Source organism: Sulfurisphaera tokodaii str. 7 (assembly GCF_000011205.1).
Classification (GTDB): Archaea; Thermoproteota; Thermoprotei_A; order Sulfolobales; family Sulfolobaceae; genus Sulfurisphaera; species Sulfurisphaera tokodaii.
On sequence record NC_003106.2, the window covers coordinates 1701186 to 1758856 of the forward strand.

General features: G+C 34.2%; 57 protein-coding genes, 1 tRNA gene and 6 pseudogenes (1 of these 64 only partly in view). 38 read left to right on the forward strand and 26 right to left on the reverse strand.

What is annotated here, in order from left to right; all coding sequences use genetic code 11:
- Positions 1-404 carry the 3' portion of a DUF929 domain-containing protein gene (locus tag STK_RS09495; protein WP_010979760.1) on the forward strand. 481 nt of this gene lie to the left of the window's left edge, so only the last 404 of its 885 coding nucleotides appear in the window; the start codon falls outside the window, past its left edge; its stop codon occupies positions 402-404.
- Here the strand turns inward: STK_RS09495 and STK_RS09500 are convergent.
- From STK_RS09500 to STK_RS09510, 3 genes are all read right to left on the reverse strand, one after another.
- Entirely contained in the window at positions 389-2329 is a 1941-nt protein-coding gene (locus tag STK_RS09500; protein WP_010979761.1) for a 4Fe-4S binding protein, read from the reverse strand. The two genes, STK_RS09495 and STK_RS09500, sit on opposite strands and share 16 nt — an antisense overlap.
- A gap of 79 nt (positions 2330-2408) precedes the next feature.
- Positions 2409-3623, reverse strand: coding sequence for a hypothetical protein (locus STK_RS09505; protein ID WP_010979762.1), 1215 nt, complete (start codon positions 3621-3623; stop codon positions 2409-2411).
- 34 nt (positions 3624-3657) lie between these two features.
- Positions 3658-4215: a DUF1404 domain-containing protein gene (locus tag STK_RS09510; RefSeq protein ID WP_010979763.1), complete on the reverse strand. Its 558-nt coding sequence runs from the start codon at positions 4213-4215 to the stop codon at positions 3658-3660.
- Positions 4216-4273: 58 nt separating this feature from the next.
- Between STK_RS09510 and STK_RS09515 the strand changes: the two genes are divergently transcribed.
- Complete coding sequence (locus STK_RS09515; protein ID WP_010979764.1) at positions 4274-5356, forward strand: glucose 1-dehydrogenase; 1083 nt, start codon at positions 4274-4276, stop codon at positions 5354-5356.
- Here the strand turns inward: STK_RS09515 and STK_RS09520 are convergent.
- Positions 5353-6198, reverse strand: coding sequence for a fumarylacetoacetate hydrolase family protein (locus STK_RS09520; RefSeq protein ID WP_010979765.1), 846 nt, complete (start codon positions 6196-6198; stop codon positions 5353-5355). The genes STK_RS09515 and STK_RS09520 overlap by 4 nt on opposite strands.
- Positions 6199-6216: 18 nt before the next feature.
- Here STK_RS09520 and STK_RS09525 point away from each other — a divergent pair, with 18 nt between their 5' ends.
- Positions 6217-7317 (forward strand): ATP-binding cassette domain-containing protein, encoded by a 1101-nt coding sequence (locus STK_RS09525; protein ID WP_010979766.1) that lies wholly within the window; start codon positions 6217-6219, stop codon positions 7315-7317.
- Here the strand turns inward: STK_RS09525 and STK_RS09530 are convergent.
- Positions 7310-7903, reverse strand: a complete 594-nt coding sequence (locus STK_RS09530; RefSeq protein ID WP_069168152.1) for a hypothetical protein — start codon at positions 7901-7903, stop codon at positions 7310-7312. The two genes, STK_RS09525 and STK_RS09530, sit on opposite strands and share 8 nt — an antisense overlap.
- 2 nt (positions 7904-7905) lie before the next feature.
- The gene (locus STK_RS09535; protein ID WP_010979768.1) at positions 7906-8442 is read right to left on the reverse strand and encodes a hypothetical protein; all 537 of its coding nucleotides are present in this window, start codon (positions 8440-8442) and stop codon (positions 7906-7908) included.
- Between the two features lie 139 nt (positions 8443-8581).
- Here STK_RS09535 and STK_RS09540 point away from each other — a divergent pair, with 139 nt between their 5' ends.
- The 6 genes from STK_RS09540 (at position 8582) to STK_RS09565 (ending at position 14921) form a co-directional block, all read left to right on the forward strand.
- Positions 8582-10234, forward strand: a complete 1653-nt coding sequence (locus STK_RS09540) for an MFS transporter (RefSeq protein WP_010979769.1) — start codon at positions 8582-8584, stop codon at positions 10232-10234.
- Positions 10221-10661 carry a MarR family winged helix-turn-helix transcriptional regulator gene (locus tag STK_RS09545; protein ID WP_010979770.1) on the forward strand — a complete coding sequence of 147 codons (441 nt, stop codon included), beginning with the start codon at positions 10221-10223 and terminating at the stop codon, positions 10659-10661. The genes STK_RS09540 and STK_RS09545 overlap by 14 nt, the downstream gene beginning before the upstream one ends.
- A gap of 71 nt (positions 10662-10732) precedes the next feature.
- Complete coding sequence (locus tag STK_RS09550; protein ID WP_010979771.1) at positions 10733-12496, forward strand: AAA family ATPase; 1764 nt, start codon at positions 10733-10735, stop codon at positions 12494-12496.
- 484 nt (positions 12497-12980) lie between these two features.
- A complete protein-coding gene (locus STK_RS09555; protein ID WP_010979772.1) occupies positions 12981-13820 on the forward strand; it encodes a hypothetical protein in 840 nt (279 codons plus the stop codon).
- A gap of 191 nt (positions 13821-14011) precedes the next feature.
- Entirely contained in the window at positions 14012-14503 is a 492-nt protein-coding gene (locus STK_RS09560) for a nucleotidyltransferase domain-containing protein (RefSeq protein ID WP_010979773.1), read from the forward strand.
- On the forward strand, positions 14493-14921 hold the full coding sequence (locus STK_RS09565; protein WP_052846630.1) for a HEPN domain-containing protein: 429 nt from the start codon (positions 14493-14495) through the stop codon (positions 14919-14921). Before STK_RS09560 ends, STK_RS09565 begins: the two co-directional genes overlap by 11 nt.
- A gap of 94 nt (positions 14922-15015) precedes the next feature.
- On the opposite strand, the gene STK_RS09570 is transcribed toward STK_RS09565, so the two are convergent.
- Entirely contained in the window at positions 15016-17238 is a 2223-nt protein-coding gene (locus STK_RS09570) for a heavy metal translocating P-type ATPase (protein WP_010979775.1), read from the reverse strand.
- Between the two features lie 18 nt (positions 17239-17256).
- Entirely contained in the window at positions 17257-17436 is a 180-nt protein-coding gene (locus tag STK_RS14595) for a YHS domain-containing protein (protein ID WP_198429811.1), read from the reverse strand.
- A gap of 106 nt (positions 17437-17542) precedes the next feature.
- Here STK_RS14595 and STK_RS09575 point away from each other — a divergent pair, with 106 nt between their 5' ends.
- Positions 17543-18055 (forward strand): TRASH domain-containing protein, encoded by a 513-nt coding sequence (locus STK_RS09575; RefSeq protein WP_010979777.1) that lies wholly within the window; start codon positions 17543-17545, stop codon positions 18053-18055.
- A 27-nt stretch (positions 18056-18082) separates the two neighbouring features.
- Positions 18083-18158: transfer RNA gene (locus STK_RS09580), tRNA-Gly, on the forward strand.
- On the opposite strand, the gene STK_RS14910 is transcribed toward STK_RS09580, so the two are convergent.
- Positions 18140-18379 (reverse strand): putative integrase, encoded by a 240-nt coding sequence (locus tag STK_RS14910; protein WP_010979778.1) that lies wholly within the window; start codon positions 18377-18379, stop codon positions 18140-18142. The genes STK_RS09580 and STK_RS14910 overlap by 19 nt on opposite strands.
- 369 nt (positions 18380-18748) lie before the next feature.
- On the opposite strand from STK_RS14910, the pseudogene STK_RS09585 reads away from it, so the two are divergent.
- Positions 18749-19902: pseudogene (locus STK_RS09585) on the forward strand (IS110-like element ISSto4 family transposase).
- Positions 19903-20673: 771 nt separating this feature from the next.
- Here STK_RS09585 and STK_RS09590 read toward each other — a convergent pair.
- Complete coding sequence (locus STK_RS09590) at positions 20674-21033, reverse strand: hypothetical protein (RefSeq protein ID WP_052846631.1); 360 nt, start codon at positions 21031-21033, stop codon at positions 20674-20676.
- Positions 21020-21256: an AbrB/MazE/SpoVT family DNA-binding domain-containing protein gene (locus STK_RS09595; protein WP_052846632.1), complete on the reverse strand. Its 237-nt coding sequence runs from the start codon at positions 21254-21256 to the stop codon at positions 21020-21022. The genes STK_RS09590 and STK_RS09595 overlap by 14 nt, the downstream gene beginning before the upstream one ends.
- Before the next feature lie 431 nt (positions 21257-21687).
- On the opposite strand from STK_RS09595, the pseudogene STK_RS09600 reads away from it, so the two are divergent.
- Positions 21688-22624: pseudogene (locus STK_RS09600) on the forward strand (ISH3 family transposase); the annotation flags it as partial.
- Between the two features lie 201 nt (positions 22625-22825).
- Here the strand turns inward: STK_RS09600 and STK_RS09605 are convergent.
- A pseudogene (locus tag STK_RS09605) lies at positions 22826-23765 on the reverse strand (transposase).
- A 235-nt stretch (positions 23766-24000) separates the two neighbouring features.
- On the opposite strand from STK_RS09605, the gene STK_RS09615 reads away from it, so the two are divergent.
- From STK_RS09615 to STK_RS09645, 10 genes and pseudogenes are all read left to right on the forward strand, one after another.
- Positions 24001-24627: a hypothetical protein gene (locus STK_RS09615; RefSeq protein WP_052846634.1), complete on the forward strand. Its 627-nt coding sequence runs from the start codon at positions 24001-24003 to the stop codon at positions 24625-24627.
- 363 nt (positions 24628-24990) lie between these two features.
- Positions 24991-25059 (forward strand): annotated as a pseudogene (locus tag STK_RS16010) (hypothetical protein); the annotation flags it as partial.
- Between the two features lie 10 nt (positions 25060-25069).
- A complete protein-coding gene (locus tag STK_RS14915) occupies positions 25070-25399 on the forward strand; it encodes a hypothetical protein (RefSeq protein WP_010979786.1) in 330 nt (109 codons plus the stop codon).
- Positions 25400-25424: 25 nt separating this feature from the next.
- Complete coding sequence (locus STK_RS14920) at positions 25425-25970, forward strand: hypothetical protein (protein WP_010979787.1); 546 nt, start codon at positions 25425-25427, stop codon at positions 25968-25970.
- A gap of 101 nt (positions 25971-26071) precedes the next feature.
- Positions 26072-26260 (forward strand): hypothetical protein, encoded by a 189-nt coding sequence (locus tag STK_RS15710; protein WP_232616460.1) that lies wholly within the window; start codon positions 26072-26074, stop codon positions 26258-26260.
- A 139-nt stretch (positions 26261-26399) separates the two neighbouring features.
- Positions 26400-26744, forward strand: a complete 345-nt coding sequence (locus STK_RS09630) for a hypothetical protein (protein WP_010979788.1) — start codon at positions 26400-26402, stop codon at positions 26742-26744.
- Between the two features lie 26 nt (positions 26745-26770).
- Positions 26771-26839: pseudogene (locus STK_RS16015) on the forward strand (hypothetical protein); the annotation flags it as partial.
- A gap of 202 nt (positions 26840-27041) precedes the next feature.
- Complete coding sequence (locus STK_RS09635; RefSeq protein WP_010979789.1) at positions 27042-27686, forward strand: hypothetical protein; 645 nt, start codon at positions 27042-27044, stop codon at positions 27684-27686.
- A gap of 36 nt (positions 27687-27722) precedes the next feature.
- Entirely contained in the window at positions 27723-28091 is a 369-nt protein-coding gene (locus tag STK_RS15715; protein WP_010979790.1) for a hypothetical protein, read from the forward strand.
- A 452-nt stretch (positions 28092-28543) separates the two neighbouring features.
- Complete coding sequence (locus tag STK_RS09645; RefSeq protein WP_052846636.1) at positions 28544-28732, forward strand: hypothetical protein; 189 nt, start codon at positions 28544-28546, stop codon at positions 28730-28732.
- Between the two features lie 98 nt (positions 28733-28830).
- Here STK_RS09645 and STK_RS09650 read toward each other — a convergent pair whose 3' ends face one another.
- A complete protein-coding gene (locus STK_RS09650; RefSeq protein ID WP_010979792.1) occupies positions 28831-29058 on the reverse strand; it encodes an antitoxin VapB family protein in 228 nt (75 codons plus the stop codon).
- Positions 29059-29215: 157 nt separating this feature from the next.
- Here STK_RS09650 and STK_RS09655 point away from each other — a divergent pair, with 157 nt between their 5' ends.
- The 5 genes from STK_RS09655 (at position 29216) to STK_RS15325 (ending at position 33019) form a co-directional block, all read left to right on the forward strand.
- The gene (locus tag STK_RS09655; RefSeq protein WP_010979793.1) at positions 29216-29527 is read left to right on the forward strand and encodes a DUF5658 family protein; all 312 of its coding nucleotides are present in this window, start codon (positions 29216-29218) and stop codon (positions 29525-29527) included.
- Between the two features lie 755 nt (positions 29528-30282).
- On the forward strand, positions 30283-30615 hold the full coding sequence (locus tag STK_RS09660; RefSeq protein ID WP_010979794.1) for a hypothetical protein: 333 nt from the start codon (positions 30283-30285) through the stop codon (positions 30613-30615).
- A gap of 7 nt (positions 30616-30622) precedes the next feature.
- Positions 30623-31462 (forward strand): hypothetical protein, encoded by an 840-nt coding sequence (locus tag STK_RS09665; RefSeq protein WP_010979795.1) that lies wholly within the window; start codon positions 30623-30625, stop codon positions 31460-31462.
- A 2-nt stretch (positions 31463-31464) separates the two neighbouring features.
- Entirely contained in the window at positions 31465-32271 is an 807-nt protein-coding gene (locus tag STK_RS09670; RefSeq protein ID WP_010979796.1) for an ATP-binding cassette domain-containing protein, read from the forward strand.
- A 61-nt stretch (positions 32272-32332) separates the two neighbouring features.
- Positions 32333-33019, forward strand: coding sequence for a hypothetical protein (locus STK_RS15325; RefSeq protein WP_198429677.1), 687 nt, complete (start codon positions 32333-32335; stop codon positions 33017-33019).
- 255 nt (positions 33020-33274) lie between these two features.
- On the opposite strand, the gene STK_RS09675 is transcribed toward STK_RS15325, so the two are convergent.
- A complete protein-coding gene (locus tag STK_RS09675; RefSeq protein ID WP_010979798.1) occupies positions 33275-34135 on the reverse strand; it encodes an endo alpha-1,4 polygalactosaminidase in 861 nt (286 codons plus the stop codon).
- Between the two features lie 267 nt (positions 34136-34402).
- Positions 34403-35212, reverse strand: a complete 810-nt coding sequence (locus STK_RS09680; protein ID WP_010979799.1) for a DUF929 domain-containing protein — start codon at positions 35210-35212, stop codon at positions 34403-34405.
- 587 nt (positions 35213-35799) lie between these two features.
- On the opposite strand from STK_RS09680, the gene STK_RS09685 reads away from it, so the two are divergent.
- From STK_RS09685 to STK_RS09700, 5 genes are all read left to right on the forward strand, one after another.
- Complete coding sequence (locus STK_RS09685; protein ID WP_010979800.1) at positions 35800-37158, forward strand: ABC transporter permease subunit; 1359 nt, start codon at positions 35800-35802, stop codon at positions 37156-37158.
- 34 nt (positions 37159-37192) lie between these two features.
- Complete coding sequence (locus tag STK_RS09690; RefSeq protein WP_010979801.1) at positions 37193-38089, forward strand: ABC transporter ATP-binding protein; 897 nt, start codon at positions 37193-37195, stop codon at positions 38087-38089.
- Position 38090: 1 nt separating this feature from the next.
- On the forward strand, positions 38091-39449 hold the full coding sequence (locus STK_RS09695) for an ABC transporter permease (protein WP_052846639.1): 1359 nt from the start codon (positions 38091-38093) through the stop codon (positions 39447-39449).
- Between the two features lie 394 nt (positions 39450-39843).
- Complete coding sequence (locus tag STK_RS15330) at positions 39844-39957, forward strand: hypothetical protein (RefSeq protein ID WP_232616556.1); 114 nt, start codon at positions 39844-39846, stop codon at positions 39955-39957.
- A gap of 221 nt (positions 39958-40178) precedes the next feature.
- Positions 40179-40424 (forward strand): hypothetical protein, encoded by a 246-nt coding sequence (locus STK_RS09700; RefSeq protein ID WP_052846640.1) that lies wholly within the window; start codon positions 40179-40181, stop codon positions 40422-40424.
- Here STK_RS09700 and STK_RS09705 read toward each other — a convergent pair.
- Positions 40408-42018, reverse strand: coding sequence for a S9 family peptidase (locus tag STK_RS09705; RefSeq protein WP_010979803.1), 1611 nt, complete (start codon positions 42016-42018; stop codon positions 40408-40410). The genes STK_RS09700 and STK_RS09705 overlap by 17 nt on opposite strands.
- Positions 42019-42396: 378 nt before the next feature.
- Between STK_RS09705 and STK_RS09710 the strand changes: the two genes are divergently transcribed.
- Entirely contained in the window at positions 42397-43536 is a 1140-nt protein-coding gene (locus STK_RS09710; protein WP_010979804.1) for an AAA family ATPase, read from the forward strand.
- Positions 43537-43938: 402 nt separating this feature from the next.
- Here the strand turns inward: STK_RS09710 and STK_RS15335 are convergent, their stop codons facing one another.
- The 3 genes and pseudogenes from STK_RS15335 to STK_RS09720 all read right to left on the reverse strand — a co-directional run bounded on the left by STK_RS15335 (position 43939) and on the right by STK_RS09720 (position 46268).
- Positions 43939-44082 (reverse strand): hypothetical protein, encoded by a 144-nt coding sequence (locus STK_RS15335; protein ID WP_198429678.1) that lies wholly within the window; start codon positions 44080-44082, stop codon positions 43939-43941.
- Positions 44083-44287: 205 nt separating this feature from the next.
- Positions 44288-45580, reverse strand: coding sequence for a hypothetical protein (locus STK_RS09715; protein WP_010979805.1), 1293 nt, complete (start codon positions 45578-45580; stop codon positions 44288-44290).
- A gap of 214 nt (positions 45581-45794) precedes the next feature.
- A pseudogene (locus STK_RS09720) lies at positions 45795-46268 on the reverse strand (PaREP1 family protein).
- A gap of 445 nt (positions 46269-46713) precedes the next feature.
- Here STK_RS09720 and STK_RS15720 point away from each other — a divergent pair.
- From STK_RS15720 to STK_RS09735, 3 genes are all read left to right on the forward strand, one after another.
- Positions 46714-46905 carry a hypothetical protein gene (locus tag STK_RS15720; protein WP_232616461.1) on the forward strand — a complete coding sequence of 64 codons (192 nt, stop codon included), beginning with the start codon at positions 46714-46716 and terminating at the stop codon, positions 46903-46905.
- 119 nt (positions 46906-47024) lie between these two features.
- A complete protein-coding gene (locus STK_RS09730; RefSeq protein ID WP_010979807.1) occupies positions 47025-47417 on the forward strand; it encodes a hypothetical protein in 393 nt (130 codons plus the stop codon).
- Positions 47418-47841: 424 nt separating this feature from the next.
- Positions 47842-48366, forward strand: coding sequence for a DUF998 domain-containing protein (locus tag STK_RS09735; RefSeq protein WP_420825180.1), 525 nt, complete (start codon positions 47842-47844; stop codon positions 48364-48366).
- Positions 48367-48545: 179 nt separating this feature from the next.
- Here STK_RS09735 and STK_RS09740 read toward each other — a convergent pair whose 3' ends face one another.
- The 3 genes from STK_RS09740 to STK_RS09750 all read right to left on the reverse strand — a co-directional run bounded on the left by STK_RS09740 (position 48546) and on the right by STK_RS09750 (position 51429).
- Positions 48546-48863 carry a clan AA aspartic protease gene (locus STK_RS09740; protein WP_052846641.1) on the reverse strand — a complete coding sequence of 106 codons (318 nt, stop codon included), beginning with the start codon at positions 48861-48863 and terminating at the stop codon, positions 48546-48548.
- The gene (locus STK_RS09745; protein ID WP_010979809.1) at positions 48853-49821 is read right to left on the reverse strand and encodes a CRISPR system ring nuclease; all 969 of its coding nucleotides are present in this window, start codon (positions 49819-49821) and stop codon (positions 48853-48855) included. The genes STK_RS09740 and STK_RS09745 overlap by 11 nt, the downstream gene beginning before the upstream one ends.
- Positions 49822-49974: 153 nt before the next feature.
- Positions 49975-51429 (reverse strand): SWIM zinc finger family protein, encoded by a 1455-nt coding sequence (locus STK_RS09750; protein ID WP_010979810.1) that lies wholly within the window; start codon positions 51427-51429, stop codon positions 49975-49977.
- Between the two features lie 258 nt (positions 51430-51687).
- On the opposite strand from STK_RS09750, the gene STK_RS09755 reads away from it, so the two are divergent.
- On the forward strand, positions 51688-53385 hold the full coding sequence (locus tag STK_RS09755; RefSeq protein ID WP_010979811.1) for a S9 family peptidase: 1698 nt from the start codon (positions 51688-51690) through the stop codon (positions 53383-53385).
- Positions 53386-53529: 144 nt separating this feature from the next.
- Here the strand turns inward: STK_RS09755 and STK_RS09760 are convergent, their stop codons facing one another.
- The 4 genes from STK_RS09760 to STK_RS09770 all read right to left on the reverse strand — a co-directional run bounded on the left by STK_RS09760 (position 53530) and on the right by STK_RS09770 (position 57663).
- A complete protein-coding gene (locus tag STK_RS09760; RefSeq protein ID WP_010979812.1) occupies positions 53530-55890 on the reverse strand; it encodes a M1 family metallopeptidase in 2361 nt (786 codons plus the stop codon).
- 345 nt (positions 55891-56235) lie between these two features.
- Positions 56236-56373 carry a hypothetical protein gene (locus tag STK_RS15340; protein ID WP_232616463.1) on the reverse strand — a complete coding sequence of 46 codons (138 nt, stop codon included), beginning with the start codon at positions 56371-56373 and terminating at the stop codon, positions 56236-56238.
- 614 nt (positions 56374-56987) lie between these two features.
- Positions 56988-57335, reverse strand: coding sequence for a PaREP1 family protein (locus STK_RS09765; protein ID WP_069168153.1), 348 nt, complete (start codon positions 57333-57335; stop codon positions 56988-56990).
- The gene (locus tag STK_RS09770; RefSeq protein WP_052846642.1) at positions 57298-57663 is read right to left on the reverse strand and encodes a PaREP1 family protein; all 366 of its coding nucleotides are present in this window, start codon (positions 57661-57663) and stop codon (positions 57298-57300) included. Before STK_RS09770 ends, STK_RS09765 begins: the two co-directional genes overlap by 38 nt.
- Positions 57664-57671: the final 8 nt, after the last annotated feature.

Here is a 57671-nt window from a genome sequence, read left to right on the forward strand (position 1 = left end):
GAACAATTATAACCTACTCTGGCAGTTCTTTAGTTAGTTTTGAATTAAATGAACTACAAAAGTTAGCTCCCTCATGGGTTTATAATTTAATTTACCAATATCAGATAAACACACCTTTCCCTGGACACAGTGAGGGAATAGCTTATTTAGGAAACCCTCCACATATTGTTTCCACAATTATAATAACCGGACCACATGGTACATGGATGATAATGGGTTATGATCAGGAAGTAAACTATGGTATGCCCGGGCTATTAGCCCAATACGCTGCTGATTATAACTATAACACTCAACTTCCAGCAATGATTCTTCAAGATATAAAAAATGGTAATATACCTTCACAAATCTCCTTCATTCAAACAGAAGGAAACCAAATTCTTCAAATTATTCAAGAAGCTATGTGAGATTTTTTGCTCAAATAATTTGTTATATCTATTATCTCTAAATTATTATATGGACAAGCTTCAACACAGTCTCCACAACCTACACAGCTTATCCTATTTGAATATCCCTTAGTTATTACATCTTGAGATATCGGTATTTTTACTGGACAAGAAGAATCACAAGCTTTTACTTCACAACTCTTACATGTTTCAACTTCATTTGCCTTTATTTTGAAAAATACTTTGTTAAATATTCCCGCAAATGTTCCGAAACCACACCATCCTTGTCTAGCACAGCTATAGGCACCAAATACTGGGGTTAAAAAGTAAAATATCCACCATATATAATTCAACACGAACATTCCGTAAAAGTTTAAGGGATCAAGAGTTGTCATCCCGATCTTAGGTGGAGTCCATAAATGAATTTCCATGAGTATGTAAAGAGAGAAAGCTATAACTATAGGAATTACGAAAACCCATCTTAAATATTCCCATACTTTACTACTCTTCTTTGGCTTAAACTGATCATAAAATATGTTAGTCCACATGTGAGCTGACATACAAACAGCATTACAATAAGCCCTTCTACCAAACAATGTTGAAGCTATCACAACTGCAAGTAAAGAGATGATAAATGGTAAGAGTGTTACTGGAAATATCATACCACTCATTCCGAAAATGTAAAAGTTTGTATAGTATGGTATTAAAACTACAAATATAGGGATTCCTAAAAGTATAACTAAAGCCCATCTCTTAACTCCCAGGTTTTTCGCATGCTTATATCTTTCATAAACTAAATAGCTCATTTCAGCTCCCATCATTATAACATAAAATGGCGTCATTGTAGTTGCCATGACAAACATGTAAGAAGTAAATATTGCTTTCAGAATGATATTAATGTTAGTATGAATAAACATTAAACCCATACCTATAGGGTTAATTGGAAATAACCACCATAGCGGATTTGTAAATGGACTTCTCATCATAATCATTCCATGCTTCATCATCATATGTGATTGCATACTGGAAAATAGTGAATTACTTATAGTAAATCCTAGGACACTTTCACCAAATCCCATAGTAAGTTCTGCTAGATTTACGAAAACAAGAAAAATGAAGGGATATCTTAACTTCATTTCAATTTTCCTAGAAGGAATTTCATAAAATATAAGAATAAAATACCATATCATAGATAGAACAATTGACAAAGATATTAACCACATATCATTAAATGAGGCAAAAGTAGTTAATCCTAACATCATTAGAAAGTCAAAAAACGCTAAGGTTATCGAAAAAAGTTGTCCTTGTAGTGTAACTCTCCTAATTTCAATTAAATAAAGCGTTACAATATTTATGATCATTATTATCGTAGATATAAACGAGACAACAAGTTCAGTAAGTTTACCACTTTCTATAAATATAGACGGTAAGAATGCCATTGATATTGCAAATGTAGTTAATGAAAATTCAATTATACTTTTCACACGTGATATTAATAAGAAGAAAACTCCGTCAGCTAACATCATTATTCCAAAGGCTATATTACTTACAGCGTCAATAAACGGATTAAACATGTGAGGACCAAAAGCTGATGCATAGAGATAACCCATAGCAATTTCATCAAATACTATGGAAAATGCGAGTAAGAATGCTGAAAGTTTATTACTCCTTACCCTGATTACTTCACTTTTTATTATAGCCGACATAATAATTGGAACTGAAGCTAACAGAAGTACAACAGGCTCTATGAAAGGACTTCCGTGATAGAAAATAATATAACCTAAAGAGATACTTTCGACACCCATATACAAAATGATTGAAAGTAAAAACAATACTGCTCTTCTATTTAAGTATTCTTTTCTCAAAATATAACCTAGAATTGCAAAGTTTATTCCCATCATTAATACTATATACGTTAGAACTACAATGGAAAGGAGACTTATCATGATAGATAATTCAACGAGAAATTTTTAAACTTTGTAATTATAATTAACAATTAAGTTAAAAATTTGTTTAACTTTATTTTCATAATAAAAATTCTCTGTAAAAACCTTTAATAATTCGATTCCATAATTCTACTTTATCCTTTAGTTCACAAGAGTCGCAGAGTCTAACATCTTCCCCTTTATTTCTATAATACCATAAAGATATAGGATCGACTATTGATATTTCATTACCCGCCACAGCTCTAACGTATTGAATGTCATAAAGTATTCTCTCTAGCTCAAACACATCCTTGACGTATTTAGCACCAATCCCTTTTGAAATAACACTATTGACAAAATTACTGATCAATTTATCGAAGTTTTGATATTCCACTTTGAAATCCTTTTGGGTTACTATGAATGAGGAGAATAGGTACGCATTTATTGTAAATATGTTCTTTTCGTGGTATTCAAAGAGGTCAAAGGAATTCAGCTTAACAAATTTTTCCCCATCATGAATAAAGTAACCTACATTTAGTGTGTTCTTTTTCTCTCTAGATACATCTAAAAATTCTAAAGGAATAGGTTTCAATATACCCTTGGGCGTTACTGAGAAGAACTTTCCTTGTTTTTTTATCATTTTTCTATTCTGAAATTCACCTTCTTCTCCTATTTCACCTAAATCTTGATATAAAGCTGTAAAGAACGTGTATTTTTCATATGAGGAAAATGGATTACCCTTTTGTAGATCAAATTTTAGTGTTGATAAAACGTAAATTATCGTAACTGGGTCAACATTAACTGGTGAAATATTTCCATCAGAAACTCTAGATATATTTTTAACTATTTTATCTGTTAAAATAAGTGATAGATTTTCTAGCACTATAGCTATAAGCTTTCCGTTGTCAGTAAAAAGAGGTATAATATTATATGCAGGAGGCAACTTTCTCATTTCCTCGAGTAAATTTCTTGTCTCTACCACTCTCTTTTTTTGTGGTTTTTCTCTTTTTACTTCTTGTTTCTTAGGCACACAATCTTCAAACTTTACACTGTTTGAAATATTAAGTTCTGTAATCTCTTTTCCTAGATAAGAGGATATTTCTTCAAGTAATTCAATAACTGCCCTATGAAGTGTAGGTTTATCAAATTCCTTATGGAACTTCTTAACGTTCTCATCTTTACAAATATAAACACTTATCTCGTACTCACTGTCTTTAGACAACATTAACGGTATACCATCGTTTGTAACTAATGCAGTTACAGAGTTTGGCTCTAAATGTTCTAGTAAATATGCTAGGATATCGTATGCTTTCATCTTAAACTTTCATATTATTAGAGGTTAATACGTTTTAACCAAAAATATGAAGGTTTTTAAATGCCTTAAACAAGAGGAAACCAAGGATTGCTGTCATTGCTATAATCATAACATAACCAGTGAGTGGCTCTTGAGTTGAAGGATATGGCGAATAAGATAAGGGTGGAGAAGTATAGAAAGGATATTGGATTACTAAAACTACTGCAAGTGTGGTATCACTAAGCATCCATAAAACAAATAGTAAGATTTTTTCTATCAACCTCATATTCCTTACTGCTAATCCAATAAGAAAACCACCAGCAAATAGACTTATTTCATCTAGAATTCTAAAAGTTAATATACCACCTCCTAAAGTAAAAAGTTCTGGTAAATGCCAAATTATGATAAGTAATGAGCCTAGATAAGCAAAATAATTTCTTCCAGAAAAGTAATAGTAACCAATTAAACCGCCTGAAATAGCTAAAGCGTAATGTGATGCCATAAAAACTTCCTCATTATTGAACATAACTTCTTCAACATAGGGATTTACGAATGCCAAAATCAGAATAAGTGGTGGTATTAAGTAAGTTTTTGAATTTGTCAGTCTTTTCATAACATTCTTTTAGAATTTTTGCATAAAAAATTTTTACTTCGAAGACCTAAAGAGGTGTATGAAAGCAATAGTTGTTACACCTAAAAAATCTGGAGTAGAAGTCAAAGATATTCCTATGAGAGAGAGTCTAGGAAAGGGAAAGGTCTTAGTTAAAACGCTATATACTGGAATTTGCGGTACCGATAGAGGAATTGTTAATGCAAAAATAACATTTACATACCCTCCAGACGGTTATAATTTTCTTATATTAGGTCATGAAGGACTTGGCATGGTTGAAGAAGTTGGAGATGGAGTTAAGTATCTAAAGAAAGGTGATTTTGTAGTACCAGTAGTTAGGAGAGGTTGTGGAGTTTGTTTAAATTGTAGAATTGGAAGACAAGATTTTTGTGAGACTGGAAAATTTGTTGAAGCTGGAATAAGAGGTAAACATGGTTTTATGAGAGAGGAATTTGTTGATGATGAATTATGGTTAGTAAAAGTTCCAGACGAAATAAAAGATATAGCAGTACTAACTGAGCCCTTATCTAATGTTGTAAAAGCTATAGACGAGTTATTATTTGTTCAAAGAAGAATGATATGGACTTGCGAGGATTCAACATTTGAGTGCAGAAACGCATTTATAATTGGTAGTGGACCGATAGGTACGTTCTTTTCTTTAATCTTAACTACATTAGGTTTTAACGTTTATATGATTAACAAAAGAGATCCTTCTCCTATGGAAGATTATATCAGTAAGAGGTTAGGTGTAACTTTTATTAACTCTATGAAAGAAGGAGATAAGCTCCCAGAAGCAGATTTAATAGTTGATACTAGTGGAGTTCCTTCCGCATTTATACCTTTAATGAGTAAAATGAGACCAAATTCAGCATTAATCCTTTTTGGTACATTAGAAGGAGAAAAGTACGAAATAACATCCGATTTAGTTACTTTCATGGTAGAGAGAAACATAATAGTTATTGGTAGTGTTAACGCTAGTAAGAGAGATTTCCAAGGTGCATTGAACTATTTGAGTATATGGAAAAATAGATACTATGACGTTCTCCAAAGAATGATAACTTCAAAAGTTTCTGTTGAGCAAGCGCCAGAAGTTTTAATGAGAAAGCCTAGTGGAGAAATAAAAACAGTTATTGTGTGGGATTAACTCTCTTTTCTTACATAATTTCTTAAAACACCTATTTTCTCGACCTCAACTTCTATAACATCTCCGTCTTCAAGGTACTTTTTACCAGTAAATTCAGCAACACCGGCTGGTGTACCAGTAGTTATTACGTCTCCGGGCTCTAGGGTAATTCCTTGGCTGAGATAAGAAATCAGATCCTCAACAGAAAATATCATATCTTCTGTATTTCCATCTTGTACAACTTGCCCGTTAAGCCTAGTTATTATTCTAAGTTTGAAATTCTTAATTTCGTCTTTAGTAACAATCCATGGACCAATCGGCAACCCGGTATCTAACGCTTTTCCCATAACCCAATTCAAACCGTAAGGGTGAAGTTCTGGAAACTGATAATCCCTAAAGCTTACATCATTTACTATTGTATAACCGAAGACATAATCTATTGCATCCTCTTTCTTTATGTATTTCCCTCTCTTTCCAATTATAATCCCTATTTCCCCTTCATAGTCCACCCTTTTTAAATCTCTTGGGATAATTATGTAATCTTCCGGCCCAACTACACTATTACTACTAAATTTGGTAAAAAAGTAAGGTGATTTTGGTGGAGTCATCGAAGTTTCTGATGAATGAGAGCGGAAGTTCACAGCAGGTAAAAAAATTTTATTAGGGAATAAAGGTGGTAGAAACTTTTTTATCTTTACCTCAGTCTTAGGTAGATTCACCATTAAGTCATATGCTTTAATAAATGATGTTGGATTAGATACAACGCAATCTAATCCCTCTTTCTTTATCTCATAATATTTTTCACCTTCTATGAACACAACTTTCTTTTCCCCATTTTCTGTTAGAGCAAAACCTATTTTCATATAAGCCTCACATATACTATGCTAATTATAAATGATAAACTTGTTGTCAGCGATAACGAAATCGTTGGTTTGATTGGGAAAAATGGTAGTGGTAAAACTACTTTGATAAAGAGTAGTCTTTGTCTTGACTCAAAGGCAAAAGTAATATTAGATGGAGAAGATTTCTGTAAAAATAGAGATTACTCAAAACTATCAGCAGTATTTCAAGATCCTTCAACACAAATATTAGCCTTAACGTGTGAAGAGGAATTGAAACTCCAATCAATGTTTCACCCCGTAGATGATAAAATAGCGAAAGAAATTATGGGAGAATATTTTAATAAAGATTTTTATACATTATCAGATGGTTATAAGAAAAGATTTGTTATTTCTACTATATTAGCATCTAGACCAAAATATATTCTATTTGATGAACCCTTTGCTAATTTAGATAAATATGCTGTTAAGTTAGTAAAAAGTGTTATACCAAAAGGGAGTTTGATTGCTGAACATAGAATAAAGGAAATTAGAGATATGATTAATCGCGTTTATTTAATCAAAAATGGTGATATTAGGGAAATTGAAAAAGAAAAAATGTACGATGAAGATTTTCTTAGAAAAGAAGGATTAAGAGGATTCTCTTTGCCTAAAATAGAGATGGAATTAGGGGAAGAATTGTTAAACCATGAAGGGATAAGGGTAAGGGAAAGTGAAGTTGTCTGCCTAGTTGGGAGAAATGGTGTAGGAAAAACTACTAGGTTAAAGAAGCTAGTCGGAAAAATTTATCTAGTCCTTCAAAATCCAGATCTACAGTTCTTTGAGGAAACAGTTGAAGATGAGGTAAAGGATGAAAATGCACTATCACTCTTTAATCTAAAAGATAAGAAAGACAGAAGCCCATTCACTTTAAGCTATGGTGAAAAAATGAGGGTGCTTATTGCTTCAGCGTTTGCCTCAAAATACAAAGTTATTGCTTTAGATGAACCTTCAGTTGGCATGGATGGCGAAGCTCTTCTATCGTTTTATGAGGCTATTAAAATCTTAAAAGAAGAGAGGAGAGGAATTATAATAGCAACTCACGATGAAGATTTGATCTCAATCTGTAATACTATAATAAATATGGATCAGGGGCCTACGTGAACATCATCATTTCAGTTGCAAGGTTAATCATCACCAACAGTAAAGAGAGCGAAATTAAAATAATATCTACTGACGTGGGTTTAAAATTTCTTTTTCCGTGAAATTTCCCGTAAAGTTTTATAGTGTAAGAGACATAGAGGTCTTCAGCAACTTTAACCATTTGAACAACAAATGGTAAAACTAACTTATTTATGTGAAAACCGATTTTCCTAGCTCTAGCGTTAAAACTTATTTCAGAAGCAATCCTATAAAAAAGGGGATAATAAGCGAAGCCAACAACAAGTGGTACTCCTTTCTCTCCAAGAAGATAAAGAATAGAATTATAGTCAACATATTCACTCATAACAAAGTATAAGTTTAGATAGGAAATGGCCCTAACAGTGTATATAAATAAATATTCTTTTCCTATGAAATGCAAAAAAGTAAAAGAAATAATTACAATCAAAATCTCTATTGCAAGGACTCTCCATCTTTTGTATATCAAACCCATGGTCAAGATAAGAGAGTAATAAGTTGGATAGAGTGTAGTTTCTATAGCAGTTATTATTAGAAATATTAAGGAATAAAGAAAAGTTGCCTTAGCCAATCTTATCCCTTAATAATTCCGCTTTTTAGTAAATATGAGCCTAACTTATACGAGATTAATCCCATTATAGCACTTTCTACCAGATAAATTATTGTAAATATTAGATAAGCTAATGCTAAATCCTTAAAAGGAATTGAGCCAATTAACCCCACCATCATAATACCAAATATAACACTAAGGATTCCGACTAAAGTTCCTACTACAGTGGTATTAATCATCACTGCTTTAAAACTTCTAAACCCTACAAACCAGGTTATTATCTCATCAATAACTCCAGCAATTACTAGAGTCGGAACCATAAATAGCAGACCAGTTGCTGCATAAAGTACTGCATTTATTACAGTAAGCAGAAGTACACTAAGCTTCTCATTCATAGCTTGTAAACCAATTGAAAGTAAGATAAGTGGTATTGTAAGAGTTACTATTGGGTCTGTGAATGAGCTAATAGCATAAGCGCCAATACTAAGAGCTAAAGCAGCTGCAGAGGCATAAGAAGCTATTGAGAAAACTACACCATATATTATAGTCCTCCTTTTCATACGTTAATATTATTCCTAAGTGTTTTAAAACTTATTCCTTAAAGATTAGTTCTCGATCTAAAACCTTAAAAACTTAAAAATTAACTTCTTATTGTTTTACATCGAAAAAGTTAAAAATTAAAAAATCAATCATGTATTTATGCAGTACAAATGGGTTGCCTTGAGTAATACTACTGTAGGAGTCTTAATGGCTTCAATAAATGGAACAATCACAATAATTTCATTACCAGCAATATTTAGGGGAATTAATATAAATCCATTTAACTCATTTCAGTACTTACTATGGATCCTCATGAGTTATAACATAGTAACAGCAACATTATTAGTTTCTTTCGGAAGGCTTTCGGATATTTACGGCAGAGTAAGACTATATAATTTAGGATTTGCAATCTTCACAATAGGATCAATACTCCTCTCATTAACTCCAAATCAAGGGGACTTAGGTGCATTAGAGATAATCCTGTTCCGTGTAATACAAGGAATTGGTGGTGCATTCCTATTTGCAAACAGTGCGGCAATTTTAACTGATGCTTTTCCCTCTAACGAGAGAGGGAAAGCGTTAGGAATAAACCAAATTGCAGCTTTAGCTGGATCATTAATAGGACTAATATTAGGTGGAATACTCTCAACGATAAATTGGAGATACGTATTTTTAGTCAGTGTTCCAGTAGGTATATTCGGAACAGTTTGGAGTTATTTAAAGTTAAAAGAATTATCAAAACCGAATAAGACTGAAAAAATTGATTGGTTAGGTAACACACTTTTTGCTGGTGGTTTAATTCTAATCCTTATAGCAATAACATACGGACTTTTACCTTACGGTTCTTCACAACTAGGATGGGGAAATCCATATGTAATAGCCTCATTAGTATCTGGTGTCGGATTAATCATAGGCTTCCTTTATGCTGAAAGAAAAGTCAAATATCCAATGTTTCGCCTTGAGTTATTCAAAATTAGAATATTTGCTGCAGCAAATATCGCTAGTTTCTTAAGATCAGTAGCCTATGGAGGCTTAATGATAATGCTGGTGATATTCCTTCAAGGAATTTGGTTACCCTTACATGGAATACCTTACTCAGAAACACCATTTTGGGCCGGTGTTTATACGATCCCATTAATGTTAGGATTCGTGACTATGGGGCCAATAAGTGGTTGGCTCTCTGATAAGTACGGAAGTAGACTTTTAGCTACTTTAGGAATGGTTATTGTAGGCATAGGCTTTCTTCTACTAACTACATTACCTTATGACTTCAATTATCTCACTTTTGCCTTAATGATATTTATGATTGGAGTTGGAAACGGAATGTTTGCATCTCCAAACACAGCTTCAATAATGAATAGTGTTCCACCACAACATAGAGGAGCAGCCTCTGGTATGAGGGCAACTTTACAAAATACTGGGCAAACAATGAGTATAGCAATATTCTTTACAATAGTCATAATTTCCTTAACATCTTCATTACCCTCAGCAATACAAAATGCTTTAATCCAGGCTGGAGCACCACAGTTAGTTCCTTATGCCCAACATATACCAGTCACTGGAGCACTATTTGCAGCTTTTCTGGGATACGACCCTGTTAAAACAATGTTATCCTCATTACCCGCTGGAGTAACAGTTCCACAGTCTGCAATACAAATTATGGAACAGAGAACTTGGTTCCCAACAGCTATTGCACCAGCATTTATGTATGCTTTAAGAAATGCGTTTTATATAAGTGCTGTATTAGTATTCATAGCAGCAATTGCCTCTGCATTAAGAGGAGTTGAGGTGAAGGAAAGTGTTAGAAAGTAATGAAAACAGAATACAAATAATGTCAACAATAGCAAAAATATACAGAGCTATGAGTAGGGAACTCAATAGAAGGTTAGGAGAACTTAACTTATCTTATTTAGACTTTCTTGTTTTAAGGGCTACAAGCGACGGTCCAAAAACAATGGCATATTTAGCAAATAGATATTTCGTTACACAATCAGCAATAACAGCTTCTGTTGACAAACTAGAAGAAATGGGTTTAGTTGTAAGAGTAAGGGATAGAGAGGATAGAAGAAAGATACTAATCGAGATTACTGAGAAAGGACTTGAGACATTTAACAAGGGCATAGAAATTTACAAAAAATTAGCTAATGAAGTTACCGGAGATCTAAGTGAAGATGAAGTAATATTAGTTTTAGATAAGATTTCAAAGATTTTGAAAAGAATTGAGGAAATTAGTCAGTGAGTAACCGCCATTTCACCGCTCAAACTCCCCTAAAACTCATCATTTTTAAATAACCAAGAAGAATTTATTTTATGAATGCTAACACATCAACATCTCCTACTTCTTCACTACTTTCAACATATATTAATGCGATTGAACTGGGAATTATAATTTTAACTTTCGTCATTCCGTTAATCTACTTTATTTACTTTATGAGAATGATGAGAGTAGGGCATTCACAACAAAGGCAATTAGAAAGGAAAATGAATAGAATACCATCAATCACATGGGATCAGATTTACGATATGGAAGAAATTAAGGCTAGATTAGATGAAATTGCTAGTTACGTTATGAAAAAAGGGAAAGCTTATGGTGTAATACTATTTGGTCCTCCAGGTACTGGAAAGACAAGCATTGCTAAGGCACTCGCTAATAAACTTAGATGGAATTACTTCGAATTAAAGTCTACCGATGTAATGAGCAAATGGTATGGTGAAAGTGAGTATTTACTTGATAACTTCTTTAATGTAGTGGAATTAAACGCTCCAGCCGTTGTCGTAATTGATGAAATTGACGGATTTACTCTAAAAAGAGAGGGAGATATCCATGAAGTCACTCACAGATTAATTAACATATTTTTAATGAGGTTACAAGAATTACATGACAAGAGCTTACCGGTACTTATTATTGGAACAACAAACATCCCGCAAGAAATAGATGAAGCACTTTTAAGACCAGGAAGATTTGATGAGGTGATTTACGTACCTTTGCCAGATGAAAATGGCAGAGAAAAAATATGGTGCGGTTACGTTCAAAACGTCGATTGCAAAGAATTAGCTAAAAGAAGTAATAGACTTTCACCAGCAGACATAAAAGAAATTGTCGAAGAAGTGAAAATCCAGTGCGAAAAAGAAGGAAGAACTCCAACAACACAAGACTTTATAAAGGCCTTAGAAAACTATAAACCGTCTGTATCTATACAAATTATCGTAAAATTTGAAAATATTGCTAAAAAATACTCAAGGCATAAACTAGGTGAAAGACCATATGGAGTACCGGATGTAAGATGGGATGACTTAGGAGATCTAGAGGATGTTAAAAGAATAATCAAGGACTCTATAGAGTTACCGCTGAAGAGGAAAGACCTTGCCGAAAAGCTGGGAATAAAACCAGTTAAAGGATTATTACTTTACGGTCCTCCTGGTACTGGAAAGACAAGCATTGCCAAGGCATTAGCAAATGAGCTTAATGCTTCCTTTATTATCCTATCTGGTGAGGAAATATCTTCAGCTGGGCCATTTAATGCGGGAGAAATAATTGCAGAAAAGTTCCATATTGCTAGGGATAATGCACCTGCAATAATATTCATTGACGAAATTGATATGATCGCTAGGGCTAGGGGTGAAAACGAATGGAGAACCGCATTAACTGAACTTTTAAATCAGATGGATGGTATAAGGGAAAATGAAGAAATAGTAGTAGTTGGGGCAACAAATAGACCATGGGACTTAGACCCGGCAATACTAAGACCGGGGAGATTTGATAAGATAATCTATGTACCGCCACCAGATGAAAAAGGAAGAGCCGAAGTTCTTAAAGTATTATGTAGAGGTTTAACTGTAGATGAGGAAACTTTACAAAAAGTCGCTAAAATCACTGATGGTTATACACCAGCCGATTTAAAACTGGTAGTGGATGAGATTAGGAGAAACTTACTTAAAGAGGCAACGATTACTGGAGTTGCCAGAACTACATTAACCTTTAATGATTTCATAAAAATATTAGCTAATGTTAAACCAAGCGTTAATAAAGAAACATTGAAAATGTATGAAGAGTTTAAAATACAGAGGATTTAAGATATTTCTAGTCAGCCCTAAAAATTCACCTATTAGATGACATTTTAGTTACTTACTCGCAATTCCGCTTTATTGATACTGAAGAGTTAGATTTCTTTCTTAACTTACTGAATAATTTTAAGAATATTATTGGCTTTAAACTACAAAAATAAAAATCATAATGAAGACTAATACGCTTTATTGGATCCTTTAATTTTATCAAGTTTAGGATTATTTTCCTTTAAAATTCGAAATCAAGTATTAATTTAAAAGTAAAACCTACTGTTTTAAGAAATTCCATTATTATAAAAATTATATTTTTTCTAGAGTTTACAAATACTTTTAATTTGTTCCCTTATTTTTATTATGAGCTTCTAAAAATTTCACCAGTTAATACAATAATATTTTACAAGAACTTTTTAAGGTGATATATACTATAACGATTTTCCTATAACCAGTAATAAAAAAATTTAAATATATGTACTAATATTATGTTTCGAACATTATGTATAGTACAGAATTAGTAATAAATGCTCCTACATTTTTTGTGAGAAAAATACTTATGGATCCTATGTTTGTCAGCGGGACAAGCGGACATATTGCAATTTTAAAATTTAAGGATAAACAGAAGAATGAATATCTTGCGGGAGATAAGATTAGGGAACTATCTGCACCAACAGATGAGTTTATCGCCCTATACATATTATTAAAAACAAATAAAGACTTCAAATACGAAGAAGGCATTTTTAAAGGACCTGAGATTACAGTACAAAGCATTAAATATTATGGTAAGACCGATGATGGGAAATTAGAATTTACGATAGAATTTATGCCAAAAAATCTAGGAAATACTCAGACAAGACTATATGTTGCAACTAATGTAAAATATAATGATTCATTATTAGATAAAATATTGGGAAGGAGTGCCGTTGATTTCGCAAAGCATATAGTAGAAGATCATTTTGCAACCTACGCAAGAATATATTTCCCAGCACTTTACGGTGACGTAATTAAAAATCTTACTTCTACAGATAGAACATCGCAGGGGTTAATGATAGTACCTTCATTTGAGTTCACTGGAGACGCTAGCAGTATATTGAGTAAGATTAATGAGATAATATCGCAACTAGATCTAGGACTAATTAAAGTGAACTTCGATAAACTAAATTGTAGTATTGTTGTTCAGAATAAGGATATGAAAAAAGCTGTTTGCAGATCCGATGGCAATGTAAAGATAGGCTTTGAAGCATTATCTATGATAATTTCTGCTAAAGGGCAGGGCAAGATAGAAGTATACGCAATAAAGATAGAGGACATAATTGATACTTTATATGCGTTAGCCTAAACTTTTCCCCAGAAGCTAAAAATTTATATGCATTTAGGTTTTGTTAAACTTGACTTGTTATAGGATATTTCGGAAAGCATATAGTATGATTCTTGTCAAACTTCTTAATTCTTTAACAACAAATTTATGTTACTTCATCAAGGAATAAGTGAAGCCATTACGCTTATTAAATCAACAGACTTATATAACATATGATTAAAGAACCTTATGTTACATTACTTAATAATATAGTCAGAATAATGAGAGAGGAATTTAAGGACGATCTTATATCTATTGTACTTTACGGAAGTGTTGCTAGGGGAGATAACAGAAATGATAGTGACGTGGATCTACTAATAGTCATGAACAACCTACCAAAGGATAGTATGCTAAAGAGAATTAGATTATTTGAGACCAGAGTTGAAGATAAGTTAAATTTAGATGAGTACTGGAATAAGGGATATTATATATCACTCTCTCCTATCCTTAAAACTCCCGATGAAGCAGAAAAGATTTCACCTCTTTATCTAGACATGGTATATGATGCTGTGATACTTTACGATAAGGATCAATTCTTTACAAAGATATTGGAAAAGCTAAAAGAGAAGCTTAGAGAGTTGGGTGCTGAGAGGATCATAATGGGCAAAAAGTGGTACTGGATACTAAAAAAAGATTCGAAATTCGGTGAAACTGTTGAACTTTGACTCCCTTGCATTATCATATATCTTACAAGCCGAAGAGAGATTAAACTTGGCTAAAATAGAAAATGAAAGGAAGAAATATAATATAGTAGTGAGGCTTTGCCAAGAAGCTGTAGAACTTTCACTCAAAGCTTGTTTAAGATTAGTTAATATTGAACCACCAAAATTTCATGATGTAGGACCAATATTGAAAAATAACGCAGAAAAATTCCCCCAATGGTTCAGAGAAAAAATAGATATTTTTGCTTCTTACTCAAGATCGTTAAGAAAAGAAAGAGAACTATCAATGTACGGTGATGAAGAGACTAACACACCTCCAGAGTTACTCTATTCATCTTATGACGCACAACAGTCAATCAAAATTGCTGAAGAAGTATTAGAATACACAAAGAAACTTTATGAAGAGAAGAAGATTCAGTAAAAAGAACGATGTGAATAAATAGTTTTGCTCTATTTCGTTTTTAGCTATACTTAATACTTATAAGTTTAATGTTTCTTTCTCTTAAAAAATAAGATTACTGAACAAAACTCCATAAGGAAACTAGAACACTATCCATAGACATAGCTAAGGCAGCGTATTCTGGAGGCAAATAGAAAGGATAAAGTATACCAGCTGAAATTGGTATCAAAACAGAATTATAAGTAAAAGCCCAAGCTAAATTCTCCTTTATTTTCCTCACAGTCCTCTTAGACTGTTCGATAACATATTTGATTGAGAGAACAGAAGGTACAATAATATCTCCAGCGTACTTAGCAATATCAGTACCGGTAGAAACAGCAATACCAACTAAAGCCTCTTTCAAAGCTTGAGCATCATTAACACCATCACCTACAAAAATTGCCTTACCAAGCTTTCTAACTAATTCTACTTTATCATCTGGCGAAAGACCCTTATACACTTTTACTCCCAGAACTTCTCCTACCTTATCGGCAAAATTACTTGAATCACCAGTAGCAATAATAACTTCATAATATTTCTTAAGCTCATTAACCAGCTCAACAACTCCGTCCCTTATTTTATCTTCCAACAAAAACCCTGCAACAACTTTTGAATCAACACAAACTAAAACATCAGCATCTAAATCTCCTTCACAGTTCTTAAGAACAAACTCCCTTTTACCCACTATTACATCGTGATCATTAACTTTCCCGTAAACTCCTTCCCCTTGAAACTCATTAAAGTCCTTAACTTCATCTTTTACATCATATAAAGACGCAATAGCCTCACCTACGGGGTGAGAACTAAGCTTTTCTACAGCACATGCTAACTTTATTGCGTTTTCGTCACCTATCGGTTTTACTATAAACTCTCCAGTAGTTATAGTCCCTGTTTTATCAAAAACTATGTATTTTGCCTCTCTAAGCCTCTCTAAACTCTCAGCATTCCTTACCTTAATTCCCTTTTTAACCAATTTCCTTATTCCGACCATAACAGCCATAGGTGTTGCCAAACCAAAAGGACACGGACATGCTGAGGCTAAGACTGCAACAGAAATTAAAATAGAGAAAGTAAGCGAATGAGAGACTACATACCATAATGCAAAGGCTAAAACAGAAACTCCAATAACTGCTGGAACAAAGACTGATGAAACCTTATCAACAAGTGACTGTATAGGCAACCTAGTAGTCTCAGCCTCTCTTATAGCCTCGATAACTTGCGAAATATAAGTCCTATTCCCAGCCCTAGTAACATAAACTTTAAGAAAACCAGAAGTTAATATTGAACCGCCAATAACAGCATCTCCCTTCTTCTTTCTCACCGGTATAGTCTCACCAGTATAAATTGCCTCATTAACATATCCCTCTCCTTCATCAACAATACCGTCAGCTGGAATAATCTCACCAGACTTAACTATGACTACATCACCAACCCTCAATTTAGAGGAATCCACTAACGTGCCATCAGTAAGCCTAGCCTTAACGGTTTGAAGTCTAATAACGTCATCTGAAGTCTTCTCCTTAATGTAAGCTTCTAAAGTCTTTCCTATAAGAATGAAAGTAATTAGGAGGGAAGAAGCTTCAAAGAAGTAATTAGGAGAATGTATTAGGTAAGAGTAAAGACTGTAAAACCAGGCTATGTTAGACGAGAGAGAGACTAACGTATCCATATTACTGGTCTTATTTCTTAAAGCTCTAAGAAAACCTAGATGAAATCTTAAGCCCGAATAGAATTGGACTGGAATTGATAAGAAAAGTTGATAAGCTGGAAAGATAAAGATAAGAGAAGAGAAAACTGAGGCAATTATTAACCTTATAAGCAAATCGTGAAAGTCACTCTTTCCTTTAAAACTCTCAGTAGTAATTTCAGCTTTATAACCTCTTTTCTTTAACTCTTCTACGATTTCATCTCCAGTTACAGTTACCGGATTAATTTCCAGGATAACGATACCCGAAGAAGGATTGATCTTAACATCAATAATTCCCGGGATATTATCTAGAACGGAAACTATCTTACCGGCTTCTTCTTCACTAAGACTTACTTTCAAAGTCACTTTTTGCGTTACAACGTCATAACCGGCTTTTCTAACAGCCCTTACAATATCTTTCAATCTAGCATTTTCGATTACAACCCTAGCATTACCAGAGGCTAAGTTGACATTTACATCTTTTACCCCTTGAACAGAAGAAATAGCTTTAGATACTGTTGAAACACATGTTGCACAATGCATTCCTACGATTTTTAACTCTTCTTCTCTCTTAATCCTAAGGTCCTTCTTCTCATTTCTCACCTCGCTCATTAGAAATTCACCGAACTATTAATGATGACCTTCCTCACCAGGCATTCCTTTAGGTCCTTCCCTCAAATATTTTTCAGGGTCTTTTTCAAACGCTTTTTTACACATAGAACTACAAAAATAGTATATTTTACCTTTATACATTGTCTTATATGGAGATGATTCGTTTACTTCCATTCCACAAACAGGGTCAATCATAATCTTAAATTCTCGCCAATTGTATATTTACTTAACGTTTACAAAGAAACTTTTTATTACTTATCAAGATGGATAAAAATAAAAATGTAAGTTAAAGAAGGGAATAACGATGACTAAAGTAAACCAAATTGAGTATAAGATTTTACAAATGCTAAAGGAAGATTCGAGGAAAAGCGCAAGCAAAATAGCAAAGGAACTTGGTTTAAGTAGGGCTACAGTAGCTAAAATAATAAAATCGCTAAAAGATAAAGGAGTTAAATTTACAGTTGAATATTATGAAAAGGGAGAACTATTCGCATTTGTAATTTCTAATAAATGTCTTGCTGAAGAATGTTACAAACTTATAGACGGAAAAATAATGAACGTAATAAGGGGAGATCTGAGTACTATTAGTCAGAAACTTTCAGAATTGGGAAGTGATAAGTATTTTATTTCCACGGAAAAGTTAAATGAGGAAAGCATAGAGAGAGCGGAACTTTATTGTGACTATTGCGGAAATGAGATTAAAGGAAACCCATATTTAGTAAAGTTAGGTAAAAAAGTGTATTACACATGTTGTAAAACGTGCCAAACTCAGCTAAAGAAAAAGTTAGAGCATGAAAATGATGAAGGAAAACTATAAATACCTTGACTCTTATTTATCCTTAGTGCGGCCGTAGTCTAGCCTGGATTAGGACGCCGGCCTGCCACGCCGGAGGTCCCGGGTTCAAATCCCGGCGGTCGCACTGTGGGGGGTCCCCCACACCCCACTTTCTTTCAATTTGAGGTAAGTTTCAACTACGTCAGCTAAAAGACCGACGTAAGTTTCATTTACCTCACTCTTTATCGTTTTCAATTTATAGACATAATACCGCCCTTTTCTTTCCCTTAAGATATAATCACCGAACTTATATCTACGTTGTTTATTCGCCATTTTGCCATAAGTATTATGGTTAACGATTCGCATTTAAAAGCTTTGGCAACACGTAAATTTTTGCCGTTAAAACGCGTTGAGTTAAAAGAAGACGGCAAAGGTTCCACACTCCCACGGGGGATTCTCGTAAATCAAGCGAACGGATAAAACCAAGTATTACGAGAGTAAAATAAATAAGCAAGTAAGGAGAAAAACAACATAAGCCCAACCACACTAAGGGGTTAAAACCCCATCATATAGGCTGGCTGTGAAGCCCCTAGAACGATCTAACAAGAGGGGTTAAAACCCCGAGTGGGAGGATGTAACAAATTACCCTAGGGGCTGAATATAGTTAACATTATGTAAAGAAAACACGGTATTATGAACACAAAAAATATCTTGTAAAACGAGAAATATTCAAACATGACAAAGGACTTTGTAAGCAAAGCCTTCGCAATAGACATCTCACAAAGCAAACTAACAGCAGCAAAGGGAGAACTAGTTATAAAACAAGAAAAACCATCAGTAACAGTCAAGGAAGTAAAAGAATTCCCTTACAACAACGAGGGAATAGAAGAGTTAATAAAATTCCTTGAGGGATACAACGAGGGAATATTAGAGGCAACAGGAGTATACTTCTACTACCTACACGAAAAACTAACAGAAAAAGGATTCAAAGTAACAGTAGTAAACCCAGCACACTTGACAGAAATACTAGGAAAAAAGACAGACAAACTAGACGCACAAAGACTACTAGTAGCATACATGACCGGAGTAATAAAAGGATCATACATACCAACGGGAGAAATAAAAGAACTAAGAGAGTTAACAAGACATAGGGAAAACCTAGTAAACAAAATAACACAAGTAAAAAACGAGATAAGAAAAACCTTAGAAATCGCCGGTTATAAAATAGAACCATTCGACAAGAAAGGAAGACAACTACTAGAAAAACTAGCAAAAGGAGAAGAATTGAGCAAGGAAGAGAAGGAAGAGTTAAAAGAGAAACTAGGGAGAAACTTGAATGACGCAGAAAAACTAACACTAAAACAACTAGTTGAGTTATTGAAAAGCTTGGAGAACATGGTTAAGGAAGTTGAGGACATGATAATATGCAAGATACCAAAACCGGTAATAGAGTTATCCAAAATCCCTGGAATTGGTTTAATCACTGCAGCAACAATTTACGCTGAATTTGGTGATATCTCACGTTTTCCAAACTCAAAGGCAGCTAGGGCTTATGCGGGTTTCGCACTAAGCAGAGTGGTAATAGTGAGTCTCACTCTGGTATGATTAGGGGTAACAAGCGCTTACGTAGGGGTTTCTACTTAGCTGCTAGGAGTGCCAGATGGCTTGAACCATTTAACGAGTTTTACGAGAGGCTCATTGCTAGGGGTAAGAGTGTAAGGCAAGCTACATGTGCACTTGCGGGAAAGCTTGCTTGCATAGCATATCACGTTTTAAAGGACGGTGTTTACAAGGGCATAGTCAAGAAGCGTCTTAGGATACCCAAGGGTGGGGAAGTTAATGTCAAGGATTTCGACGTGGGAGACGCACTGGACTCGTTATCCCCGTAGGTTTGTTAGAGGCGGTAGCGTGTAGTGCCTCAATCACTTTCACCTCCACGACAGTTATCGTAATCGTCTCTCGCATCGTATTATGATGAATTAGTATTATATTTCAGAAATAATAAGCAAACAATTGAACAAGAATTATAAAATAATGACACAAGCAGTAAGCCTCATAAATCAGATAGCATTTATAGGAAAATCGTTATATTTTTACGTTACGTTAAACAAATGTAAGAAATATTGTCCTATTAACTGAAAATTGTTTCTGATAAACTAAATAAAGTAAGGGAGTAAATTCAAAGTATTTATTAGTTTATGAAAAAATATTATAATTTTTTATGGTGAGAGAATTTCCTTAAACTACTAATCAGATTATACAGTTAGCTACATCTCTGGGGAAGGATTATGAAGGAGATTTGGAACAGTGGGAAGAAGGCGTACTATTGTGAAATCGTCTGTAAGAGGCTACCTATTGCTACTCTCATCTGGATATGGAGTGTGTTACTAGTACTTAACTGTTCTTCACGCTAAAAGCCTATATAACACCGTAATCAGGGAAGAGGTAGGTGAGACTTAGATACCAACGCGGGAGATGAGTTCCACTACCGCGACGCAACGTTAATATAATAACCGTTCTCATAAGTCAAAGAACTGTTACCTAGACTACACATAAATAGTTAGTACAATATTCCCTTCTCTGAGAGTATATAAACCTACATACTGTTAACATCAAGCGCAGCTAGTCAGTGAATATTGTAAGTATTCCGTTAATTAGTGTTACGGGTCTTCTAATTTAACTCTTCTGTAGCCGAACTCTTCATACGCGTGGTCAGAACTTATTATTTCACCGTCGGAAAACGAGGCATGAAAAGCGTCAAAAACTCCCATACCTTGTGATATAAGTATTGAAGACCTTAATATTCTCTCATCAAAACCCCTCGTAATTTCCATTACAGCTACCGCTACCTTAACCGGGTCTAACCCAAATTTTTTACTTAAAAGCATTAGCTCTATGTAAGTAGCTATAGAGGTAGTTATATTGTCCTTGTATTCCCTCAACAGTGATAAGGCTTTTCCCTTTAGCCAATCTTTTTCTTTCAATAAGGCAAGGAAGAAATCCGTGTCAGCGTATACCAACTTCTTTCTCAGCCTCCTCTCTGATTATTCTCTTCAACTCTTTAATGTCGAGGTTAGGTAACTTTTTCCCCTCCTCTTCTAACGCTTTAATGGGATCTCTCAACTTTGGGATGAGCACTATCCCGTAAGGTAAATCCACGATGTAAAATTCCTTTGAATTAAATTTCTCCCTAATTTCCTTTGGTAGATAAATCCTCCCCTTATCGTCTATCTTGGCAATCACATTTATAATGTGGTAGGGAAAAATTAAATTTTTTCCACAGGGAAGAGTAATAACGGCTACCGTATTTTTGAGATTATTTTCCGTGACTCCCCAATCAAAGGTTATCGGAATAGCTTACCAGGTAATTGTTTGCATAATGCAGGATATACTCCAGAGTGATCTTGATCTCTTTCTCTAAACTATTTCGCTTAAAAAATCTGTTTCATTTATCAAACAATATTGTGATAATGTTAAGAATTTTACGATAAAGTATTTTTATACTATTTATATAAATTCCAAAATATTATGAAAAATATTTAACAATACGTCAGTATGGGAATCTCTTTTTTCGTGTAAAAAAAAAAAAAGATGAACAAAATTCAGAAAAGAGTCAAAAGAATGCTAATTTTTGGAGAAAATTTTGTATAAGCGAGGGCGGACCTTAACATACGAAGGAGAGTAAAGACAAAAGGACGAAATCCTACAACAGGGACTTCGTTAAGTCCACCTCAAACCAATCTACACCTCTCTAACTAATACACTTTTCCCCGAAGAACTCCTCAAAGCCTTACTCAAGGCAAGAGGAACTTACTTGAGTAGGCTTGGGAATGAAGGGAGGAGAGCATTAAGGAAGATGGGTAAGAAAGTCTTGAGGGAGACTAGAGGAATAGGAGGGTTACTATTGACCTCCATTCCCAACCACAGTACCACAAGGATAAGCGTTTATTGATTAAGCCTACTAACTTCTTGGGGTCTCGTTCAAATTGCAATTTTTCTCTTGGGTATTTTCCTTGATGTTTTACCTATAACTGTGAAGAATATTGTTGAGGATTTTAAGATGGTTATGCAAGTTGTTTTGGAGGAGTTGGACAAGTTTGATCTTAGGCTTGTTTATGGTGATAGTTTGCGGTGAATGAGATTATTCTCTTGGATTTTGTTATTACCGCTAAGTATCAGATGTATAGGAAGTATGGGGACAAGTTGGGGGATGTTGATATTATTTATTGCGGTGTTACTGGTTTTTAGGCATGTTAGTGGTGCTTATCTTGTTATTTTGAGGAAGGGGGATGGGATTATAGCTTTTCTTGTGAGGTTGATGTTAGAACTGCTGTTGTTTTGGCTGAGGAGGGGTGGTGGGGTGTTGAGAATGCTTTTCGTTCGCTAGAGGAGTTTAGGGTTAGGACTTGTGATGTTAGGAAGGAGTTGGTCCTTATCCTCCTCTGTTATTTGGTTCGTTCTTTGGGTGGGGTTGTGGGAGTCTTGTCAGTCTCTCGTTGATTTTATGCCTTAAGGAGATGAGGGAAGTTGTTTCATAGGGTTTTACCTCAAGTTGGGGAGTTGTTTTTTCAAATCTCAGCTGAATCTATACAACCTTTTTTAGCCACGTGAGAGCGTCCAACGCGTAATTAATGTGAATAACTAAATAAAGTAAAAAGTTATAAAAAACGTTTGCTCAGAATTAAATTCACTTAATTGCAAACAATGTGATAATATAAAATCAGTTTATTAAATGTAATTGCAAATAATCTCGCAATTTTCGATAACCCAAGCTGAGAGAACTTTTCTAACATGCTTTCCCATCGAGTTTTTCTAGTGTAAGACTCGCCTCTTCCTAAGAGCCCTAAACCGCTGAATATTATAAGCTAAACCTACGAGATTAGCGAAAGTATTCAACACCACTAAACTCCTAGCATAACACCTCATCTTGAGGAAAATCCCAAAAAACTCAACACCACTCCTCAAAACCTCCAAACCCTTTCTAGCCCTAATTACCTTACCCCTCTCCACAAGCGTAACCACATTAGGCACAATAGGAGACCTCGAATCAGAAACATTAGCCAGAACTAACTTAACCTTAGATACCATAAGGGTTTTAGAAGAAACCTCAGCAAAACACTTCCCCCCAAACCAAGCCTTACCCCACTTCCTACCTTCATGCTCCCTAATAGTATAATCCCTAGGGAAATGGGAGAAAAGTTCCTCCCTCTTTCCCTCATCAAGTGAAGCAAGCACCTCATGAGGCTTCCTCTTAGAATCAATCTCCCTCAAATCAAGCAATAACTTCTCAATATGAGTCTCAATACTCTTCTCACCATTAGGTAACTCAACGGGAAAACTATCAAGCAACCTTATATCCCTTCCAAACTCAGCTAGTAGATGGTGTGTTGGGAGTTGTTCCTCTTTAACTAGTGATTCAAATCTTCTGAATACCTTGAGGAGTAAATCCCTTATTCTGTCACTAAACTTGTGGACAAACCAGTGTAGTGAGGACTTTGATGGGATCTCTTTAACTTTGAGGAAACGCTTTACCATTGGTAGCTGCAAGTTCAATTGTCCCCCTATAAGACTCTTTATAGAGTACCATAACGATCAGCATCTTCAAGTAAGTCAAGGGGTCATATTCAGTGAACTTGAAACCCTCAAACTCTCTTCTGATCATTAGCTCTTTCAAGATCTCCTCGCAATCCAAAAGATATTTACTCTTCCAACCCAATTGGGGGATTACGCTTTGGTAAATCTCAATCCCCATTGTATAACCTAGGCGTAATCCCCCTTAAGTATTATTATCCAATTAGTTCTGTAATTCTTGCTTTTACTATAAAAATTTATTAATAAAGTAAATTACGTTAATTACACATTGGATGCTCTCACGTCAGCCTACGAAATATACAACCCTCCTGCTCCCGGTTATTCCTTCTATCCCATTATCACTTCAAACGATGCAGGCTTTGCTTATAACCTTAGTGGAACATTTATAACGACTCTTGTTAATTTGTCGGGGACGTTTAAATATAAGCGGATTAGGCAAACAACAATTTGTCGTTTACTATATAGCACTAGGTCAGTATCCATCAGTTGGTTATATACAACCGGTTATTTTATTTACGGTTAATGAAACATTTTGGGAACTTGAGTGGATCGTTCAAGCTTATGCCCCCGGTGAAACCACTCCTGAGTATAACAAGGTCGGGCTTATTGCATACGGGCAAGGATCATCAGTTCAATTGAACGATCTCTTTAACTTAACAATAAAAGCGACATTAAACAGCCAAGGCGAAATAACACAAGCATATGTTTATATTGCAAACGCAAAGACGGGTCAGGTCTATTTCAGTAATACTATAAGTTTATCGCAACCTATACCAGATAAAAAAGTTTTCTTCGAAGTTGAGGATCCTTATAATAGCGAATACCAAGTCCCATACCCGTTCCCAATAATACCTTCTTCAAATTATGTATTTGTCGATGCTTTCGCATCGAATAGTACTTTTGCAACGTCTGGGCTTCCATTCTGGAACGATATAGAGTTTGTAATGGGGTCACCATATGCATTTGCAAATGTTACACCAACATTCGGCCTGGGAACTCAAGGAGTCCAATACTACTGGTGAATAAATTTTTAAAAGCCAATTTTCTTTTTTCTTTAAATGAGGAAAAAATTAGTTTCAGTTTTAATGATAGCGACAGCTGTAGTCTTTCTCGGGTTATCGTTCTATCTACATTCTATAGATCATCCTATACATATAAACTCCACTATACATATAAACCCCACGAATATATCTGTTTCACAATTTCAAGTTCAATTTTCCGACAAAGCGATTGCACAGATATCGCAATTTCCACCACCTTGGTATGCGAACCTCTGGCCCGAAACGCTGGTAGCCGGGATAATACTACTCCTAATATCGGTTATTCTGCTAATAAGGCTTAAACCCAGCCCCTTATAAAGTCACTCTCTTTTTCACTCTTATAATAAGGAGTTCACTACAACCGATGCGACAATAGACCATGTTTGCAAAAACCATAATATCTGCGTTGGATAGGTGATTTATCGTGGATAGGCTAAAGGTCTTATGGCTTATCATTATCTTAGGTAATATATTTGATTACGTGATGACGCTTCTGTTTTCCTATTTTGGTATATTATACATGGATTATAACATCCTTATAGGATATAACACAAATTTTACAAACGTCTTATTAACCTTAACCGGTGAGAAGTTATTGTTATTAAGTGGGGTTTATTGGTTTAGCAAGTTATTCGATTATCTAAAGATTAGTAAGTATAAATGGATTTGTCTTTTACCTTTTGCAATAATAACTACCATAGTAGTCGTACTTGACTTGATAGGGCTTGTCATTTACTTTTTATACTATTTATAAAGTTAAGCTCTTCTTTTCGCTTACAATGAGGAAGGGACTACTTTCCCTAGCTTTTCTAACCCTACTACTAATTCCAACCTCGTTAAGTATAATACCGTCAGCACAAGCATATCCGAATACATGGGTAATAGCGTTTTACCTCGGCTCATATCCTTCCGGCATCTCGCCATCAAATTTTACCTCTATCACTGTAAACTTTACGGTGCCTAATTATTTACAAACCAGTAGTGGCTATCTAGGATTTGTTTTAACAGCAGATGTGGAAGCCTCAGAATATATTAATGGACTTTATGTGGGTACAACTTATCTTGCTCTGCAACTAGCGTTAACCTTTGTGGCCTCAACAAGCACTTACGTGATACAAGAACAAGTATGGACAAGCAACGGGATTGAAATCTACAACAATGAGGAACTTATTACTCTAAGTCCTAATACAGAAAGATTTTTGATATTACTCTATAATTACAATGATCCGAATACAGCCATAGGATATTTACAAGCAAATGGAAATCATTTGATATATATTTCCAGACATCATATAGTTATGGCTCTGTTACGTATAATGTCATAAACACTGGTGGATTTACAGAGCCTAGTGGGGAAAACCCCTCTTTTGCCATAGAGGGAACGTATACAGGCCCACCATCTTTTAGTGATACTGGTTGGGATGGAGTGTGGATAAATGGAGCTCCAGTACAATCCATAAATGCAGTTGCCGGCTATTCCTTTGCAACGGGCGTTGGCCAAACCGCACCAATTCCTTCATATTATGCTGAATCCGGTTTAACATTGTTCCATAATAAGTTCCTTGATGTTTGGACGAACCCATATGCTTGGTATTTCAGCATAGGAACTCCATAAGATTACAGTGCTCATGGACTACAGTATAAACAGTTATCTGAGGGCCCAGAGTTATAATGCAATAAACGCTCTAAATTATGCTTTGTATTGGATTCCACCATAAGATTTTTTAAGTTAACCTTCTTTTTTTTTTTTTAATATGGAATTTCTTTCACTTTTTGTCTTCGTTTCCGGAATAACTGTAGCTTTATTAACTCTTTATTTCTCGCCAGATTTTGGAAGGGCCAGCCTAAATAAAAGAAACCTATCGACCATATCTTTATCAATAGTCCTTATAGGTATGGGTTTATGGCTTTACTACATTGACCACCCAACATATATAGTACTACCATATGAAGGATCGCCAGAGGGGATTTATCTTGGCCCGCCACCTACTAAATATGTCCCCCCACCTTGGTATGCTAACCTCTGGCCTGAAACTCTGATAGCTGGAGTGGTGCTACTCCTAATATTGCTGTTAAGGCTTAAACCCAGCCCCTTATAAAGTCACTCTCTTTTTCACTCTTATAAAAGGAGTTCACTACAACCGATGCGACAATAGACCATGTTTGCAAAAACCATAATATCTGCGTAAGTTAGGCTATTTTTAAACGTATTTTCTCTCTTTCTGGCTAATGAGGAAGGAGCTACTCTCTCTGGTCTTCTTAACCCTACTACTAATACCAGTAACTATGGTCGCGTCAGCCTACGAAATAAACAACCCGGGCGCTGGCGGTTATTGTTACTACACAGTTTATTCGAATGATGCCGGCTACGCTTATAATGTCAGGGAGTAACCTTTGTGACGACTCTTCTCAACATATCTGGTACGTTTGGGTATAATTCCACTGAAGGCGGGAGTTACCAAGCTGTCGTCTACTACATCGCATTGAGTTGCTTTAACGGTATCTATGCCCCATATATCCAACCAGTAATAATTATATTGCTTACGAATAACGGTGAATGGGCCGTTGCTTGGGGGGTTCAAGCTATAGCGCCTAGCGGTTCAGTTGAATATAATGAAAACAGTATTATACTATACGGCTCAGGACACGCCGTAACACTTTATTGTACATTTAACTTAACAATTAAGGCTAATCTGAACAGCCAAGGTGAGATAACATCTGCTTGGGTTTACATCGAGAATGCCAAAACCGGTCAAGTTTACTTTAACCAGACTGTAAACCTCGAATACCCAATACTCGATAAGCAAGTCTTCTTCGAAGTTGAAGACCCGCTAAACGACAGTAAGCCTGTTCCGTTCCCCATTATACCTTCAAGTAATTACGTATTTGTTAATGCACTTGCGTCAAATAGTACATGGTTATTTGAAGCGGGTCTTCCGTTCAGCGACGGAACGGAGTTTATAATGAAGCCACCGCATGCAACTGCATATGTTATACCAACATTCGGCCCAGAGACTCAAGGAGTCCAATACTACTGGTGAATAAATTTATAATAAGGTATTCTCTTTTTTTACTAAATGAGAAGAATAGTTCCACCCCTAGTAGCAGTAGCCCTAATCCTCCTCGGTTTGTCCTTCTACCTATACTCAATAGACCACGTCACAATGATACATCAACCTACCCAGAGCACGACCGTCCAAAACTATACGACTGTAACTAATATGACGCAAGCAAAAGAAGAACTTCTTAAAATACTAAATCAAATTAGTACACCAATAGTGGTTGGCAATTATTCACTGCAACTCCACAACCAAACCACCACTAGCGCTATCACCATCAAGCCACCATCTTATGCAAGCCTATGGCCTGAAACCCTAACAATCGGTGCGGTACTACTTCTAGCTTCATTCCTCCTTTTACTAAGGCGTAAACCCAGCCCCTTATAAAGTCACTCTCTTTTTTCACTCTTAATGAAGTGGGCTCTACTCCTCTTCCTAACCCTTCTAGTCCTACCTATCGTATCTTTAGCCTTTTATCGCTACGGCGGTGGCGGAGGCTTCAGCTACTTTAAGTACTCTCAGACCGTCATCGTCCAGCCTTCTTCGACGCAAACCGTGAAGGAAAACGGCTCGACACTATCAACGGCGAGTTGGCTCAACCCCTCTTACGTCGGCGTCTACAACAAGTACTACCTTCAAGTGTTACCCAACGAGGAGTATATCACCAACAACGTTTCGCTCACTCTTTCTATAGCCTCTATCACTCTAAACGTTATTTTTCCATTGATGATAAGTAGTAACAGCGAAATTAAAGCTATCTCACTTATAGGTTAATCATATAAACTTCTTATGGGTTTTCACGACGAATCCTCAAAGGAATTGAAAGATTAATAGTAATATTGGCAGTATCTAGTACGGCTACAATAGCTACAGTAACCGTTACCCTCTCTACTATTATTGCAACAGTTAGAACGATAAAACAAACGGCTGAAGACGAGCTTATACCTAAGGGAATATCTAAGGATAATTTAGCTGTTTTAATAGCTGTATCCATAATGATTGCTTCTTTAGCCTTAAGTAAGCTTTAAGTAATAGGTTTAGTTTCAAACTTTGGCACAGTATTCTCTTACATTACTATCACTGTTGTAGTTTCCACGAGAAGAGGAATAAGAGGTATCAAGCAAGGTCATATTCTAAACTCCTCATGCATCTTTTTGTGGCTATCCTCTATCTTTTTTATATCCTCATCTGTGAGAATTTCTCTCAATTTATCGATTCCCCTTTCTACCTTTTTCTTTCTATACTCCTCTATTAAAAGGAGTAAAAATTCATCCCAACTCATATCTCCTTTTTCAATTTCTAACTTCTCTTTAACCTCCTCAGAAATGGAAATCGTTGTAAGTTTTCTACTCATAATTAATAATTAGGCTTTATAATTTTATAGCCAAACTGTAATTAAGCATGTGATGAATTTTATAACGGGAAGATTTTTGTGAATAAAATCATTAAGTTAGTTGTTGAAGATATACCTACGATAAAATTCTTTTACTCGTATATCTTAGTGTAATAAGATGACTCTAAATCTAATTTATGATCTAATCTCGTTCTTTGGATTTCAGTTTAACGACTTTTGGTCAACAGTGTTAGGATTAAGGGTGGGTGCTGTAGAGCATAATCCATTAGCTCGTTCAGTCTCTAAATCATGGATAACATTAGCATTATATAAGTTTGGTCTTGCAGGGTTAGCTTTTTACCTAATTTTCTTAACAATACCAATTAACATTATAAGGACTTATATTATAATAGCTGCAGATGAGCTAGAGTGTCTAGTAACGTTAAATAATATTTTAGTAATTAAACAGCATAAGATGAATAAAAAGTAAGCGGAGTATTGCATGGTCTGTTAAAGTAGTAATATGTTAAATATCATAGAGATTGGAATGAGATGTTATTTCTATTACATTTAAAAAAGCAGTTAAATTGGACTGTTCTAGACAAGGGAGTGTTCTCAAACAGTTATGAAATTCGAAAATTATTTGTAATATTATATCAAATTACCACAAATATTTTTAATCATCTTTAAATAAATCTCATTTTGTAAGGATAAATAACCTAACTTAGTAGTTTAAGGAAATTACCTTACCATAAAAAATCATAATATTTGCTCATGAACTAATAAATACTTAGAATTTACTTCCTTACTGTTATAGCTTACTAGAAAGAAATTTCCAGTAAATAAATGGATCTTCCTTATTTTTTAACATAACGTATAACTGTAACGATTTTCCTAATAAATTAAATGTGTTAATATTATTTATTTCATTGCTAAAACATGTTTGGTTATAGCGGTCTTTCTTTTTGATTCCAAGTTAAAATCTCTTTATCGAGTAGTCTAAATATCCTAATTATCTCGGGTAAATTCGATCAATTTTAAAGACAGTAATATTTATATATCAATTTGATCAACTAGATAACGAGTAAAAATGCTATCCAAAATAGTAAATAAAAACTTGAAAAAAATAGCTATCCTAGATGTACTATCAATAATGATACTACCATTAACGTCGCCACTCCTTATTGCATAAACCTATCTAAACTACATAGAGGTTCAGATGAATGTAAAAACATATTTGGATGGGTGGTAGCTTCGGCGTGGTTAACATGGCAATTCGCGACTAGCGGACAATATATCACGTCACAAGCTCTAGGTCCTTATGGTGCAGCGTCCTACTGGTTCAGCGTATCTGTACAAACAGGAGATGTGACAGAAACTGGGAATTGGAATAGTTTACATGCAACTTTTTCAGTCACCATAAGCAATTGGGCTGGACAAAAAATATCGGGTCAGCTATTTAATGATGTATATTATTACGGAGGTAATCAAGTTATCGACTACTACGGATTTAATGGTAACATATGTTATGGTAATTCAAATATACTTCCTAATTATTTTAAAATATATAATCGGTGATTGGTAAATGAGAATATCTTTCACAACTATAATTGCATTTGTATTAATATTCTTAGGTATATTCATAAACTTCATACCAACAATAATTTATTACACACAAGTATATCCTAAGATCCCCCTAAATAGAGTAGAACCAGGGGCTTACTTCACTTACGTAGTGCAAAATTTAGCTATTCCACTAAAATCAACTAACGATAGCGACTTTTTATTATCCATATCTCATGCACTCATTAGCGTAACCGTAATGAATAACAACTCTTATAAGGTAACCATAAATGGGTCTTTGTCGATATATGGCTACGATTTCGAAAAGACTTACATTGTTGAAAGTAGCTTTGTACTCAACTCTAGTAATCCGTTCATAAAGATGTTATTTGTCAGCGAAGATAAACCTATAGCTTTAGTGGGCAATAGAACAATAGTGTTAAAAATTAATCCTAGGTATTATACATTCAATACATTCGGTGGGTTAGACCCATACTCAGCGGAATTTACTAAGAACGGAGGGCTAATATATTATATACTCTTCAGCGGAGATAAGCTTGTGCTATCTAATTTATTCGTTGGCGGACTGCAGCCTAACGATACTCTTTACGATGCAACCCATATAGTTTGGAATTTACTCCAACATGTAAACAAAATAAGGGAATTAACCAGCAATATGTCTCCCTTGTTTAACGAGACTTTAATATCAATAGATTCCGGATCCTCTAATGTCAAGACTATTAATAACTTGTTTGGCGAGATAGAATGGGACTTCTCGGTAACTTACTTCCCCATAAACATCGTGATGATATTAATAGGCATGATAATCATAATCCTTAAGTTTAGAGGGAAGTTGAGTTGATAGTGGAGATCAGCAAAGTCTCTAAATCACTGGGTGGTAAGAGGGTTCTTAAGGGGATAACGTTAAGGGCAGAAACTAAGAGACTAATCCTACTAGGCCACAATGGCTCAGGAAAAACTACGTTGCTCGCAATTATTTTAGGTCTTCTTAAGCCTGATTCCGGTTCCGTGAGGCTTAACGGCATTAACCCGTTAGAAAGGAGGGACAAGATACTCAAGCTTGTCTCCTTCGCTTTTGAGAAGCCTAAGTTTGACGTGAACTTTAGGGTTAGGGATGTATATGAATTCCTCAAGAATTACGCAGAGAGTGATTGTCTCGAGCTCTTCTGGAACGAAATAGAGCTTTCCAAAATTAAAGACAGCAAAATTTTGGAACTTTCATCAGGTCAGACTCAGTTACTCCACTTAATGCAAGCTATCTGCAGAAGGTCAGAAATCAAGGTCCTTGATGAGCCCTTCTCTCACCTAGACTATGTGAGGGCTGGCATAATAGGCGATTATTTAGTCAAGAAGGGGTTCCAGGTCATAATGACTACTCATGTGCCTGAAGAGGCCGACTGGCTGGCTGATTATGTAGTTATACTTAAGGATGGGGAGCTGGTGTGGAGTGGACAATTTGAGAGGCTCAGCGAGGACGGGTACTATGAGGTTATGGTCAGAGGTCTTTATGTGCCTCCTGGAGCATTGGCCAAAGTGGGAAATGTTTATATAGTAAAGTCAACTCAGGAGGACTTAGAGAAACTCATGCAGGAGGGAAAGATATTAGGTTACAAGAGGGCAGGAGTGAGAAGACACTATGAGGTCTATTAGATGGTACTTTAAGGGTCTGTTTCCGTTAAAGTTCATGGTATTAATAATTACAACCTCCCTATTGCTAGAGTCAGCCGTTTATTTCACCTCTTCAGACCCAAAAATCGGAATACAAAATCTGGTCATGTTAAGTCTAATGCTGATAAACCCCTTAGTCCTTATCTCCGCTTTTCTTCATGTTTACAGATCAAAGGAGACCACGCTCTTCGAACTCTCTCTACTGGCAAGCTGGAGAGGAATAGCAATAGCCAGAATAGTCTCTGCATTATTATTCGTTTTGATGTTTTGGTCAATACAGTCGTTCTATCTCTTACTTCTGATATTTCTGGCCGAATATAAGGTCATAACATTGAACAGTTTCATAATATTGCTGAGTGCTAACACACTCTTGTGGTTGATCCTCACAACTCTGAATTTCTTCGTAAACTACATTAGTATTGGCCTATTAATTTCTCTCATGTCAACTAAGACTTCCAGCCTCTTGCTTGGAGCCCTTGTGTTCTTCTTCATGCCATTCTCTGTGATAATTCTGCTATCTAGCTATCAAGAAAACGGAATTGAGCTGAGTGGTCCAATGACATACTTCATCTACTTCCTTAATCCTGAGTGGAGTTATATGTTCAATTTGCAGTACCCTAAGTTAATTAATCTACACTTAATTCAAGGGTTAACCATAAGTGTTGTGGTTAGTATACTCTTAATCGCAATATATTATCTCGCGTTTATCAAGCTCCAGTTTAAGCCGTAAAGACTTTTCTAATAATAATCTAAAAGAGTATATAAATTATTCATATAGCGTGATTTTAATAATCTTAAGCTTAATTCTCGAATAGCATTTTACGTAAAATCCTACGCTTAGAAAGTTTTTAAAAAGTTGTATCTAAGGTAGTGTAAATTGCCTAGTAAATAAAATTATATTTAAACAAAATATCTCAGAATTTAATATAGATATTATCACGGTTATTTATGATAATAACTGAGTATCACGATTTTCCTATAAACGCTACTCGAACTTGAGATTAATGATCTGAAGATTTTGTAACCAGATTATAGAGAGATTCCAGTTACCTATAAAGCTGGGTACTCCTTCTGAAATAGCTAAGGATTTTACAGTATTCCAGTATATATCACCAGGATAATTAGCATAGCCAAGAGCTAACACTGTTAGGTTATAACTCTTAAGTAGGTTAGTCTCTCGAATAACAAAACTATAATTAGAGAAGGATATTTGACCGGGCGAAGTTACTTCTGTACCATAATCCTCGAACAAGACGAAATTTATCATTTTTGATATATTCTCTATCAAGGAAAATCCTCTATTAACCCCTATTATTGCATTAGGATAATGACTCCTTGTCCAATTAATTATAGATGTTATTCCTTGAGCGACAAAAGGATATTGCTCTACTACATCAACGTCATCAAACATGACCCCTTGAAATCCCATAGTCATTACTATAGTCACTTGAGATTCTATGTATTCTTGCCAACTAGGAGAAGAAACATTGACTATGTACTGGTTCCAAAGTTGATCATAGCCTATAATTACGTTTGCAGGAGGAGTCAAGTTGCCTAAGCTCATGTTAGCCAGTTCTCCTAGATCAATATAAGCTATCTTAACTGCTTTTATCTCATGCAACTGTGAGGAGTTAACTTGAGTGGGATCTATTATTACCCAAGAAAAGTTGTTTAATATTTGAATTATTGTAGAATTTATACAACCATAATAAACTGCGAATTTTGGTTCTATTACTTTAATAGAATGAGTTGGCTTTATTTCATGAGAGACTTTAAGATATAAGTAGGCTGATATTATGGATACTAAAAACAAGGTAAGGAGTAATAAGGATACTAATTTATTCATATGTATACATGTAAGAAAGAAGTAATAAGCCTTTGTAAATCAGTATAGTATGAATTATCAGCATTAAGAAACCATTCTGTAATAATAATTTTATCTATTTACATTTATTATCATTTATTTGGCAAAAAATATATAAAAGAATAATTTTTACTTAATGCAATATCAGCTTATTTCATTTTCCTCATCACTTACATGAATTATTAGTTCTAAAATAGTAACATAAAAATAAATAAATAAAGAGAAGATGACTTAATTTCTAAGATATATTTAGGTGAAAGTTATATTTAATTCTGATCCGGCAGCTTCTTCAATTACATTCTCTATTACTTGAACTCCTTGCCAGATATAAGGTACTACTTTTTTGTTGTATAAGTTCTGCATTATATAAGTTCCGTTAGCGTTCTTTAATGGTAATATATTATATAGAGGTCCGTAAGCCATATAAGTTCCGTTAGGACCAGTAATAACGAGAACTGTTACTATATGACCTTTTAGAATTGCTAAAGGTTCACTAGTGTTCTGGAATATTGCATCTAACTGATAATGCATTACTAGTTGATACAAAGGTGTTGGTAAGAAGTGCTTTAACTCTTCTGCACCAACTGTTATTAGTTCTCCCTTAGGTATTGGAGTTCCATTAGGAGTTGCATTTAACCATTTATTATACATGTAAATGAAGTAGAAGTGTACTGGTTCATCCGCTTCATATGGTGTGTAGTTTAAGAAGATTAATCCAGTAGTATTGGGGAATGGTCTGTATGGATTAGAGCTTGCATATACATAAGATAAGCTTCCGTATGCTGACATTATAATATATAATGGCCAAGCATCGGATAATGCTACATGGCATCCTTCCCAACCTATTAAGTAGACATCAACTTGATGAGGAGGAGCAAAATCCTCAGGTGAGGCATAAAAGAACTTTCCAACTGGAACAGTAGCGTATAGTGGTGGTACAGCATTATTTTGCACTTGATTTACTTGAGCTCTTAAATATACTGGTATTGCTGCTGCTATTATAAAGACTAGTATTGCAGTTATTACCATTTTCGATCTTAACCCTTCTTTCATATCCATCAATCTATTATTTTATTAAAACTAAAAAAAGTTTTTTCTTTGATTAGACATTATAGTTAAATTTATATTTTTAACTATCTTATCGTGTAATTGGGGTTGAAATTGAAAGAAAATGTGTAAGTGTTCTTGTGCAATTATGAAATTCAAAAATTGTTTGTAAAAAATATTAGAATAACGTAAAAAGTTAGTTTAACGTTAAGATATAAAATTTAAACAAAATTATTATTTTAAAACATTTATATGCAAGGGTATACTAAGGCTTTTAGTTAGAACGAGAGAATGGTTAACTATAGTCTTGCTTGTTACTCGTCATGTATCCAAGTTTTATAATGGAGAACACCATTAACTGAGGTCTATTTAAGAGAGGTGCAGTATATTGGAGACCTCTTGATATAATTTTACAAACACTTATCGAATTTCATGATTGTTTGAGAACAGCCCCAAAATACTACTGTCATACAATACAAAATGATGTTTATAAAAAGAATGCTCATAAAAATCAAGAATCTTGATGTAGTATAATATGTAGTTTTATAAATTACTGTGTTTTGAATAGTCTTATATTTTCCTTATCTTAATTACATCGTATGAAATCACCTCTTTTTTACGATTTCAAGAGAAGTTTTCTTAAACCAGCCATACTTATTATATTAGTACTATTCATATTAGCGGGTTTAATTAACGCATTTTATATACTCATTCATATAAGCCCCATATCCACAGAAAATTTAAATTTCATAGCAATGATGCACTCATCAACTTTAGTTGGAGTAGTATTCAACAATAATGGAGATCCAATAGCTGGAGCCCGTGTATGTATAATTAACGGAACTAAAGTGATAGCTTCTACTGTAACCAACACTTCTGGAATCTTTGAGCTTAAATGTGTAGGTGAGATTTTAAAGGTAACATACCACGGGCTAGTTAGGGAACACGTCTTATATCCTGGTTCTTTCCTCGCAGGAAATGCGATACCTTTAGAGAATACTAGTGAGCTCTGGTACTTTAACGTTGAAGGCGTAACAACATTTTTTTCGCCGATATTTAATACTGTTTTGAACTCATCATCTATTATGAATAACTTTACTCCAGTATGGGTTATAATTACTCAGTTTGGAAATCATTTAATAGTCCTAACTTCAGATAATGCTAATATTACAATCCAATATAAATACGGGCATTCATTATTGACTAGAACTCTTCTCGTTAAAGGACTTCACCCTGAAACTATCAATTATACCATAAAAGCTAAATACTTTGAATTAATAGTTAATGGTCATACATTATCAACTGGGTCAGAATGTGCAATTTATCCTTATACTTATTTAGGGAATAAGATGATTTCAATATATCCATCTATTTTAACACTATTTTACTTTGCCTACCCCTTCACAGCGGTATACTTAGGTTATTCATTGTTTTCAAACCCGAAAAGTAAAGGATCATTAGAGTTCCTATTAGCAAGACCGTTAACTAAAGCAAACCTTTACTTTAATCGTTTCATAGCTAACTTACTTACGATTCTTGCCTCATCTACCTTAGTTAATACAGTAGCCATGTTAGTTATTTTATTGTATACTGGAGTTCTGATACCATATAACATTGTAGTCCTTAACACACTAAGCGTTTTTATCTTTATATCAACTTTTCTAGGACTATGTTATATGGGCGGAGGTTTATCGAGAAGTAGTGCATTAAGTGTAGGGATTCCAGTATCTGCTTACTTTATATTCCTATCTTTACTAACTTTAAGCTTAGATACGAGTAAATACTCTTGGATAATATACTTAACACCTTATTCATTTGTATACTTCACCGGTAATTCCCTCTTTCAAGGATACTACTCACTTTCTCTATCTCTTCCCTTAACCTTAATATCCTCTATTCTCTTAATCCTAACTCCAACTCTGATAGGCTATATATTTTTTAAGGAGAGAGACTTCTGAATAACCTTAAATATTCCTCAGTAAATTTAAAATTGTGATACAAATAGAAAATGTGTCCAAGAATTTTGGAAAAAGAAAAGTCCTTGATAACGTTTCTTTTAGCGTAAATAACGGAGAAATTGTAGGCTTTGTAGGATTAAATGGAGCTGGAAAGACCACGACTATAAGAATAGCAGTAGGAACCATATCTCCAAATTCTGGTGATGTTTATATTGATGGCTACAGTATAACGAGGGAAAAGAAGATCGCGTCTAGAAACATAGGGTGGGTTCCAGAATTTCCTATATTCGAACAAGACGTTAAAGCTTTAGATTATTTCGTTTATATTGCTGGTTATTACGGTATCTCAGCAAAGGAAGCCACAGAACTTGGTAAGAAACTCTTTGAAGAAGTTGGTCTATCCGGTAGGGAGAAGGATAAGCTTGCGAATTACTCTCAAGGTATGAAGAAGAGATTTGCCCTTGCCGTCTCGCTCATATCAAACCCTAAGAACTTCCTATTTGACGAAGTTTTGAACGGTTTAGATCCCCAAGGTATTCAATTCTTCAGAGATATGGCATTAAAGATGAAAAGAGAAGGAAAAGCAATCCTCTTCTCTTCTCACATACTTGCTGAGGTTGAGGCAATTGCTGATAAAGTAGTCTTTATTCATAAAGGGAAGATAGTAAAAGTTTCTACAATTGACGAGATTAGAAGAAGCTTAACAAGTAAAAGTTTGAGGGTAGTGTTAAGTAATATCACTAAGGAGGCTATAGAAGAGGCTAGTAAATTCGGTGAGGTTGAAGTTAATGGTAATGTTATTATAATAAAGGACTGTAAGGCTGATTTAACCCACGTTAGTAATGTGATGTCAAAATATCAAGTCCTCGAGATTGGTTGGACTACTGGAAACCTTGAGGAATATTTCTTTAAAGTAATATCTGGTGTATGACATGCCCTCTCCATTTTTGTACGATTTTAAAAGGAGCTTTCTTAGGCTAAGTGTTTTATTAACATTGGCTCTATTTATTGCAGGAGGAGTAGGTTTAGGTTTTTTTACTATGCATTCTTTTGGCATAACTCAGTCCTCAATAGCTAGGTTAAATGTAGTATACTATACGCAAATGTCAGAAGGAAATATTACTATCATAGGAATTGTATTTAATAACCATGGAACTTTCCTCTCTGGTGTAACAGTCCAACTAGTTAAGGGTTCACAAATCATGGCTTCTACTGTTACTGTTAATGGAATATTTAAACTAAGAGCTACACAGAATATACCACAAGTACAGGGTTTTGGCATAGTATTTAATCCTACAGAGAACATTAGTATAAAGTATAATGGTATGGTAGAGAACATATCGTATTTACCTTTTGGACTTACTATTAGTACCAGCCAATTATATTATTACGAGATACAAGCTAACGTAAATTCGTCTAGCATCTACATAGCACAGTTTGGTGACCACTTAATAATATTTTCAACAAACGACACTACACTAAACTTGAAATTTTACTCGAGTTCCATGAAACAAGTAGAGAATTATACAATAGGCGTTAAGGGATTAGAACCAGTAGCAATAAAAATGATAATTCCAAATGGTGCTAAGTATTTAAGTATTTACGCTGACAGAGGAGTCGTTGTTTCCTATAAGTCTATTATTTATCCCTATACCCTCTTAGGAGATGAGATAGTAAATGCGTATCCTACAATGTTATCTTTATACGGCTCATTCTTTCCATTCGTAGCTATTTATATTGCTTATACTACGTTCTCAAGTCCTAGAAGTAAAGGATCATTAGAGTTCCTACTCTCAAAACCATTAACGAAGAGGGAACTTTTCTTTAATCGCTTTTCAGCCAATTTGGTTACAATATTCTTAGCCTCCGTTATAACTAACCTAGTAGCATTTCTGATCCTTACAATATATATAGGTATACCTCCAGCATTTGAAATCGTTATGATAGAGACTATTTATCTCTTCGCTTATATAGGCGCGTTTGTAAGCCTAGCCTACATGACAGGAGGAATCTCTAAAACTAGTGGACTGAGTATAGCTGTTCCCATAACAATGTTCTTTATATTCACCGTAATTCCGATCCTTACTTTTCTACCAAACTGGACAATTTATCTAACACCTTCAGTATTAGGAGACTATATAGATAAATACATCGAGAGTAAGGTACCTATGGACATAAACTTTTACGTTTCCCAACAGATAAGTTTAGTCCCAGCAACAGTATCTGCAATAGCATGGATTCTTGTCCCAGTTATTATAGGTTATATAGCATTTAAGAAGAAGGATATTTAAAACGAACGGAAATTCTCTTAGGTAATATATGCTCTTTTCTAGGTAAAAAGATTTGTTAAAGTAAAGTTTGTTACTTCTGTTAACTTAAGTTATTTCAATAAGCTAGAACATCCCCTTTATTCCTTGACAACTACTATGAAAAGACAAGGAGAGACTAGTGATAATATTCTTTCTTTATAATTATCCAGATCGCATGTTTAATATCCATTTAGATTCTTTAATATTCGAGTACTAAATTGATGTTTTGTATATTTTCCTAGGAATCATTTAAATTTAGCAGAATTCCACTCCTTGGTATATATTCTTGTTTATGTATTCTTTTTCATAGATCAAGTATTTTCTCTATAAGTATTAAGAAAAGATTTAAAAATCTTAACTTTTCTCTATAAACATTATTGTAGGTCCGAGACAAGTTGGGAAAACTACTTTGGTAAAACTTTTACTAAAGAAACTACCTAAGTCGACTCATAACCCTTTATCAATCTACTGCAGTTGCAACCTTGTTTAGGACTGTAAAGAGCCACTAAAGAAGTAAATGACTACTCGAAAATTAACTTCTTAGATGCACTGTTTAGAGGTTATATCTACGTAGACTGTGCTAAGAAGCTAGACGATCCATAGTTGTAGATGAAACGTCCTAATCACTCTCTCTCGAATTTATGACATAGGCTATACTGAGATCGGAAAAGAGTAGATAAACGTTAAAACATTACCTAAAAGTTATTTATTATGAAGAAAGATGTATGGAGAGAAATAAATAAAAGCTATTACGGAAAAGAAGAAGAAAGTCATTACCTTATTAAGGAGAAAATTATACTGTTCTTCTTCATTTATTTCCTGAGAAATCAAATACACAAAAATCTTTCAAGAAATACTTTAAATCTCTCTAAGGATATCTATTTTATGCAAAGTAGTGGTTATTGGAAAATCTCTTCCTTCCGAATCGCCTATAAGATGATTAGCAATGTGTACTAATGAACTCTACAGTTTCTCTTATAGAGTCTACATAATTCTCCATTTTTGCAAATCCGTGTCCCTCATCCTTATATATCTTATACTTAACTTTCCTACCTAGCTTTTTAAGTTCTTCAACCACTTGTAAAGTTTCCTCAGCTGGGCATCTAGGGTCATTTTCACCAGCTAAGAGAAGCAATGGGGCTTTAATCCTATCTATAAAGAATATAGGCGATCTATCTTTCAATAAGTTTTCATCATTACCAACCTTTATTTCGTCGTATTGTTGAAGTACCTCTCTCTCAAATTTCTTCTCAGTAAACCAATTTACAAAAGGTACTACAGCTACAGCAGAACACCAGAGGTCTGGAAACTTAGTAATGGCCATCATAGTTAAATAACCTCCGTAACTTGCGCCAATTATTGCAACCTTTTTAACTCCTAAGACTTTTACTGAATTTATAACGTCCAACAGCTCTCCTCCCCCTGGGTCTCTGTCGTTTAAGTGATTAAACTTTCTCCCGTAACCGGTAGATCCCCTATAGTTGGGACAGATTACTTTAAACCCTTTCTCCAAAAGGAACTGAATTTCTGGGTTAAAATTATTCATGCATTCCCAATCTGGACCACCGTGAATATAGACTACACCCTTATCCTCATCACCCTTTTCATAGAGTAAAGCATAAATCCTAACTCCATTAGAATCATAAGAAACGACCTTAGGCTTTATGAAATCACCTTTAACGTTACTCATTGAGTCAGTTAGCCTCTCTACTTCTTTTCCATATCTGTATAAATCTGCTGATCTATCATGTTTAGAGTTTATAAAATAAAGATAATCACCATCAACCGTCAAGGTGCGTGTAAATCCTTCATTTACAATCTCCTTCTCATGAACTAGAACAAAGTCACCGTGCATATCTTCAACATAAGCAATAGAACCCTTATATGGAATAGCTTCAAATATTTCATAGTTGCTTTCCTTTATTTTTCTGATTTCCCCTTTTAGAATGTCAAATTCATAAACTTTAAACAAATCCTCGTGATTCGAGAGGAAGATGAATGACGAAGGAGAAGTAAAACAGTTCTCATTTGCAAGCTCCTGCTCTGAATTTGGAATGTTAATTACATGAATTTCATTACCGCTGAGATCTGTTACGTGAATATTGTTATCATAAATTCCCGTGGAATAGACTATGTATTTACCGTTAAAACAGTAATTGTTTACGGGTCCTTCACCCTTACTTAGCTTTATGTATTTTCCTTCATTGTAAAGGTAAAGATGTAATGTCCTTTTGTCATAATTTGATATTACTAATATCCCTTCTTTTGTCTCATGGGGAGAAACATTATCAAACTCATTGTCAATAATTTTCTCTATCTTCCCGTCATCATAAAGATAGACCTTTCTTATTTCACTGCCATTTGGGTCTACGGTGATAAACATTTTATTTCTATTTATCCAGTCAACATCCTCAACGTAACCCTCAAGTTGGACCTTTTCCCCATTAACGTAAAGGACCGGTTTTTCATCTCTTATAATTGTCGCAATTTTTCCGTTATATACGTCATAATTTAGTACAGGTTTTATCTTGAATAAATCTTCATATTTCATAAATAATAGAAAGAGAGTAAAAATAAAAAGTTATTCAGAAAGCTGGCCTTATATCACCTATCACTCCCGGTCAGGTTCATCATCAAAACATGATATAAATTCTCCAAATTTAAATTATTACTATACTAATGAGGCTAAAAAATGAATAGTGAGGCTTATATCTGCTAGATTTATGTTAAAGAAGATGATTATGGGGGTGAGATGTTTTGATAAGCATATGACTTCAGCTTATTTGTTAGCTTTAAGAGGATTAGAAGTGATTAAAAATGGCTAAAAAGTTACGTAAATATGTTAAGACTTCTAAAAACGATGCCATACTTTATTAAACTGGGAAAAGTTTAAAATTGCTGGTACCAGCATTTTACTGGTACCAGCAAAATGTGGTTTATATATGGACCTCCAACTCCTAATCCATTTGGCAGAGATCAAGAGATAGATACTTTGGTACGATTTATGAAAAACGGTCAGCCAGTAAGCTTAATAGGCCCTAGGAGGATCGGAAAAACCTCAATATTATTAGCCTCTCTTAATAAATCTTCTTTACCTTTTGTTTTGATTTCGGTAGAGGAATTTGTCAGAGGAGAAAAAGGTTTCAATTTAGCAGAATTCGTCTCGGCGTATATAAGTAATGTTACAACCACAGCTTATTCTTTCGCAGGTTTCAAGTTTCAGTTCGTAGAAAAGACCAAAAGTTATTTAAAACAGATTAGGGAACTGCTTGGTGCGATCAAAGTAACCCTTAACGTACCAGAATTAACTGCTTTAATTGAAGTTATACTAGATAAAGCACAAAGGAATAAGAATTTAAGTGAAGAGCTTTCCAGGATGTTGGATTTACCTCAAATATTAGCTGAGAAACTAGGTATTCAAAGGATGGTAATAGCTCTTGATGAGTTTCAATATCTTAAGCTAGCAAAGCAAACCTCGCCTGAAATATTTCACATTATGAGGAGTAAGTGGCAGTTTCATAAAAACGTAACCTACGTTATTTCTGGTTCTGCAACTGGAATGCTTAAAGAGATCATAAATACTAAAACCCAACCTTTTTATCAGTTCTTTTATTTAATGAGGGTTAATCCGTTTGATAAGGAGAAATCAAAGGAGTTCCTTAAAAAAGGGTTTGAAATAGAGGGAGTTAACGTTAACGATAATGAAGTTGAGGAGATTGTGTCATATGTGGACGGTTTCCCCGCATGGCTCAACCTAGTAGGTATAAAAATTGTCGTGGAAAGAAAGCCCGTTAATGTAATTTTAAATAGTTTACCTTATGACGAGAACGTGATTAATGCAATAGAAGGTGATTTGAGAAAACTTTCCCCTTCAGCTAGATCAGTCCTTAGGAAATTAGCATATTTAGGTGGTAAAGGAAGACCAAAAGATCTAGGGAATAACATATGGGCTGTGAATAGGGCTTTAGCACAACTTATAAGATATGGATACGTAGAAAAAGAAGAAAGAGGTATATACAAAATACTAGACCCGATGATAGTACATTATTTCGCCGAGAGGAAGATTTAAACCGCTATAGGTGGCCTGAACCCTTTTTTATGCTTATAGAAATCTTTTATATTCGTTAATTCTAGATTTCTATGACGGAAATAAGTCCTCACACCGATGTGGGCTATACCCAAAAGGATGGGGAAGATTAAGGAGATACGGGCCCCGTGCCGTTGGGCTCCTAGGAGTCCCATGTTGAGGCCTAAGTCCCTACACTCAATCATGAGTGAAATGAAAGTGTAGGGACAAACGGAGAGGTCTTTTGTAATAGCATGTTTTCTGAGTCTCGATAAGAAGCATTTTCACGTGAAATTGACCGTAGGTTCATTATCATGAGCTGTAACTACTTTTTCTTAAGGGAATTTATTCTTATGCAAAATAGAAAGTAAAATTAAACTTTCTAATGGAAATTAAGGGACATAATTAGTTATTAAGTATTTTCCATATCACCTCTTTTGTGGAATTAACTTCCTTTTGTCCTTTTAATCTTTCTCTATCTAACTTCCCTGTATGTGCTGAAAACAATTCAGAAGAATTGTAACAGTCTATCGTACCCCAAATTTTCATAATACTATAGATATCAATTAACTTCCCTTTTATAAACTAAAGTATATAAAAATATCTACTTATTATAAGGAGAGTGATTTAGCATTAGGGCACAGGCCGATGTAATTTCTAATAAATAAGAGATAAATATTGTATCTAAATCACAAATATTGTAATTTATCTAGTTTAAGAATTATTGTAGAAAGCAAAAAAGCCATGGGAATTATTATATAAATGCATCAATTCCACTTTTCTTTCTTCTCACAACTTTTTCCACAAATGTATCCCTAACTGGAAGATAAACCTTCTCGTAAAATTCTCTTTGATTAATTAGTATTTGCCTAGAGAATGACGAAACATAATCTACTGAAGCCTTCCATGCTTCTTCATAAGGTATTATATGATCTATTTTGTCCTTAATCTCCTTATCATAATCCTCAGGCTTTTGAGGTTTATCACCTATAACGAAATAACCAGTTTCCACATCTTGGTAAACTTCCTCACCCGCTATGTTAACTAGTTTTCTATCACTCTTTGCTTCAATAGGAACTTTATACTTACCTTTTGATGTCTTTGGAACGTAACTTTTTCCGTAGTGTTTAGCCCATGCGTAAAATATTGCCCTATTTAAGCCAAAGGATTTAGCCTTATCTAAATCACCAAAAAGGACATAGTATCTGGCAGCTTGTAGAATTCCCATAACCTGAAATCTTCCGATCTTTCCTTCTATCTCTTTCTTCTCTTCTATCTTAACACTTTCATGAGTGGGCTTATATTCTGCTATAGCTTTTATCAGCAAGTCCTCAGCTTCATTCTCCTCAAACCGCTCATATAACCCCTCTTCATGAATAAAGGATTCTGGCTTAGCCCACTCCAGTGAGAATTTACTTAACTTATCTGGAGAAAAACAAACTGTAACGTAATCTAACTCCTTGTGGAAGGAGAGCGGAACAGTAAATATTCTTTTTGCATCTATTAAATCCTCTACTTTTAAAACACCACCAGAGCTTTCAGAAAGCTTTTGAAGATCACCTTTAGTCTTATTTATAACGTACTGAACTATTGAATGAGCTGCAGTTAAAGGGTCATAACTCTTACCTATAGCTCTTTCGTTTATTCTAACATGTATTCCCTCACCACTCCACAATAGGTAAACTGACTTATTTACACCCTCTTTTTCGAGATATGAAACAATTATCTCAGCAGCTTTAACTGCATATTCCCACTTGTCAATTTTAGTATCGATGTCAAAGAATGGTGTGTAAGCAATAAGCTTATCGTTACTTACGTTCTCTCTGTTTACTACCTCATATTTCCCTGCTGTGGCATAGATTGTCCTAGCGTTAAACATAAGGACTTTCTTTGGAACATCATCTTCATTCTCAAACGTTAAGGGATTGTCTTTTTTATCGTAACGGTACATTGTATTTCCGTAAAGTGCTATCCATCTTTGCTTTGAGAAGTTATAAATTTCCCTTTTGACCACATCTTTATTATAGTGAGTGAAGAGGGATACCATATATAAAAGATTGTGTAATGGAATTAAATACTGTTTCTCCTATAAGTAAGGGCAGCTAATTAATTGATTTAGCCTTTTCAAAGAATACTTCTATCAACTGTTAATTTTCTACTTGATATAAAGGTTTGAGATTAGGAAAGAAGAGCGAGCTCGTTTCAGATAAATTTAATCCATTAATTGCGTTTTTAGATAAGTTCATGAAATACCTTCTCTTCTACGTTATTTCTAAGCTCTTTTCAGCCTCTTCTAACATCTTCTTTATGTCACTCATCATAACTTTAACAGTGTCTAAGTCTAGTTTTCCTTCATGAAATCCCCAAACATGTAAAATATAGGCTGAGTTCCACCCAATTTTGACTCAATCCCCCAGTTTTAGAGAAAGTTTTGCAACAGCATTAGTTAAACTATAAGTGTACCATCTCCCTTCTCTAACTGCTTGTTGATATTCGGGTAAGTTAAACTTCTCAGCTAGGGCTTTTACTAATTCTTCAGCCACCTTATAAGCTTTTTCCGAGGACAAGACAATGTCTCCCTTAGAAAGATATTCTTCAGCTTCCGATAGATATTTCTTAGCTAACTCCAACCTAGTCCTAATTCCGGCTTGAGGATCCACTCTAGATAATGCTGAAAGTATAAGATCCTCAACATCAATCCCCTTCTCCTCAGCCCTCTTTATTAACTCCTCCATAAGTCATAGTTAACGGAAAAGCGTTAAAAACTTTATTAAGGTTACTATGGAATATATTTCTATTAAGTTTTAATTAACCGAGAAGTTATCCCTTCTTAAGTTAGTAGTAATTTTAAGTTAGCTATCTTAAATCTTTGTTAAATGTATGTGAGAGTTATTTTCAGTAATTTAAAATAAGGAATAAGCTTTAACGAAGAAAATTAAGCTCTGGCGAGGATTAATGTCCTTATTACTTGCGGAGATGCTCATAGAAGTGTGTCACAATCCAATAAGAATACTTCCTTAAAAGCTATGGATGAATTCTTTTTAATGTTAATATGCTTTTTAGACCTTTCATTTTTCCCATTTTAGGTTCGTAAGTTTTTGTCAAATTTAAGCGTTAATTTAAAAATAAAATAAACCTTGAAACCAGGTATTCAACGAAATTACTGGAGATAATTGGAAAGTGAAAATTACCGAGATAAAGAATAGAAAGGATAATAGTGAATTTGTACATAAACTATACGGCATTTATCTTGGAGATAAGTCAGTAGCAGTAAGCGTTACTAATGACGGAAAACTTAAGCATGTAATATTGAATGATATTAAAGTACTTAATGAGACAGACCAAACTTTAAGGAAAAGGGCTAATTGCTAGATTATGAAAAACAGAGAGTTATAGTTGAAGAAAGTGAAATGGAATTATGGAAAGGTTAAAAAAGGATTTGAATCCATAAAGTCTATCAGTATCATAAAAAGTGAGGTAAGGGACTTGCAATGATTATAAGGGGAGAGAATAAATCTTATATCGTGAAGAGAAATTTAATACTTGAACACTGTAAAACACCAAGATCCTTCACGGAACTTAGAAAGCTGACTGGTATGTCGGATGCCGGTCTATCTAAAGTGCTGAACGATCTTATAAAGGAGGATTATTTGCAGAAGACATCGGATGGGAAATACGTGATAACTGATAAAGTATTACAAAACTATAAGGAGAGAATGATCAATGGGATCTGGTTTAAATACCATAGAATTTCTGACGAAAAGATCGAGAAAATAGCTGAACTTTTAAAAGATGAAGGAGAATTTTATATCGTAGCTTCTAAAGGTAATATTGACACAGATAATTTAATGCTTCTATTACAATATCTATTTTTACTCACGTAATTTTCTTGCGTTACCTTACATTTGAGTACTCTATTCAAGCAATGCATTTTCTCCTCCATTATCTTATAAATTTTTAGCTTAAATGAAATACTACACAATAATTAATAAAATCTAAAATTATTTCTCTTAGCCAAGATCTAGAACTTATAAAAGAAATTAAAACTACTTGTATTTTACATAAAAGGAGGCTGTAAATCGTTTATAATATAGAATATTTATCTTAAATTAGCTATGGAGTATACTCCAATGAATATTGAAGAAATAAAAACAGTACTCAAAGAGATTTGAAGAATTTCTGTAGATAGAGGAATATAATATTTAAATATTCTTCATGATTGTGAATTCTCTTCTAAGTTTAACTAAGTAATTTATCCGTTGTTACAAGCGTACGAATATTTTTAATTTTAAGTAATTGCATATGAGTATGGACAGAATAAAAATATCGGGATACATGATTCTTATTGGTATATCACAATTTTTGTTGCTTATGATAATAGCAGAAATCTTATACCCAAATTATTCTGTAAAATATAACTATATAAGTGATCTAGGAGTTGGTAGAACCGCAATCATATTCAATACTTCTATTGTAGTTATGGGCATTCTGGTTATGTTAGGTTCATTGCTACTAAGGACATACTATTACCCTTTGTTATTTTTAATCGGTTTGGGTTCCGCAATAGTCGGAATTTTCCCCGAAACTACTGGGTTACCTCACCTAATTGGGGCACTTTTAGCTTTTCTCTTTGGCGGAATAAGTGCTATATTAACCTCGATAAGGAGAAACTATTTTTGGACTGTATTAGGATTAATAACTCTGATTTCTTTAGTTCTATACGTGTTAAAAGATTACGGACCTTTAGGACCAGGTGGAATGGAAAGGATGATAGTATATCCAGAAATTATCTGGGGAATAAGTTTCGCTACTTACTTAACAAACAAAACCTAAAACTAGCGGACATTTTTAATTATTTTCCTTTTTAAGGTGTAGTATATGTTGCATAATGGTTATTTTTAATTATACATCTATGTTCTGTAGAAAAATATTCAGAAAATTACTAAATAATTTTAAAAATACCTCACTTTTAAACTAAAACCATAAATAACTAATACAAACATATTCTCTAATCAGGTATCTTCTACCTTACTATTTTTATAGTTTATAATAGCGCCTACCTTTCTTAGAAGCTTCTCTCCTATTATATTCTTCTCTATGAAAGGGGAGTTGAGAACTTCAGCTATGATAACTTTTCCAAGAAATTTAGTATTGGCCAACTTTACGAAGGTAGAGTAACATTCCATAGAAGCAGTACAAATTCTTGGTCCATCAGAAGGATCGTACGGTATCATGTCGAAAATTTCCTTAGTTACAATCATCTCCTCATCAAAACCTGTGTCAATTTTAGCCTTGACTTTTACGCCCTCAATTTCTAACTCAAAGTCCAAGGAAATACACCTTATCCGGAACCTCGACCCTCACTTTTTTACCTTCTTTCCTCTTTTTTTCCATAAAGTCATAAGCTTCTACCTCATTATAAAATACCTTTTCACCCTCTCCTTCAACAATAACCTTGTAGTAATTATTTTGAATTCCTATAGGCAAATAAATACCTAACAACTTCCTTATCCAATCTTTTAATCTGTAAGCATCCTCTCCTTTCCTTTCAACAAGGTTCTTTTCCTCAAGTATTCTTACTGGAATCCCAAGCTCTTCAGCTCTCATCTCAGATAATGTATATCCAGAGTTAGCAAATCTGATTAGCAATTCTAGGTATTTAGGACTAATCGTTATAGGAGGAGAAGGGAGAATTACTACTTCATCAAATTCTTGATACTTATAATATATCAGATCGGCACCAGCCAAAAGGCCTGCTAAAGTAAGAAATATGGTTTCAGGCTTTAACCCAGAAGTCGCATTAATATACACATAGTCTCCCTGTTCTTTGAATTTCAATATCTTATATACTACTTTATCAAATAAATCTTCAATTCTTTTATAGAAAGTCTCCTCAGATGATATAGTACTTACTGTAACTAGCTCAGATCTAATTCCCTCTTCTTTAAGATAATCCTTTATTGCCTCACCTGCTAATTGTGCGTTAGGAGTGTTAGTAGAATAAAGTAAGACGTAAATTTCATCCTTAGTTTGTTTTAACTTTTCGAAAGCAGAAAACAATGAATCTAACTCAGCCGAAGCTTTTTTACCTTTGCTCTTTAAGAAGTTGAATAACAAGCTTTTAAGTGGATCAAAATTTTGTTTTATCCTATTTTGTCTATCATCATCAAATCTTAGCTTATCCCAATCTTTTAGCCCTAGCTTTTCAACTTCTTTCCTTACGCTATCCTCGTCCAGTGAGTTCTTTAACAATGAAGTTCCTACAGCACATACGTGTACTTTGACCATAATTAAAGAATGAGAGTTAATTTTTAAAAGGATTCCGCTTAGGGGAATCTTGCATTTTTATGATATAACTTTACAAACATTTATCGAATTTCATGATTTTTTTAGAACAGTCCCTTAAAAATCTCACATAGCGGTTTTATAATAAGATTTAGTTTATTCATTATCTCTCAACTCGTCTATCTTTTCCATTAATTTATACCTTGTATAATATCTACTTTTAATCTCGTCCAATAGCCTATTAAACTCTTCCTTGCCCATGCATTTCTTCGCAGATTTTAGCACAGAGGCTATGTAATCATATACTTTAGATCCTCTACCAACTTCGCTTTCGACAAACTTAAGTAAGTAATCTTTCAACTTCTCCGGTTTCCTTTCACATATAACATCTAAAAATTCAGGCGAAAAGAAATCCTCTAATTCTAGTATCTTTTCGGCATAAATGTCCTTTAGTTTGTCATCAATATTGTTGTAAAGTTTGCTCACTGAAAAAATGTTCCCTATATCAAGCAAGTACTTCGCAACTATATTGGACAATTCTCTATCTTGTAGGATAAAACTAAGATAATTTGAGATAATATGAAGCACCTCTTCCCTTTTATCCTCATTAATGATCCTCTTAATATACATCTTAGCTTTTTCATAATCGTTCGTTTCAATGAAATATTCTACTATTATATCGTACATTTTGTATTCTTCAGCCAATTGGAGCATTTTTTCTGGGTCTATAAGCTTTAGTAATTCCATTTTCTCAGAGAGATCGAGATCTTTATCTTCCAGCATGTTCTTCGCCTCATCATACATCTTATTCTCAACTACGATATTCATTCTATATCCAAACGGTAAGATTTTCTTAACTAGGGTAAAGAACTTAGGATCTCTTTCAGCTTTACTAACAAACACATCGAGTAATGGGGTAGTTAATTCATATTCATCTTGATCTATTATTTTCCCTAATCTTTCAATATCTTCTTGGGTTAAGTCCTTTTCAACTAACGCCTCACCGATAGCCTCAAAAAGAGGTTCATTATAATAATCATCACGATAATCGTCGTAAAAGCAACCGAAATCTTCACACTCTAACGTTATTTTTTCTAGAAGAGTAAACAAGTCCTCTTTGGAAATTTTGTGTTTAAAATTTCTGATCACCTCAGCTATATTCTGAACAGTCATTTCGTCAACATTACCGCGTTCAAAGGTTCTCAGGATAGAAGTTATTTTTATTTCTTTCTCGCTATGCTGAATTAGTGATAGTATATCCTCACCTTTTATAGCTTTAACTATTAGGTCTACTAACTCTTCTTTACTCTTCTCCATCAGCTTATCCTTTAACTTAGGTATATTAACGACTTTGTCTTTTTCTCTCAGATAGAATAGGAGGAGTGCTACTACATGTTTACAGTCTCCTCTTAGCGGGCAGCTACATTTGTTAGATAAGTCCGAAAGTGACACACTAGTTCTGTAGACCTTGGTCCCCACAACTAGGCCTTGTAAATGATTACCGTCTAAAAAAGCTGATAGAACTCTATTTTCATTATAATACTCTTTTCCCTTTTCAAACGTATTGTACCCGAATCGACCTATAATCTTTTTCTCGTTAATTGACTCCATTATTTAACATAATACCATGGTAATTTATAAGGTTAATAGTAGATGAGTGTGCGATGTCTTAATTTAGCCCTATAATCTCTACAGTGGATTAAACCTCTAATATTTCATTCCGCGTATGACTTATTTTGTTACAATAAGTGCATTTGTTCACGACATAACTCTGTATATCACAGTCCATTATAGAATCAGCTAAACTGGGTCATCTTTATACTTAATTTTTATCAATAATCTTTTATATTGTTATTTTTACTAAACATTATGGAATACTCAGAGATAGTAAAAACTCTTGAAGAATTAGTGAGCCTTCCTATTTATGCTGTAATTGGAAAACTGAAAGATACACCAGTATTGTTGACAACTACTGAAGGAAAAGTAAATATTTCAATTTTAGAAGGAGATAAACTAAGAGTGTTGACTAAGGAGCCTATAGCTGGGTCTCCTTATCCTAAACCTCAGTTAGACTTTATCCCCTTTATTAGAGATGTGGTGAAGGGGAAAGAGTTACACTCAATTTATATTACCAACCTAAAAGGAGAAGAGTACGAAGTAGCTTCACCCAAGATAAGAATATTTTCGTTAGCATATGACGATAAGAACATAGCATTCATAGGTGCTTCTCAGAACGAATCCTCACTTTATGTTATTGAAGGAGGGAAAATTAGGAAATTAGTTAACGTTCCTCCTTTCTCATTCGTGACAGATATTAGCGGAGATTACATACTCGGTTTTGGGATTTTAAAAGGAAATCCAAGATCTCAAGAGTTCTTTGTAGCCGATTTGAGTGGTAACATGAGAATTTTTACTCCAAAAGACGGGAGCATGAATATTGCATACTATATAAAAGATAATAAAATATATCTGGTTAGCGACTATGAGAATCTAGGAGAGTCTTACTGGATTTACACTTTTGATTTTCAGAAATATGAGAGAGTAGAATTCCCAGAAAAAGACATATATAGTTATAAGGCTGTGGAAATATCTTATAACCCAGACGATTCTCTAATTATAGCTAAAAGAGACGGTGAATCTAAATTATTCCTTAATGGTAAATTACTAAATAACCCTTCTGGTATAATTGCCGGTGCAACTAAAATAGGGGATAATGTGTACTTTGCAGCTTCTTCCCTTAATACTCCATATAAGGTATATAAATATGATTTAAAGGAAAATAAGGTTGATGTCGTAATAAATAATAAAGACGTTAACATAGGAGAGGTAGAATATGTCAAAATAAAAAATGAGAATGTTGAAGTCCCTACATGGATTATAAAGTCTAGGAAACCTAATAAGGTAGGAATAGTTTACGTTCATGGAGGTCCATGGTCTGAAGTAGATAATAGTTGGGATTTACTGATATCACCGCTAGTCTTACTAGGGTATAATGTTATTGCACCTAATTTTAGAGGTTCTACGGGTTATGGGAGTAAATTTAACTTGATGGATATTGGAGATCCGGGTGGTGGAGATTTAAGTGATGTAATAGCTGCTAGAGATTACGCAATTGAAAAGGGAATTGTTGAGAAAATAGGAATTATGGGGTATAGTTATGGAGGGTATATGACTCTATTAGCTGTGGGTAAGGTACCGGATAAATGGGACTTTGGTATTGCCGGTGCCTCAGTAGCTGATTGGGTAGAAATGTATGATTTATCTGATTCCTTCTTTAAGGGCTTTATGGAGACCTTATTTATGGGAAAGAATTTAGAACTCATGGAAGATAGATCACCCATTACCTATGTTAATAATGTAAAATGTCCCCTATGTATAATACACTCTCAGAACGATACAAGAACACCCTTAACGCCCGTGTTAAAATACGTTCAGAAACTCCAAGAGAATAATAAAACCTTCTACTTACATGTAATTCCTAATTTGGGACATGCAATATATAAGATAGACGATGATGTAGACTTACTGTTACCTGCTCTAATCTTCTTGGAGAAGATGTTTGGATAATTAAAGTTGAATGTCTATTTATTCTATAGGTTCTTCTATCAAGTATCTGAAATTCTTAATGCATACTTAATCTTTCTTTAATAAAATCTATGTTTGATTAACTTTTCATATAAAAAATAAATTATCTAATTAACAAAAATTACTTCATAGATCTAAATTCTTTACTCTATTGTATACCTTTATATACTCCTTTGTTATTTCCACAGATCTAGCTATTTCTTTAGTCTTTATCCTATCAAGAAATTCAATAGTCTCCTCAGGCTTATTAACACCACACATAATCATAGGTCCTCTTATAATGTAAAATAACCCCCACATCCCGGCAACAGTCACTACAAACTGCTTTATCATGTCGAAATTACCTTGCAAAAAGTTACATAATTCCTCTCTAACATACGGGTTGTTTGAAAGCGAATTTATAACATGTGGTGCCTCTTGATACTTTATAGTCCTATTAAATACTAACATTGCAAGTTTCTCCACAATTGACTTATCCCTAATATTAGTTATAGCGTCTATCATTCTTAGTTTCTCTTCATCAGAATTAAAAGACTTATACTTATCCAACAACCCGTTAAAATCTGATGTAGAAATAGCATAAGCTATCGCGACAGCTCCCTTTATATTACTGTCTAGCTGTTCATAGTACTGGAACAAGTTAGAGAGACCTAATGCAAAATCATCATCTACAATAGCCAGAGATCTAATTATACTAGAATAAGCCATTTTACCCAGATCGTCTTTTGCATTCCTATATATCTTTATCTGGTTTAACAGAAAGTCCCTAGCTATCGAATAATATTTATCCTTATTTATATAATATAATGTCATAAGCTCGAAGGCAATCTCTCTAGATAAGAAAGAGTTTCGTGTATTACTGAATCTCTTAATGAGAGTTAAATAAGTCTTTATCGATTCCAATCCAGCCAATAAGAAGTTCCAGTAATCATTAACTAACCCCAACTCTTCATAACTGTTAAGTGTAGATGAAAATGAGAGTTCAAAGGGTTTATATAAGACCCTATAAAATCCAGTTCTATTCAAATTAACCTTAATCGAACTCACGGCATTGTCAAAATTCAACTTAACACTTTCTTTGTCAAGCAACAAAGTCTGTCTTTTTCCGTTAACCTCAAAGGTTAAAGGCACTTTATAAATAGTACTATCATTCACATTCAACAACGTGAATCTACGCTGAAAGAACTCCACAGAATCACCTTCAACATTGACCGTAATTACAGGGTATCCAGGCTTCGTTATCCATTCAGCCATTATTTGCGAAATGTCCGAACCATATGCCTCTGAAATAGAATTCCACAGATCACTTCCAGAAGCATTTGAGAACTTAAACTTATTTAGATAATTAACAACACCCCTTCTGAAAACTTCCTCACCTACATAAGCTTCGATCATCCTCAAAATACTCGCACCTTTACCGTAACTGATGTTATCGAACATCTCCTCAATCTCATGGGGATCTTTAACGTGTGTCTCAATTGGATGAGTGTTAAGTAAAGAATCTTCGGTTAATGCACTCAAGGTTTCATCATAGATAAAGTGCCCTTCGCTTTCCCACTGAGGAAATATCTCCTTTAAACTTTTATAAGCCATGAATGTGGCAAAACTTTCATTAAGCCATAAATCGTCCCACCACTTTAATGTAACCATATCGCCAAACCACTGGTGGGCTAATTCATGAGCTATAACAGCACTAACACTTAACTTTTGAGAAACAGATGAAGACTCATCAGCTAGTAAAGCACTCTCCCTAAAAGTAATAGCGCCCCAGTTCTCCATAGCACCTGCAGCAAACTCCGGGATTTCTATTAGGTGCAGCTTTGGCAGCTGGTAAGGAATTTCGAAATATTTTTCATAGTAATCAATAACCTTCCTAGCAACTTCAATTGCAAAAATTCCCCGTTTAGATTTTCCAGGTGTTGTTGCCAATATTATTTTAGGCTTTTTACTCTCATCACTGATCTCTTCAAAATCCCCTATACCTAAGTACAGTAAATAAGTTGACATCCTTGGAGTCTCATCAAATTCATAAACTATCTTTTCACCATCATCTCTAATGCTGATAATTGGCATATTAGAAATGACCTTTTGACCCCTATTAACCCTAACAGATAACTTAAAAACAGCCTTCATATCTGGAGAGTCAAAACATGGGATGAACTTTCTAGCGTATATTGGTTCAAACTGCGTAGTTATTAAGTAGTTTCCGTCATATGGAGCAACATATATGCCTAATATTGATTTATTGTCCGCCTTTCCACTAAACCTTATCTCCAGCTCCTCATTAACTTTAGAGTAGACTATAAGCTTCTCGTTTTTGGTCTCGTACTTTACTTGCTTACCATCGGCTTTTACTTCTTTTATTTCAAGTCCCACACTGTCTAATTCAACTTTTTCCCCATCACTTTTCATTTTTATTTTTTCCATTCCCTCATAACTGTACTCGTTAAAATCTAAAAATATCTCATATCTTTCAACATTTACCATATAGGTAAAGTTAAGTAAGAAAATAAAAAATTATTCTAAGACACGTTTCGTAGATTTTCCTGCATTTACCCATGGCATAACTTTTAATTCCTCCAATTCCTCTCATGGTCCCAGACCAAGAATTCTGAACTGTCCTTAAACAGTGATCAATTTCAAAAATGTGAAAATATTATAGTAGAATAAAAATGATATTTCCTCTTATATGTACTCAAATAATATAGAAAGATGAAGAGTAAATATTGTTTTAGAAAACACTTATGTGAAAAGATTACAGTATTTTTCTACAGTTACCTAACAATCAAAGATCCTTTGCCCCGACTGTGAAGTCTTTACATAGAGATAACCTTATAACCCTTGCCTAGGAGCTAATATTGTTACGGGCTGTCTTCTATTTATATAACTAAGTAAAATATTAACATAGTCTTCCCTATCAAAAAACTCATCCTCTTCTGTTAACTCTCTACCAAATACAAACTTAACCATACGGTACCGATATAATATCGGTAACGTAGTTTAAATTATTTATTACCTTCACTACATATCTTACTTAGGTCTCTCACTCTTTTTGAATCTTTTAAATCCTATAAGTGCTTTGTTGGATACTTTATTTCCTCATCTTTTACGTTAGTAATTTTTCGTTAAATTTAAAATCAAGAGTTATTTAAAAATAAAATTTATATAGCATTTATAGGGAAATCGTTACATTTTTACGTGACGTTGAACATAAGTAAGATATATTGTCTTATTAACTGAAAAATTCTTTGTGATAAACTAAATAAAGTAAGGGAGAGAATTCAAAGTATTTATTAGTTCTGAATAAATATTATAACTTTTTATGGTAAGGGAATTTCCTTAAGTTACTATTAGTAAAAAAGTAATCCAGTCATCAAAATCCTTTGTACTTCCAGATTCCAATAGATAATCATGACATACTTTTTAGGGTTTTATAGGTGAGATCTTCTATTACTTTTATGTAGTTTTAGAACCATTGACTTTTAACCACAACTAAACAATATTCCAAATTGTGAACTAATTTCACTAACACAGACTTGAACTTTCGACAAGTAACAGAAATAGACAGAACTATTCTCTTAATATTATAAATAATTCAAAATTTTCTTAATTTTATCCTTTACTAATCTTAGTCTTTCTTCTGTTAATATCATTTCATGAAATCCATCTACGTGGAGTTCCCAAGCTATATACCAGATCTCTTTAACTTCATCACTTCTTAGCTCGTTTACAGCATCAAATAGAAGTTCTGAGGACCATCTACCGTGTCTCAATCTTTTTACAACACCTAAATTATATTTTCTTGAGAGAATTTTTATTGCCTCCTCTACTGCCTTATAGTATTTTTCTGAAGCTTGCACAACATCTCCTTTCTCTAAAAGCTCATCAGCCTCTTTAATCCAATCTCTTATTTGCTGAGGCGAGGTTAACAATGTCTCTCACGTATTTTACAACGTCTTTTATTGAATTAGGGCTTAAATTTGTAGTGACTAAACTTACAGAGGCTGACCAATCAATGATAATTCTTTCACCGTATATTTTTGCCAATTCATTAATAGCCTTATTTAGTGTTTCCAAATCCCAACTCCCCTTAGCCTTAGCCTCATTTAAAGTACTGATCTTATTTTCCACAGCTAGAATTTTTATTGCCTCCTCTACTGCCTTATAGTATTTTTCTGAAGCTTGCACAACATCTCCTTTCTCTAAAAGCTCATCAGCCTCTTGTAAATAAGCCTCAGCAGATGTTAAAGGTCTTAACATATATAACT

Excerpts from the sequence above, each read along its gene's own strand:
- STK_RS09500 (WP_010979761.1), bottom strand. The coding sequence starts at position 2,329 with ATGATAAGTCTCCTTTCCATTGTAGTTCTAACGTATATAGTATTAATG.
- STK_RS09505 (WP_010979762.1), bottom strand. The coding sequence starts at position 3,623 with ATGAAAGCATACGATATCCTAGCATATTTACTAGAACATTTAGAGCCA.
- STK_RS09510 (WP_010979763.1), bottom strand. The coding sequence starts at position 4,215 with ATGAAAAGACTGACAAATTCAAAAACTTACTTAATACCACCACTTATT.
- STK_RS09515 (WP_010979764.1), top strand. The coding sequence starts at position 4,274 with ATGAAAGCAATAGTTGTTACACCTAAAAAATCTGGAGTAGAAGTCAAA.
- STK_RS09520 (WP_010979765.1), bottom strand. The coding sequence starts at position 6,198 with ATGAAAATAGGTTTTGCTCTAACAGAAAATGGGGAAAAGAAAGTTGTG.
- STK_RS09525 (WP_010979766.1), top strand. The coding sequence starts at position 6,217 with ATGCTAATTATAAATGATAAACTTGTTGTCAGCGATAACGAAATCGTT.
- STK_RS09535 (WP_010979768.1), bottom strand. The coding sequence starts at position 8,442 with ATGAAAAGGAGGACTATAATATATGGTGTAGTTTTCTCAATAGCTTCT.
- STK_RS09540 (WP_010979769.1), top strand. The coding sequence starts at position 8,582 with ATGCAGTACAAATGGGTTGCCTTGAGTAATACTACTGTAGGAGTCTTA.
- STK_RS09550 (WP_010979771.1), top strand. The coding sequence starts at position 10,733 with ATGAATGCTAACACATCAACATCTCCTACTTCTTCACTACTTTCAACA.
- STK_RS09555 (WP_010979772.1), top strand. The coding sequence starts at position 12,981 with ATGTATAGTACAGAATTAGTAATAAATGCTCCTACATTTTTTGTGAGA.
- STK_RS09560 (WP_010979773.1), top strand. The coding sequence starts at position 14,012 with ATGATTAAAGAACCTTATGTTACATTACTTAATAATATAGTCAGAATA.
- STK_RS09570 (WP_010979775.1), bottom strand. The coding sequence starts at position 17,238 with ATGAGCGAGGTGAGAAATGAGAAGAAGGACCTTAGGATTAAGAGAGAA.
- STK_RS09575 (WP_010979777.1), top strand. The coding sequence starts at position 17,543 with ATGACTAAAGTAAACCAAATTGAGTATAAGATTTTACAAATGCTAAAG.
- STK_RS14910 (WP_010979778.1), bottom strand. The coding sequence starts at position 18,379 with ATGCGAATCGTTAACCATAATACTTATGGCAAAATGGCGAATAAACAA.
- STK_RS14920 (WP_010979787.1), top strand. The coding sequence starts at position 25,425 with ATGAGGAAGGGACTACTTTCCCTAGCTTTTCTAACCCTACTACTAATT.
- STK_RS09630 (WP_010979788.1), top strand. The coding sequence starts at position 26,400 with ATGGAATTTCTTTCACTTTTTGTCTTCGTTTCCGGAATAACTGTAGCT.
- STK_RS15715 (WP_010979790.1), top strand. The coding sequence starts at position 27,723 with ATGAGAAGAATAGTTCCACCCCTAGTAGCAGTAGCCCTAATCCTCCTC.
- STK_RS09650 (WP_010979792.1), bottom strand. The coding sequence starts at position 29,058 with ATGAGTAGAAAACTTACAACGATTTCCATTTCTGAGGAGGTTAAAGAG.
- STK_RS09655 (WP_010979793.1), top strand. The coding sequence starts at position 29,216 with ATGACTCTAAATCTAATTTATGATCTAATCTCGTTCTTTGGATTTCAG.
- STK_RS09665 (WP_010979795.1), top strand. The coding sequence starts at position 30,623 with ATGAGAATATCTTTCACAACTATAATTGCATTTGTATTAATATTCTTA.
- STK_RS09675 (WP_010979798.1), bottom strand. The coding sequence starts at position 34,135 with ATGAATAAATTAGTATCCTTATTACTCCTTACCTTGTTTTTAGTATCC.
- STK_RS09680 (WP_010979799.1), bottom strand. The coding sequence starts at position 35,212 with ATGGATATGAAAGAAGGGTTAAGATCGAAAATGGTAATAACTGCAATA.
- STK_RS09685 (WP_010979800.1), top strand. The coding sequence starts at position 35,800 with ATGAAATCACCTCTTTTTTACGATTTCAAGAGAAGTTTTCTTAAACCA.
- STK_RS09695 (WP_052846639.1), top strand. The coding sequence starts at position 38,091 with ATGCCCTCTCCATTTTTGTACGATTTTAAAAGGAGCTTTCTTAGGCTA.
- STK_RS09700 (WP_052846640.1), top strand. The coding sequence starts at position 40,179 with ATGAAGAAAGATGTATGGAGAGAAATAAATAAAAGCTATTACGGAAAA.
- STK_RS09705 (WP_010979803.1), bottom strand. The coding sequence starts at position 42,018 with ATGAAATATGAAGATTTATTCAAGATAAAACCTGTACTAAATTATGAC.
- STK_RS09710 (WP_010979804.1), top strand. The coding sequence starts at position 42,397 with ATGTGGTTTATATATGGACCTCCAACTCCTAATCCATTTGGCAGAGAT.
- STK_RS15335 (WP_198429678.1), bottom strand. The coding sequence starts at position 44,082 with ATGAAAATTTGGGGTACGATAGACTGTTACAATTCTTCTGAATTGTTT.
- STK_RS09715 (WP_010979805.1), bottom strand. The coding sequence starts at position 45,580 with ATGGTATCCCTCTTCACTCACTATAATAAAGATGTGGTCAAAAGGGAA.
- STK_RS09730 (WP_010979807.1), top strand. The coding sequence starts at position 47,025 with ATGATTATAAGGGGAGAGAATAAATCTTATATCGTGAAGAGAAATTTA.
- STK_RS09735 (WP_420825180.1), top strand. The coding sequence starts at position 47,842 with ATGGACAGAATAAAAATATCGGGATACATGATTCTTATTGGTATATCA.
- STK_RS09745 (WP_010979809.1), bottom strand. The coding sequence starts at position 49,821 with ATGGTCAAAGTACACGTATGTGCTGTAGGAACTTCATTGTTAAAGAAC.
- STK_RS09750 (WP_010979810.1), bottom strand. The coding sequence starts at position 51,429 with ATGGAGTCAATTAACGAGAAAAAGATTATAGGTCGATTCGGGTACAAT.
- STK_RS09755 (WP_010979811.1), top strand. The coding sequence starts at position 51,688 with ATGGAATACTCAGAGATAGTAAAAACTCTTGAAGAATTAGTGAGCCTT.
- STK_RS09760 (WP_010979812.1), bottom strand. The coding sequence starts at position 55,890 with ATGGTAAATGTTGAAAGATATGAGATATTTTTAGATTTTAACGAGTAC.
- STK_RS15340 (WP_232616463.1), bottom strand. The coding sequence starts at position 56,373 with ATGGTTAAGTTTGTATTTGGTAGAGAGTTAACAGAAGAGGATGAGTTT.
- STK_RS09770 (WP_052846642.1), bottom strand. The coding sequence starts at position 57,663 with ATGTTAAGACCTTTAACATCTGCTGAGGCTTATTTACAAGAGGCTGAT.